The following is a 52,107-nucleotide window of genomic DNA, read 5'->3' on the forward strand; positions in this document are numbered from 1 at the left end:
GGTCGAGCTTCGTTCAAAAGTTACAATACAAAGCCGATTGGTACGGCAAGACGATTGTACAAATTGATACATGGTTTCCTTCTAGTCAGCTCTGCTCGCATTGTGGGCAGAATGACGGAAAGAAAGGTCTTTCGATTCGACAATGGTCTTGTACGCATTGTGGTACACAGCATGACCGTGACATCAATGCGAGTATCAATATTCTTAATGAAGGATTACGACTTCATACGTTGGGCTAACAGCCTATATAAACCGTAGGAACTACGGGGTTAGCTCGGTCAAATAAGAGAAACCGCTGCAAGTAAAGAAATACACTTGCAAGTACGCTCTATTCCCAAGAAGCTCCCACTTCAAGCGTGAGGAACCGCAAGGTTTAGCTAAGTGGCGAGTAGTTCACAAGGAGTGTTATTTATGGAAGATAATAAATGGATCAAAGTAATTTTACACGCAAGTGCTTTTTTCGCACCGTTTTTAGTGCCGATTTTATTCATGTTACTGATTCAAGATGACCGAGTGAAGTCATTATCAATTCAAGCGCTACTATTCCAAGTGGTGATGTATGTTCTAATGGCAATTTCAGGTGTCCTTTCGTTCATCTTAATCGGAATACCATTCTTAATCGTTTTTGGTATCATGACAGTTGTTGTACCAATTATCGGAATCGTGAATGCAATTTCGGAAAAAGACTGGCAATACCCAATCGTTGGTCGCTGGGTATAATCTGTTCAAAACCACACTTATTACAGAAGTGTGGTTTTTTCTTTGCTTCAAATCCTTTGAGTTGCATTCGATTAGTTGGATTTATTATAATAAAGTCAAAGATAGTCAAAGTCAGTATAGTGAAGGGTGTGAGAATACAAAGTGAAAAATATGTCGAATATTATTGAACAATATTTGAAAGAAATAATTGAAGCAGGCGACAGTAGCCATATTGAGATTAAACGAAGCGAAATTGCAGATCGTTTTCAATGTGTCCCTTCACAAATTAACTATGTAATTAACACGCGATTTACAGCTGAAAGAGGTTATATCGTTGAGAGTAAGCGTGGTGGAGGCGGATATATTCGCATTCTCCGAGTACGAGCAAACTCACAAATGGAATTGATCGACAATATATTAGATCAAATCGGACGACAAATTTCTCAAACTGCGACGGAGCATATCGTCTATCGACTATTAGACGAGGAAGTGCTGACAAAACGCGAAGCCAAAATGATTTTAGCAGCGGTGAATCGAGAGGTCATCGCGATTGAATTACCTTATAGAGATCAATTACGTGCGCGCATTGTAGTATCGATGCTAACGACGATTAAATACGAAAAAGAATAGTAAAGAGGGTGTATTCGGATGATTTGTGAGAATTGTAAACAACGACCTGCCACAGTTACAGTAACTGTTAACCGTGATGGAGAACAGATTATTAAACATTATTGTGATGTATGCAGTGGGCAAAATGATTTTGTAAATCAAGAAGCAAATCCAACCTCACTTGATCAAGTATTTTCAAGTTGGTTCGGTATGCCGGCGTGGTCAACGGATGCACCAAAGAAAAACGAGCAGCAAATGAATCAAGTAAGTTGTAAGCAATGTGGCATGACGTATCATCAGTTTTTACGTGATGGGAAGTTCAATTGCCCAAGTTGCTATGACGCTTTTCATGAAGAGTTGCCATCTATTTTCAAAAAAATTCATAATGGCGCAACCGAGCATACAGGAAAAGTGCCGAGTGGAATTAATCAAGTTTATCAATTGAAAAAGCAAATAGAATCACTTCGTCAAGATATGAAGGCATTAGTCCAAAATGAACAATTTGAAGAAGCGGCTGTTGTCCGTGACGAAATTCGAGAGTTAGAAAATAGAATTCTTGAAGGTGGTGGTTCAAATGAAGAAGTTTGAGGATTTTCTAAGTGAACATCCTGCACAGTGGATGGTTGGCGACAAGGAGCATGGCGATATTATTATGAGTACACGGGTTCGACTTGCTCGTAATATGGAAGAAATGCATTTTCCTAGAGCCGCTTCTGAAGAAGATATTTTATCCGTCGACCGAGATGTAAGTGGTGCGATTTTGGATGATGAAAATCTACCGTATCAATTTTCACATTTTGACTTATCGGACAAGACGGTTGTGCAGAAACAAGTACTCGTTGAAAAACATTTAATTAGCCCGCAATTAGCAGGTCAAAATAAACATGGTTCAGTCTTAATTTCAGAAGATGAATCTATTAGCATTATGATCAATGAAGAAGACCATATTCGCATTCAGTGCATCGAACCAGGGTTAGATTTTAAGGAAGCATTACGTCGAGCAAATGAAATTGACGATTGTTTAGAGCGTAATTTGTCCTACGCATTTGATGAACGATTTGGCTACAAAACAACTTGTCCTACGAATGTCGGGACGGGCTTGAGAGCTTCTGCTATGCTCCATTTACCAGCGTTGACGATGACGAAGCAGATGCGTCAGCTAATTACGATGATGCCGAGGTTAGGACTCGTTGTAAGAGGGATGTATGGTGAGGGAACGGAAGCTACGGGTAGTTATTATCAGATTTCGAACCAAATTACATTGGGGAAATCAGAAGAAGAAATCGTCCAAGAGTTAGAATCAATTGTGCTACAAATTATCAATAAAGAAATTGAAGCAAGAGAAGCTATGTTAGAATATGCTTCCATAGCGATTTCGGACAGACTAAATCGTTCGCTAGGTGTATTACAGTATGCCCGAATTCTCACAAGTGAAGAGGCGGCAAGTTGTTTATCTAACGTCCGTTTGGGTATAGATTTAGGTATCATCCAGAGTATTCCAAATGAATTATTAAATAAATGCATGCTTATTATGCAACCTGGTTTTTTACAGCAAATTGCTGGTACATCTTTGAAAGCAAATGAGAGAGATGTATTTCGAGCAGAGTTAATTAGAGACATCTTCCAACAATGTGGAGTCTTGAATAATAATAACGGGGATAAAGGAGAGGACTCATATGATGTTTAATCGATTTACACAGAGAGCTCAAAAAGTATTACAACTTGCGCAAGAAGAGGCAATTCGAATGAAGCATGAAGCAATCGGAACGGAGCATATCTTATTAGGTTTAATCCGTGAAGGTGGCGGAATCGCTGCGAAAGCGCTTGAAGCAATTGAAGTGAGTCCAGAAATGATCGAAAGTGGTATTGAAGAATTAGTCGGTGTAGGTGCTAAAAATGTTGGGCCAATCGTCCATTACACACCTCGCGCTAAAAAAGTCATTGAATTATCAGTGGATGAATCACGTAAATTAGGCCATTCATATATTGGAACAGAACATATTTTATTAGCATTAATTCGTGAAGGTGAAGGTGTAGCAGCCCGCGTCTTGAATAATGCTGGGGTGAGTTTAAATAAAGCAAGACAACAAGTTCTTCAATTATTAGGTAGTACAGATGCAGCTCAAAGTGGCGGCGCAGCAGCACCTACAGCTAATACACCAACTTTGGACAGCTTAGCCCGCGATTTAACTGAAATTGCTCGCGAAGGTAGTTTAGATCCTGTAATCGGCCGTAGCAAGGAAATTACACGTGTGATTGAAGTGCTATCTCGTCGTACGAAGAATAATCCCGTGTTAATCGGCGAACCAGGTGTTGGTAAAACTGCGATTGCAGAAGGTTTAGCGCAACAAGTAATCAATAATGAAGTACCTGAAAGTCTACGTGACAAACGTGTTATGACGCTTGATATGGGGACTGTTGTAGCGGGTACGAAATACCGTGGTGAATTCGAAGATCGCTTGAAAAAAGTGATGGACGAAATCCGCCAAGCAGGCAATGTCATCCTATTTATCGATGAATTACACACGTTAATTGGAGCAGGTGGAGCAGAAGGTGCAATTGATGCATCAAATATTCTAAAACCATCTCTAGCACGTGGTGAACTGCAATGTATCGGTGCGACAACATTAGATGAGTACCGTAAATATATCGAAAAAGATGCAGCATTAGAGCGTCGTTTCCAACCAATTCAAGTAGATGAACCTTCAGTAGATGAAGCGATTCAAATTATTGATGGATTACGTGATCGTTATGAAGCGCATCACCGCGTGAAAATTACAGATGATGCTGTAGAAGCGGCAGTGAAAATGAGTGACCGCTACATCTCAGACAGATTCTTACCGGATAAAGCGATTGATTTAATTGATGAGGCGGGTTCGAAAGTTCGCCTACGTTCATATACAACACCGCCAAATCTGAAAGACTTAGAAAATCAATTAGAAGCATTACGTTCAGAAAAAAATGCAGCTGTTCAAAGCCAAGAGTTTGAAAAGGCAGCTGGTTTCCGAGATTCAGAACAGAAATTAGTAACGGAATTAGAAGAAACGAAGAAACAATGGAAGGAATCTCAAGGTCGTCAAGAGTCAGAAGTGACGGTGAATGATATTGCTGAAGTAGTTTCGATGTGGACAGGTATTCCGGTTGCAAAATTAGCAGAAGAAGAATCCGCGAAATTATTAAATCTTGAATCTGAATTGCACAAACGTGTCGTAGGTCAAAATGAAGCAGTAGAAGCAATCTCTCGTGCGATTCGTCGTGCTAGAGCAGGACTAAAAGATCCAAAACGTCCAATCGGTTCATTCATTTTCCTAGGCCCAACAGGTGTTGGTAAAACAGAACTTGCTCGTGCGCTTGCAGAAGTAATGTTCGGTGACGATGATTCAATGATTCGTGTCGATATGTCAGAGTACATGGAAAAACACTCAACATCTCGTTTAGTAGGTTCACCTCCAGGTTACGTAGGTTTTGAAGAAGGTGGCCAATTAACGGAGAAAGTGCGCCGTAAACCTTACTCAGTCATCCTTCTAGATGAAATTGAAAAAGCACACCCAGATGTATTCAATATCCTACTGCAAGTACTAGATGACGGTCGATTAACAGATTCTAAAGGTCGCGTTGTAGACTTCCGTAATACGGTAGTAATCATGACTTCGAACATCGGTGCAGAAGCATTGAAATTCAAAAAATCACTTGGATTTGGCGCACAAGAGAAAAAACAATCGCAAGAAAATGCGAAAAGTGTCATGTTAGAAGAATTGAAAAAAGCGTTCCGTCCAGAATTCTTAAACCGTGTGGATGAAATGATTGTCTTCCATTCACTTGAAAAAGAAGAACTTCGTGAAATCGTTCAAAAAATGGCTGTTCAATTAACAAAACGCCTACACGAACAAAAAATCGAACTTCAACTGACAGACGCAGCTTTAGAAAAAATTGCGGATGAAGGTTATGACCCAGAGTATGGTGCAAGACCGTTACGCAGAGCAATCCAAAAAAATGTTGAAGACAGACTTTCAGAGGAAATTTTGAAAGGAACTGTATTAACAGATCAAATCGTAGTGTTCGATGTGAAAGACAATGAATTTACGATTGATGTAAAACCAGCAGAAGAAGAAATAAAAGAAACTGCGAAAAATTAAAATTCTAACATTTTCATTAAAAAACACCTCAAACATACGTGTCTGAGGTGTTTTGCTTTATAATAGTTACATAGTGGAGGTGTACGGATATGGCAAAAAAGAAAACAAAATTCATGTGTAACGGATGTGGATATGAAGCCCCGAAATGGATGGGGAGATGTCCTGGATGTGGTGAGTGGAACACGATGGTTGAAGATGTAGAAATCGTCCAAAAAGGCCCTCGAGGCGCATTCCAACATTCCGTTAGTAAATCTCAACAGAAGGCAGTACCAATCATTTCTGTTGAAACGCAAGATGAACCCCGCATAAAAACGGAACTAAATGAGTTGAATCGCGTCCTAGGAGGAGGAGTAGTTCCAGGATCGTTGGTATTAATTGGTGGAGATCCGGGTATAGGAAAGTCTACACTTTTATTACAAGTATCTGCATTACTCTCAAACCAAGGTCACCGCGTTCTCTATATTTCAGGAGAAGAGTCTGTTCGTCAGACAAAATTACGCGCAGAACGACTAGGTGTTAAATCGAATGAGCTTTATATTTATTCAGAAACGAATTTAGAATTTTTACATGACACAATTGAAGAAGTGCAGCCGAAATTTGTCATTGTCGATTCCATTCAAACTGTCCACCATCCAGAAGTGACGAGCGCTCCTGGTAGCGTATCGCAAGTTAGGGAATGTACAGCAGAATTAATGCGGATCGCCAAAACGAAAAATATCGCGATTTTCTTAGTCGGTCACGTAACAAAAGAAGGTCAGATTGCAGGGCCACGTATATTAGAACATATGGTAGATACCGTTCTTTATTTTGAAGGCGAGCGACACCATACGTACAGAATTTTAAGAAGTCAGAAAAACCGATTTGGCTCAACGAATGAAATTGCGATTTTTGAAATGTTACAAGGTGGCCTTCAAGAAGTCTTGAATCCATCGGAACTTTTCCTTCAAGAGCGGTCACAAGGGGCTCCGGGTTCTACAGTAGTTGCTTCAATGGAAGGTACACGACCGATTCTAGTAGAAATCCAATCGCTTGTTACACCATCAAGTTTCAACTATCCGAAGCGCATGGCGACAGGGCTTGATCAAAACCGAGTATCGCTATTAATGGCGGTTTTAGAAAAACGAATGGGGCTATTATTACAAGCGCAGGATGCTTACATTAAAGTCGCAGGTGGCGTAAAGTTAGATGAACCAGCAATCGATTTAGCGGTTCTTGTTTGCATCGTGTCGAGCTTTAAAGATGTGGCAGCGAATGCGACCGATTGTTTTGTTGGTGAAGTGGGATTAACAGGTGAGGTTAGAAGGGTATCTAGAATTGAACAGCGTGTACAAGAAGCTGCGAAGTTAGGATTCCAAAGAGCAATTATTCCAGCGTCGAATATTTCAGGCTGGGATTTCCCAGAAGGAATTCAAGTAATCGGTGTAGAAACGGTCAACCAAGCATTGAAATTAGCGTTCAAAGAATTATAGTTTAACGATAAATAACACTACATAGACATGCTTGTATGAGCGTTTACCGGCATTTCTATGTATAATTAAATTGAGGGGGTGAGAAGATGTTGAAAAAAGTAGTTCAAATCGCATTTTTACTCATTGGAGGTACACTGGGTTTACTATTTTTACCGCCATTATACGAATTAATTCATTTAAGTTCAAACCCGTGGGTTAACAATCCGTATGTATCGGTTGCGATCGGTGCAGTACTATTATTTGGTCTTTCATTTGCTTTAGCAGAGCCATTTATACGTCTAATGAAATTGTTAGAAGATAGTTTATTAAAAGCACCAGTTGGAGATTTATTATTTGGGACACTTGGTTTAATTGTCGGATTAATCTTGGCATTCTTCATCAGTTTTGCTTTAGGTGATATTCCATTCATTAAAGATATTGCACCAGTATTATTATCGATTTTATTTGGTTATGTATGTTTCCAAGTTGGTTTTAAAAAGCGCGATGAGTTATTAAGTGTATTCACTGCTAAGTCTACGAAGAAGAAGGATGGCTTAGATGTTGCGCAAGAATCACAGGATCCAGGCTATAAATTATTAGATACGAGTGTCATCATCGATGGGCGTATTGCTGATATTTCGAAAACAGGTTTTATTGAAGGGACACTAGTTGTGCCACAATTCGTTTTAACGGAATTACAGCATATTGCAGATTCATCAGACACTTTGAAGCGTACGAGAGGTCGTCGAGGACTTGATATTTTAAAAGTTCTACAAGATGCACCGACATCCAATGTATTAATTACAGAAGTGGATTTCGAGGATATTCCAGAAGTGGACTTGAAATTAGTACGATTAGCCAAAAAGATGAACGGTCAGATTTTAACAAATGACTTTAACTTGAATAAAGTTTGTGATCTGCATAAAGTGCATGTGTTAAATATTAATGATTTAGCAAATGCCGTTAAGCCAGTCGTAATTCCTGGTGAAGATATGAATGTAGTAGTGATCAAAGATGGTAAGGAGCATAACCAAGGTGTCGCTTATTTAGACGATGGTACGATGATTGTCGTTGAAGAAGGTAAGTCATATATTGGTCAGGCGATTACGGTTGTTGTAACTTCTGTATTACAAACTTCTGCCGGAAGAATGATTTTTGCAAAGCCAAAAAACCATAAATAATGGTAGTATAAAAGCATAGTTTAAGAGGGGCTGTCCCCAATTGTAGCCGGAAGTTTTCAGGTGAGCATTAAGGACACGCCCCTTTTATTTTGAAGGAGTGGAAATTGTGTCATACGATGTTATATTACCAGCAGCTGGTAGTGGGAAAAGAATGGGCGCTGGAAAGAATAAGTTGTTTTTAGAATTGAACAACAAGCCGATTCTAATTCATACTTTAGAAGTTTTTGAAGTAGATCCACAGTGTCGAGCAATCTACTTAGCGGTCAAAGATGAAGAAAGAACATTTATTCGATCACAATTACAACAGTATAAAATTAGCAAGGTCAAAGCAATGCCGACGGGCGGAGATGAGCGACAACATAGCGTTTATGCTTGTATGAAAGAAGTTGTAGCAGGTGCGATTGTTTTAGTGCATGATGCAGCTAGACCATTCATTGAACAAGCAACGATTCATCGCTTAGTGGAAGCAGCAACGGAAAAAGGTGCAGCAATCGCGGGAGTTCGTGCAAAAGACACGATGAAACGCGTGGAAAACGGTATAATACAAGAGACGATTGATCGTTCAAGTCTTTGGATGATTCAAACACCACAGGCTTTCGATTTTGAATTATTGATGCAAGCACAAGTAAAAGCGGAGCAAGAAGGCTTTTTAGGCACAGACGAAGGTATGCTTGTGGAGCGATTAGATCAACAGATTCAAATCGTAGAAAGTAATTACGAAAATATAAAAATTACAACTAAAGAAGATTTAGTTTTTGGAGAAGCGATTTTAAATCGTCGACAAGGAGGAAATTAATATGTTTCGAGTAGGACAAGGTTTTGATGTACATGAGTTTGCGGAAGGTCGCCCATTAATTATTGGCGGTATTACAATTCCACATGAAAAAGGATTAATCGGCCATTCTGATGCAGATGTACTTTTACATACTGTAACGGATGCTGCGTTAGGCGCAATTGGTGAAGGGGACATCGGTCGCCACTTCCCAGACACAGACCCAGAATTTAAAGATGCAGATTCAGCTAAATTATTGCAGTACATTTGGAAAATCGTTGAAGATAAAGGGTATAAACTTGGAAACGTCGATTGTACAATTATGGCGCAACGTCCAAAAATGGCTCCTCATATTGAACCAATGAGAAATCGTATTGCAGAATTATTAAATGCACAACCAGATCAAGTAAATGTGAAAGCGACAACGACTGAAAAATTAGGCTTCGTTGGACGTGAAGAAGGAATCGCAGCGATGGCGACAATTTTATTAATCAAGGGCTGAGTTCCTTTAAATTTCCCAACGCGAGTGGTAAAATGAGAAAAGTTGAATTTTTTCTCGACAAAATAGGAGGATTTTATTATGGCTAACAAAGTTCGTGTACGTTATGCACCAAGTCCAACAGGACACCTACACATCGGTGGCGCACGCACAGCATTATTTAATTATTTATACGCAAAACATTATGACGGAGAATTCATTTTCCGTATTGAAGACACTGACATCGCTCGTAACATCGAGGGTGGAGAAGCTTCTCAATTAGAAAACCTTGCTTGGATGGGGATCGAACCTGTTGAATCACCAGTAATCGGTGGACAATACGCACCTTACCGTCAAATGGAGCGTTTAGATACTTATACAGATCATGCACAAAAATTACTAGATGAAGGTCTAGCATATAAATGTTTCTGTTCAGCAGAAGAACTAGAAGAAGAACGTGAAGCACAACGCGCAAATGGTGTTGCAGCTCCAATGTATAAAGGTACTTGCCGTCACTTATCTGCTGAAGAAGTAGCAGAAAAAGAAGCAGCTGGTTTACCACATACAATTCGTTTTAAAGTACCTGCTGATGAAACTTACGTTGTAGAAGATTTAATCCGTGGCGACGTAACTTTTGAATCAAAAGACGTTGGTGACTGGGTAATCGTTAAAGCAAATGGCATCCCAACTTATAACTACGCTGTTGTTTTAGATGATTACTTAATGAAAATTTCTCACGTATTCCGTGGAGAAGAACATCTTTCAAACACACCAAAACAAATGATGGTTTACCGTGCATTTGGCTGGGAAGCTCCATTATTCGGTCATATGACATTAATCGTTAATGAAAACCACAAGAAATTATCTAAACGTGATGAATCAATTATCCAATTCATCTCTCAATACAAAGAGTTAGGTTACTTACCAGAAGCTATGGTTAACTTCTTAGCTTTATTAGGCTGGTCTCCTGAAGGTGAAGAAGAAATTTTCTCAATGGACGAATTAATCGAGCAATTCACTGAGAAACGTTTAACGAAATCACCATCTATGTATGATACGCAAAAATTAAAATGGATGAACAACCAATACATGAAGAAATTAACGCATGAAGAAGTTGTAGCACTTTGCTTACCTTTCTTACAAAAAGAAGGATTAGTTCCTGAAAATCCAACTGAAGAAGAAGCAGCATGGGCTGGCCAATTAATCGGTTTATACCACGAGCAAATGAGCTTCGGTGCAGAAATCGTTGAGCTATCATCTCAATTCTTCGCAAACGAATTAACTTACAGTGAAGAAGAAGCTGAAGTTGTAGCTGGAGAGCAAGTTTCAGAAGTAATGGCTTCATTCAAAGGTCAACTTGAAGCACTTGAAGAGTATGTTGCTCCTGAAATCAAAAAAGCAATCAAAGCTGTTCAAAAAGAAACAGGTCATAAAGGTAAAAACCTATTCATGCCAATCCGTGTAGCTACTACTGGTGAAATGCATGGTCCAGAATTAACGGACGCACTTGAGTTACTAGGGAAAGAAACAGTAATCGCGCGTATCGAAAAATTCATTAAATAAAAAATTTGCAATTTGTACGCTTCACTGTAAAATGAAGAGTACCAATATCGCATCGTAAATTGTTGAAGAGGAGAAGTACGTTGAGTAAGCTCTGACAGAGAAGGTCACCATTGTCTGAAAGTGATCTGAGCCGCTACAATACCGAAATGCACCTCTGAGAGTTAGATTGAACATTGAGTAGGTCTAACCGGGAGTCGCCGTTATCGACATTGAGTGGGAATGTTTTATGACATTTCAATCAGAGTGGAACCGCGTATGACTCGCCTCTGTCTATCTTTATTGATAGATGGAGGTTTTTTTATTTGCGATTACTTTAAAATGAAGGAGAGACTTAAAATGGCTATTCAAATTTTCAACTCATTAACGCGTGAAAAGGAAAATTTCAAACCAATCGAAGAGGGTAAAGTAAGAATGTATGTATGTGGCCCAACAGTTTACAACTACATTCACATCGGTAACTCTCGTCCGGTTGTTGTGTATGATACAGTTCGTCGCTACTTAACTTACCGTGGATATGAAGTGGACTACGTTTCAAACTTCACGGATGTGGATGACAAAATTATTAAAGCTGCAAATGAACTAGGTGAGGATGTTTCGGAATTAACGGAGCGTTTCATTAACGCATATTTCGAGGATATTACGGCACTTGGCGCTCAAAAAGCAGATGCACATCCACGAGTTACAGAACATATGGATGAAATTATTGAGTTCATTGAAGTGTTAATCGAGAAAGACTACGCATACGTTTCTGAAGGCGATGTTTATTACCGCACACGTAAATTCAAAAACTACGGTCAACTTTCACATCAATCAGTTGATGATTTAAAAGTAGGCGCACGTATTGAAGCGGGTACGAAAAAAGAAGATCCACTTGATTTCGCATTATGGAAAGCAGCAAAACCGGGCGAAATTTCTTGGGAAACTTCTTGGGGAGAAGGACGTCCAGGTTGGCATATCGAGTGTTCAGTAATGGTGCATAATCATTTCGGCGACACAATCGACATTCATGCGGGTGGACAAGATTTAAAATTCCCTCACCATGAAAATGAAATTGCCCAATCAGAAGCTTATTCGGATAAAAAATTCGCAAACTATTGGATGCATAATGGTTATATTAATATCGACAACGAAAAAATGTCTAAATCACTAGGAAACTTCATTCTAGTACATGACATTATTCAACAAATTGATCCACAAGTTTTACGTTTCTTCATACTATCTGTACATTACCGCAATCCAATCAACTTCTCGCAAGATTTAGTTGAAGCAGCTGGTAATAGTTTAGATCGTTTACGTACGACTGTTCAAAACTTGAATCACCGACTAACTGCTACTACGAACTTAGTAGAAGTAGATGCAGCTGAAATGAAAACAATTGAAGATGCAAAAGCTTATTTCATCGAATCAATGGATGATGATTTCAATACAGCAAATGCGATTGCAGCATTATTCAACCTTTCAACAGCAGCAAATAAATATTTAACAGCAGCGAATACAAATGAAGAAGTATTGAACGCATATAAATCAACATTAGAAGAACTGACTGAAGTTCTTGGAATCCAACTTGTTCAAAAAGAAGAATTACTTGATGCAGAAGTAGACGCTTTAATTGAAGAACGCCAACAAGCTCGTAAAGACCGTAACTTCTCAAGATCAGATGAAATTCGCGATATTTTAAAAGAACAAAACATCATTTTGGAAGATACACGTCAAGGCGTAAGATGGAAACGAGGCTAAGGAAAATGGGAGAGCTAAGAGATATTGATGTTAAGCAACTGAACGCATTAGCGTTGGCATATATGGGGGACTCTGTTTTAGAAATCGCAATTCGCGAACATTTACTTCGAAACGGTAAAGTGAAACCACAAATATTGCATAGAGAAGCGACACACTATGTATCTGCAAAAGCACAAGCAAAAGTCGTTCATAAAATGATTGATGAAGACTATTTTACAGAACAGGAAATGGCTGTTTTAAAACGAGGACGCAACGCAAAATCTGGTTCAATTCCTAAGAACACGGATGTCCAAACGTATAATTACAGCTCAGCTTATGAAGCGGTATTAGGTTATTTATATTTACTTGGTGAAGAGGAACGTGTTGCCGGAATTATTGATTACACAATTCGTACGATTGAAGCTGAAAAAAAGGAGGCAAAATAAATGGAAAAAAGAAGAAACTTCCGCGATGCTCGTGATGGCAGAGGGAATAAAATATCAGATGGCAAGAAGAAGCAACAACACAAACGTAGAGAGTACGTTGAACCAGAAGAAGTTGTTGAAAAAGTAACACATAATGATCCAGATAAAGAGATCATTGCAGGTAAAAATCCGGTTTTAGAAGCATTACGTGCAACACGTGATATTAATAAAATTTGGATTGCTGAAGGCGTTAAAAAAGCTGGGATTGCTGAACTTTTAGCATTAGCAAAAGATTTAGGAATCATTGTCCAATTCGTTCCAAAAGCAAAAGTTGACGGATTAACTTCAGAAAACCACCAAGGTGTAGTCGCTTCAGTAGCGGCATATAACTACGCGGAATTAAATGATATTTTCGCAATTGCCGAAGAACGTGGAGAAGATCCATTCATCATGGTATTAGATGAATTAGAAGATCCTCATAACTTAGGTTCAATCATGCGTACAGCAGATGCGGTTGGCGCACACGGAATCATTATTCCAAAACGTCGCTCTGTATCTTTAACTGCAGTAGTAGCGAAAGCTTCAACTGGCGCAATCGAATATATCCCGACAGTTCGTGTTGTGAACTTATCTCAAACAATTGATGAGTTGAAAGAACGCGGCGTATGGATTGCTGGTACGGATGCACAAGGATCACAAGACTATCGTAGAATGGACGCAACTTTACCGTTAGCTGTAATTATCGGAAGCGAAGGTAAAGGAATGAGCAGAATTCTAAAAGAAAAATGCGACTTCTTATACAACTTACCAATGGTTGGACATGTCACTTCATTAAACGCTTCGGTAGCGGCCTCTTTACTTATGTACGAGGTATATCGTAAGCGTAACGAACTTTAAAATAATCTATGGAGATCTTGCTCGTAGATGGCTATAACATCATTGGTGCTTGGAAAGAACTTCAACAATTGAAGCAAAGAAGTCTTGTAGATTCACGTGATCGTTTAATTGAAATGATGGCAGATTATCAAGCTTTCTCAGGTATGCGTGTCATCGTTGTTTTCGATGCCTATCTTGTACCAGGCAGGGCGACGAAGTTAAAACAACATAATGTAGAAGTGATTTTTACAAAATCCAAAGAAACAGCAGATGCAAGAATAGAAAGACTTACGAATGAATTGATGAACAGACGAACGAAAGTGTATGTGGCTACAAGTGACATGACTGAACAGAATGTCATCTTTGGCAACGGCGCACTTCGTAAATCTGCTCGTGAGTTTGAAATAGATTACTTAACTACGCAAAAGAATATTTCTGAAAAAGTACAGGAATCGGTTCAAAAAATTCCAGTAAGAAAAATAAATATTTCGGACGAAGTAGCTATAAAGCTTGAAGAAATGCGTAGAGGTAAATTTTAGGAGTATGGATAAAGAATTGTAATTAAGTTATACTATTTCTAATTAAGCGAATGTCGCAATTGGGGTGATATTTTTGGTAACTCAAGAACATTTACAGACAGATAAACAACTGAAAGCTCTTAGTGATGAAGAATTAGTTCTTCGTTCACGAGATGGGGATCGAGATGCTTTAGATTTTTTGATTACAAAATATAAAAATATCGTACGGCATAAAGCAAATTCCTATTTCTTAATTGGTGCAGACAAAGAAGACATTATACAAGAGGGACTAATCGGCTTGTATAAAGGTATTCGAGATTTCAACGAGGAGAAGCAGGTTACGTTTAAGTCATTTGCCGAACTATGTATTACGCGTCAAATTATTACGGCAATCAAAACTGCCACAAGACAAAAGCATATCCCGCTCAACTCATCCATTTCATTGGATAAGCCAATTGGAGATGAGGATCAGGTTAGTACTTTATTAGATATGATTTCTGCGAGTCATTTAGATGACCCACAAGAGGTTATGGTGAGTAAAGAGAGTGTTATCTTTATCGAATCACAAATCGATGATATTTTGAGTCCTTTTGAAAAGCAGGTTTTAGCGATGTATCTAGATGATTGTACTTATCAAGAGATGTCACTAGCTCTACAAAAAGAAATGAAATCCATTGATAATGCACTGCAACGCATCAAACGGAAGCTTGAGAATCATATTTTAAGCACTTGACTTTAGTTGACAGTCGCTAGAGGGAAATGGTAGTCTTTTAACAGAACTATGCCCGAAAAAGGTGATAAAATGGCTAATAAAATCGTACTATGCTGCGAGAAATGTGGTGCGCGTAATTATAACCTACCAGCACCTAAAGATAGCTCAAAGCGCATGGAATTAAAAAAATACTGTTCTAATTGTGATGAACATGTATTACACAAGCAAACGCGTTAACATATTCGATTGATCGATTTATTTATTCGGAGGTTAGTTAGATGGCAAAATTAAAGCAGTTTTTTAAAGACGTCCTATCTGAAATGCGAAAAACAAGCTGGCCAAAACGTAAAGAATTAAGTAAATACACACTTGTTGTAGTATCTACGTTAATCTTTATGGCTGTATTCTTTGTGCTAGTTGACTTAGGAATTTCGAAATTATTCCGTATGTATTTGGATTTATAGACGAAAAGTGTTATTATTTTTGAAAGGACCCGTAATGTGTGCGGGTTTTTTCATTTGCCTTAAAAAAGGAGGGAAAGGACTTAATTGTCCAATTCTATGGAGAAAAATTGGTATGTTGTCCATACGTATTCTGGTTATGAAAACAAAGTTAAGTTAAACCTTGAAAAACGTATCGAGACAATGGGAATGTCGGATAAAATTTTCCGCGTCATTATCCCAGAAGAACAAGAAACAGAAGTAAAAGATGGTAAGAAAAAAGTATATATGCGTAAAACTTTCCCAGGTTATGTGTTAGTTGAGTTAATTATGACTGACGATGCTTGGTATGTAGTACGTAACACACCGGGTGTAACTGGATTCATCGGTTCATCAGGCGGTGGGGTAAAACCAACTCCTTTATTACCTGAAGAAGTAGAGTCGATCTTAAAGCAAATGGAAGCAAACAACCCAACAATAGATTTAGATTTCGCTGTAGGAGATCTTGTAGAGGTATTAGAAGGACCTTTCGCGCATTTCCAAGGTGTAGTTGAAGAAATAATTGCAGATGATCAAAAAATCAAGGTAACCGTTGATATGTTTGGTCGCGAAACAGTTATGGAATTAGATTTTGTACAAGTTGTAAAAGTTTAATTAATAAATAGAACTTGCCACAAAAACATAAAAGTGTTATCATTTCAAAGGTCAGACTGTAGAGTGTGACTACCGTAATTTTTAATGTTATCGGAATAAGCCGACAGACAGATATTGAGTGGGAGGGGAAACCCTTTGACCACATCACGGACTTAAGGAGGTGTGTCTCGTGGCTAAAAAAGTTGTTAAAGTTGTAAAACTTCAAATTGAAGCTGGTAAAGCAAATCCGGCTCCACCAGTAGGTCCTGCGTTAGGTCAAGCAGGTGTAAATATCATGGGATTCTGTAAAGAATTCAATGCTCGTACACAAGACCAAGCAGGTTTAATCATTCCAGTAGAGATTTCTGTATTTGAAGATCGTTCATTCACATTCATTACAAAAACTCCGCCGGCAGCAGTGTTACTTAAAGTAGCAGCTGGTATTAAATCAGGTTCTGGTGAACCAAACAAAGTTAAAGTAGCTACAGTGAAACGCGATAAAGTTCGCGAAATCGCTGAAACTAAAATGCCTGACTTAAATGCATCGTCAGTTGAAACTGCTATGCTAATGGTAGAAGGTACTGCACGTAGCATGGGTATTGTTATCGAAGACTAATCCCATTACTTGATCGAGAAGTATTGTTTTTTGGAAGGTTGCGAGGTTTTCATACATCTGAAACTCGCAGCCTTTATTCGTGGGAGGTTTATTCCGCTACAACCACAATCAAGGAGGAAATTATAATGGCTAAAAAAGGTAAAAAACTACAAGATGCTGCTAAATTAGTAGATAAAAATACAGCATATTCTGTAGCTGAAGCTGCAGAATTATCTAAATCTACAAGTTCAGTGAACTTTGACGCAACTGTTGAAGTTGCTTTCAACTTAAACATTGATACTCGTAAAAACGACCAACAAATCCGTGGAGCAGTAGTGCTTCCAAACGGTACTGGTAAAACTCAAAAAGTTCTAGTATTCGCTAAAGGTGAAAAAGTAAAAGAAGCTCAAGCTGCTGGCGCTGATTACGTAGGCGATGCTGAGTTTATCCAAAAAATCCAAGGTGGCTGGTTCGACTTCGACGTAATCGTTGCAACTCCAGACATGATGGGTGAAGTTGGTAAACTTGGTCGCGTATTAGGACCTAAAGGTTTAATGCCAAACCCTAAAACAGGTACAGTTACTTTTGACGTAACTAAAGCAATCAATGAAATCAAAGCTGGTAAAGTAGAATACCGCGCTGATAAAGCCGGTATCGTACACGCTCCAGTTGGTAAAGTTTCATTTGACGCTGCTAAATTAGCTGAAAACATCCAAACAATCGTTGATGTAATCGTTAAAGCTAAACCTGCAACTGCGAAAGGTGTTTACATGAAGTCAGTTCATGTAACTACTACAATGGGTCCATCAATTAAACTTGATACTCTTTCTTTCGCTAAATAATTTCTAATTGACAAGCTGTTGATCTATTGCTAAAATAGACAACGTTGTGAATTATCCATTTGTACCATAGACAGTAGGGGTAGCTTAATTGACTACTTAATAACCTACCGAGGGCAAAGGAACTCAGACTCTTTTAAGATGATGAATTTCCCGCCCCTCGCTTTTTTGTGAGGGGCTTTTCTTTTGTCGGTATAAGTGACCCATTCTTATAGGAGGTGTCCAATCATGAGCAAAGCAGTTGAAGCTAAACAAACTGTTGTTCAAGAAATCGCTGAGAAATTCAAAGGCGCAGCGTCAGTAGTAGTAGTTGACTACCGTGGTCTTTCAGTTGCACAAGTAACTGAACTACGTAAACAATTACGTGAAGCTGGTGTTGAATTTAAAGTATACAAAAATACTTTAGTTCGTCGTGCTGCTGAAGAAGTTGGTCATGCTGATATTAATCATGCATTAACAGGCCCGAACGCAATCGCATTTTCATCTGAAGATGTAATCGCTCCTGCCCGTATTATCAACAACTTCGCGAAAGAAAACGAACAACTAGAAATCAAAGCTGGTTTAATCGAAGGTACGCTTGCTTCAGTAGAAGAAATCAAAGCTCTTGCAGAACTTCCATCACGCGAAGGTCTACTATCTATGCTTTTATCTGTTCTACAAGCACCAATGCGCAACTTCGCACTTGCAACAAAAGCTGTTGCAGAACAAAAAGAAGAACAAGGCGCTTAATAGCATCTTAGACTTCACCGCATAGAGATATGCAAAACAAAAAAATTAGTCCTAATAGGAGGAACTCATAATGAACCAAGAACAAATCTTAGCTGCAATCAAAGAGATGACAGTTTTAGAATTAAACGACTTAGTAAAAGCAATCGAAGAAGAATTCGGTGTAACTGCAGCTGCTCCTGTAGCTGCAGCTGGTGGCGCTGGCGCTGCTGCTGAAGAAAAAACAGAATTTGATGTTGTATTAACATCTGCTGGTGATTCTAAAATTAAAGTAATCAAAGTGGTTCGCGAAATCACTGGTTTAGGTCTTAAAGAAGCTAAAGAAGTAGTAGATAACGCTCCTAAAGCAATCAAAGAAGGCGCATCTGCAGCTGAAGCTGAAGAAATCAAAGCTAAACTTGAAGAAGTTGGCGCATCTGTAGAAGTTAAATAATTTCTATTGATTATTGAAAGCTCGTCAATATTTTATATTGACGAGCTTTTCTTCATTTTATGTGAAGGAGGGCGAAGGAATGTCAGAACATTATTATTCGAAAAACCCTCATGTTGAGAGCAAGCCACGTAAATGGAACTTCACGCTTCGTGGACATTTATTTACATTTGAAACAGATGCAGGGGTTTTTAGTAAAAGCGAAGTAGATTTTGGATCCCGTGTTTTAATTGATTGTTTTGAATTACCTGAAGTTGCGGGTGATGTTTTAGATGTGGGTTGTGGCTATGGACCAATTGGGTTATCGATTGCGAAAGAATTTCCTGATCGTACAGTTCATATGATGGACGTAAATGATCGCGCAATGGAATTGGCAAAGAAAAACGCGGAGAATAACGGAGTTCAAAATGTGCAGATTTATGAGAGTGACGCACTTTCAACGGTGAAAACTGATCAAATCGCTGCTGTTTTGACGAACCCGCCTATTCGAGCAGGTAAAGAAACTATTTTCAAGTTCTATGATCGTGCATTCGAACTTTTAATAGAACAAGGTGAACTTTGGGTTGTCATCCAGAAAAAACAAGGTGCGCCATCAACTTTCGATCATTTATCAAAAATGTTTAAAAAAGTGGAAGTTGTAGATAAGGTTAGAGGCTACTGGATTATCAAGGCTATTAAATAATTTGTCAATATTTAATTATTGACTTGACAAATTGGCTATGATATTATAAGAAAATGCAAAAATATTAAATTGCATAGGTATGTCTTTTTGTTGTTTAACGACAAAAAGGTAAGCAATTTTTAGTTTGGTTAAACGAGAATGAGCTCCAAAAAGATTTTTTTGAACTCGTTTTCTTTTTTGTCTTTCAAATCATACATTAAATGTAAGGTTTTTGAAAGACCTATTATCGCTTTATTGAGGGGTGAATGAGTTGACAGGTCAACTAGTTCAGTACGGACAACACCGCCAGCGTAGAAGCTTCGCGCGTATTAAAGAGGTGCTAGAACTTCCGAATCTTATTGAGATTCAAAGCACTTCAAACGAGTGGTTCCTTGAAGAAGGATTACGTGAAATGTTTCATGACATCTCACCAATCGAAGACTTCACTGGAAATTTATCACTTGAATTCGTCGACTATGGTCTTGGAGATCCGAAATATGATGTCGATGAATGTAAACAACGCGACGCAACTTTTGCCGCACCATTGCGTGTAAAAGTACGTTTGCATAACAAAGAAACAGGAGACGTGAAAGAACAAGAAGTATTCATGGGTGATTTCCCATTGATGACTGAAACTGGTACTTTCATTATTAATGGCGCAGAGCGCGTTATCGTTTCCCAATTAGTAAGATCACCAAGTGTATATTATCACGATAAAACAGACAAAAACGGTAAAAAAGGTTTTGGTGCAACTGTAATTCCTAACCGTGGTGCATGGCTTGAATATGAAACAGATGCGAAAGATGTAGTACATGTTCGTATCGACCGTACTCGTAAATTACCGGTAACAGTACTTTTACGTGCTTTAGGTTTTGCTTCAGATCAAGAAATCATTGATTTAATCGGTGATAATGAATACTTACGTAACACTTTAGAGAAAGATAATACAGAAAGCACTGAAAAAGCGCTATTAGAAATCTATGAGCGTCTACGTCCTGGTGAACCACCAACAGTAGAAAGTGCTAAAAACTTATTATATTCTCGCTTCTTCGACCCAAAACGCTACGATTTAGCAGCTGTAGGTCGTTACAAAATGAACAAAAAACTTCACATTAAAAACCGTCTATTCAATCAAACAATTGCTGAAACATTGGTTGATCCTGAAACAGGCGAAATTTTAGTGGAAAAAGGTACTGTCATAGACCGTCGTGTCCTAGACAAAATTATCCCTAACTTAGAAAATGGAGTAGGTTTCAAAACACTTTCTAAAATTGGTGGCGTAATTGAAGGCGATGTATTAGTACAAGAAATTAAAATCTACGCTCCAAATGATGAATCACAAAAAGAAATCAAAGTAATCAGTAACGCATACATCGATGATGAAGTGAAAAATATCACTCCAGCAGACGTTGTAGCATCTGTTTCTTATTTCTTTAACTTATTATATGGTGTGGGCGACACAGATGACATTGACCACCTAGGTAACCGTCGTTTACGTTCTGTTGGTGAGCTTCTGCAAAACCAATTCCGTATCGGTCTATCTCGTATGGAACGTGTTGTACGTGAACGTATGTCGATCAATGACACTGAATCAATCGTTCCACAACAATTAATCAATATTCGCCCGGTAATTGCTTCAATTAAAGAATTCTTCGGTAGTTCTCAATTGTCTCAATTCATGGACCAAACGAATCCACTTGCAGAATTAACGCACAAACGTCGTCTATCTGCATTAGGACCTGGTGGTTTAACACGTGAACGTGCTGGTTTCGAAGTACGTGACGTTCACTACTCTCACTATGGCCGTATGTGTCCAATCGAAACACCAGAGGGTCCGAACATTGGATTAATTAACTCATTATCTTCATATGCAAAAGTAAATAAATTCGGTTTCATCGAAACGCCATATCGTCGTGTTGACCCTGAAACTGGAAAAATTACGAAGCATATTGATTATTTAACTGCTGATGAAGAAGATAATTACGTAGTAGCTCAAGCGAACTCTTTATTAAATGAAGACTTCACATTTACAGAAGACGAAGTTGTTGGCCGTTTCCGTGGCGATAACTCAGTATTCAAACGTAACTCAATTGACTACATGGACGTATCTCCAAAACAAGTAGTTTCTGCTGCCACAGCTTGTATTCCATTCTTAGAAAATGATGACTCAAACCGTGCGCTTATGGGTGCCAACATGCAACGTCAAGCTGTTCCTTTATTAAATCCTGAAGCTCCTTTCGTAGGTACAGGTATGGAACACGTAGACGCTCGTGACTCTGGTGCGGCTGTTATCGCTAAATACACTGGTATCGTTGAACATGTTGAAGCACGTTCAATTCATATCCGTCGTATTGAAGAAGTAGATGGAAAAGAAGTACAAGGCGACTTAACGAAATATAAATTACAAAAATTCATCCGTTCTAACCAAGGTACAAGTTACAACCAACGTCCATTAGTAAGCGTCGGCGATCGTGTTAACCCACGTGATATTTTAGCTGATGGTCCTTCTATGGAAAAAGGTGAGCTTGCATTAGGTCGTAACGTAGTAGTAGCGTTCATGACTTGGAATGGTTATAACTATGAGGATGCTGTAATCATGAACGAACGTCTTGTAAAAGACGACGTTTACACTTCAGTTCATATTGAAGAATATGAATCAGAAGCGCGTGACACTAAATTAGGGCCTGAAGAAATTACTCGTGACATTCCAAATGTCGGCGAAGAAGCTCTTCGTAACCTTGACGAACGTGGAATCATCCGCATCGGTGCTGAAGTAAATGATGGCGATATTCTAGTTGGTAAAGTAACTCCTAAAGGTGTTACAGAATTAACTGCTGAAGAACGTCTATTACATGCAATCTTCGGTGAAAAAGCGCGTGAAGTTCGCGATACTTCATTACGTGTACCTCATGGTGCAGGTGGTATCGTTCTTGACGTTAAAGTCTTCAACCGTGAAGATGGCGACGAGTTATCTCCAGGCGTTAACCAATTAGTTCGTGTTTATATTGTTCAAAAACGTAAAATTCGCGTTGGTGACAAAATGGCCGGACGACATGGTAACAAAGGTGTTATCTCTCGTATCCTTCCAGAAGAAGATATGCCGTATCTTCCAGACGGAACTCCAGTCGACATCATGTTAAACCCACTAGGTGTACCATCTCGTATGAACATCGGACAAGTATTAGAGCTTCATTTAGGTATGGCTGCTCGTTACTTAGGCGTTCACATGGCTAGTCCAGTATTTGATGGTGCTTCAGATGACGACGTATGGAAAACAATGGAAGAAGCTGGTATGAACCGTGATGGTAAATCAGTTCTTTATGATGGTCGCTCAGGTGAACCATTAGACAACCGTGTATCAGTTGGGGTTATGTATATGATCAAACTTGCCCACATGGTTGATGATAAACTTCACGCTCGTTCTACTGGACCGTACTCACTAGTTACGCAACAACCATTAGGTGGTAAAGCGCAATTCGGTGGACAACGTTTCGGTGAGATGGAAGTTTGGGCTCTTGAAGCATATGGTGCAGCGCACACACTTCAAGAAATCCTAACAGTTAAATCGGATGATGTTGTTGGTCGTGTTAAAACTTACGAAGCAATCGTAAAAGGCGACAGCGTTCCAGAACCAGGTGTTCCAGAATCATTCAAAGTATTAATTAAAGAATTACAATCTTTAGGTTTAGATGTGAAAATGTTGAACATCAATGACGAAGAAGTAGAATTACGTGATTTAGATGAGGATGAAGAAAATTCTCAAAATGAAGCACTTAATATTCTTCCGAAAGATGAATCAGATGCTAAGTCTGCAACATCACAAGAAAACTAATTAAGATTTTTGATGGAAATTGGACAGGACCGTTAATCGGGCTTGTCCTAATTCCAATTTTATCTATAAAAATCAATCGTCGAGCTAATTTATAAGTCAAATAGACTTCAGAATAAGGGAGGTAGGCTCCTTGATAGACGTTAATAATTTTGAGTATATGAAAATCGGATTAGCTTCACCAGATAAAATCCGCTCATGGTCTTATGGGGAAGTTAAAAAGCCAGAAACAATCAACTACCGTACACTTAAACCAGAGAAAGATGGTTTATTCTGTGAACGTATTTTCGGACCAACTAAGGACTGGGAATGTCACTGTGGTAAATACAAACGCGTACGTTATAAAGGCGTAGTTTGTGACCGTTGTGGAGTAGAAGTAACACGTGCGAAAGTTCGTCGTGAACGTATGGGTCACATCGAATTAGCAGCACCAGTATCACATATTTGGTATTTCAAAGGTATTCCATCTCGTATGGGTCTAATCCTTGATATGTCACCTCGTTCACTTGAAGAAGTAATTTACTTTGCTTCTTATGTAGTAATTGAGGCTGCTGATACACCACTTGAGAAAAAACAATTACTTTCTGAAAAAGAATATCGTGCTTACCGTGAAAAATTCGGCTCTACATTCAAAGCAGCAATGGGTGCAGAAGCTATTAAAGATTTATTACGTGAAATCGATCTTGATAAAGAAACAGAAACATTAAAAGCAGAATTAGAAACTGCTCAAGGTCAACGTCGTACTCGTGCGATCAAACGTCTTGAAGTAGTAGAATCATTCCGTCACTCTGGTAACCGTCCTGAATGGATGATCCTAGATGTACTACCAGTAATTCCACCAGAATTACGTCCAATGGTACAACTTGATGGTGGTCGTTTCGCAACTTCTGATTTAAATGATTTATACCGTCGTGTTATTAACCGTAACAACCGTCTAAAACGTTTATTAGATCTTGGAGCTCCTGGCATTATCGTTCAAAACGAAAAACGCATGCTTCAAGAAGCTGTAGATGCTTTAATCGATAATGGTCGTCGTGGCCGTCCTGTTACTGGTCCTGGTAACCGTCCACTTAAATCTCTTTCACATATGTTAAAAGGTAAACAAGGTCGTTTCCGTCAAAACTTACTTGGTAAACGTGTCGATTACTCTGGTCGTTCTGTAATCGTAGTTGGTCCATCTTTAAAAATGTACCAATGTGGTCTTCCAAAAGGTATGGCAATCGAACTATTCAAACCTTTCCTAATGAAAGAATTAGTTGGCCGCGGTTTAGCTCACAATATTAAATCTGCAAAACGTAAAATCGAACGCATGCATGAAGATGTATGGGATGTACTTGAAGAAATCATTCGCGAACACCCAGTACTACTTAACCGTGCACCGACGCTACACAGACTTGGTATTCAAGCTTTCGAACCAACATTAATCGAAGGTAAAGCAATCCGTCTTCACCCTCTAGTATGTACAGCTTATAACGCTGACTTTGATGGTGACCAAATGGCGGTCCATGTTCCACTTTCTGCTGAAGCACAAGCTGAAGCACGTCTATTAATGTTAGCTGCTCAAAACATCTTGAACCCTAAAGATGGTAAACCAGTTGTAACTCCTTCTCAAGATATGGTACTAGGTAACTACTACCTAACTTTAGAACGTAAAGCTGCACCGGGTGAAGGTACTGTATTTACTGATGCTGAAGAATTAATGATCGCTTACCAAAACAACGAAGTGCATTTACACACTCGTGTTGCAATCAAAGCTTCATCATTAAACAACAATACATTTACTGCTGAGCAAAACGAAAAATTATTATTAACTTCGGTTGGTAAAATTATCTTTAATGAGATTCTTGATGAGAACTTCCCATTCATCAACGAACCTTCTAACGAAAACTTATTAGGCACTCCAGATCACTTCTTCGTGCCGACTACAACGAATATTAAAGAACATCTTGCAGAGCAAGATGTTGTTAAACCATTCACTAAGAAATTCTTAGGTAATGTAATCGCTGAAGTATTCGCGCGCTACCACATCACAGAAACATCTGTAATGTTAGACCGCATGAAAGATCTTGGATTCAAGTACTCTACTAAAGCTGGTATTTCAATTGGTATCTCAGATATCATCGTACTTCCAGACAAACAAGAGATTCTTGGAGAAGCTCAAGAGCAAGTAGATAAAGTTCAAAAACAATTCCGTCGTGGATTGATCACAGATGAAGAACGTTATGATCGTGTTATTTCATTCTGGGGTGCTGCGAAAGATGAGATTCAAGCTCGTCTAATGCGTTCACTACCTTCTGAAAACCCAATCTTCATGATGAGTGACTCTGGAGCGCGTGGTAACGCATCAAACTTCACTCAGCTAGCTGGTATGCGTGGTCTAATGGCCAACCCGGCTGGTCGTATTATCGAATTACCAATCAAATCTTCATTCCGTGAAGGTTTAACGGTATTAGAATACTTCATCTCTACCCATGGTGCTCGTAAAGGTCTTGCCGATACAGCGCTTAAAACAGCCGATTCAGGTTACCTTACTCGTCGTCTAGTTGACGTTGCACAAGATGTAATTGTCCGTGAAGATGATTGTGGTACTGACCGCGGCTTAACGATTTCATCATTAAAAGAAGGTACGGAAGTAATTGAAGCATTAGATGAACGTGTATTAGGACGTTACGCTAAGAAAACAATTCGCCATCCTGAAACTAATGAAGTAATCGTTGCTCGTAACGAATTAATTACACAAGAACTAGGTCGTCAAATTGATGAAGCTGGTATTGAAGTAGTTACAATTCGCTCTGCATTCACTTGTAATACTAAACACGGTGTTTGTAAAAAATGTTACGGTATGAACTTAGCTACAGGAGACAAAGTTGAAGTTGGTGAAGCTGTAGGTATCATCGCAGCTCAATCAATCGGTGAGCCAGGTACACAGTTAACGATGCGTACTTTCCATACAGGTGGGGTTGCCGGTGCCGATATCACACAAGGTCTTCCTCGTATCCAAGAGATCTTCGAAGCGCGTAATCCTAAAGGTCAAGCAGTTATCAGTGAAATCACTGGTATTGTTACTGAAATTGAGGAAATCCGTGAAGGTCAAAAAGAGATTACCGTTACAAGTTCAATTGAATCTCGTAAATATTTAGCGCCATACAACGCTCGTATTAAAGTTCAAATTAATGACGAAGTTGGTCACGGCCAAATCCTTACAGAAGGTTCAATCGATCCGAAACAACTTCTTAAAGTAACAGATGTTTCTACTGTTGAAGAATATCTATTAAAAGAAGTACAAAAAGTTTACCGTATGCAAGGTGTAGAAATTGGCGATAAACACATCGAAGTGATGGTTCGTCAAATGCTACGTAAAGTACGTGTAATCGAAGCTGGGGATACTGATTTATTACCAGGTTCACTTCTTGATATTCACCAATTCTATGCTGCAAATGGACCAGTCATTAGCGAAGGTAAGATCCCAGCTACATGTACTCCAGTAATCCTAGGTATTACAAAAGCATCTCTAGAAACAGAATCATTCTTATCTGCTGCATCGTTCCAAGAAACAACTCGTGTTCTTACAGACGCTGCAATTAAAGGTAAACGTGATGAGTTACTTGGTCTTAAAGAGAATGTTATTCTTGGTAAACTTGTTCCAGCTGGTACAGGTATGCAACGCTACCGTCAAATTAAAATTGCCGGTGACGATGAACAAAAAGTTGAAGAAACAGTTACAGCTGAATAACTTTTATAAAACCGAGGGAATTAATTCCCTCGGTTTTTATTGTTTTGTATTGACAGTCAGCCTATAGAATGATAATATATTTTAGGTTGATAGTTGTCTGTCTATCATTTCGAAGGATATGCAAATTTTCTTACGGAAAAAAGCAACAGACAGGGTTATTACAAACAGTAATTGATATTTGTTGGTCATATGAGAAGATGTTGAGTCTCTAAATGCACACGATCGAATGACCACGCATGCGGTGCGACTAGTAGCACATAGAATTGGTGTTCCCGTTGCATTAGGTCCAGCCGCTTATCTGGTGGAGTATTTCATCATTAGAGCATATGATAAACGATATTAGTATTGAGATTAGTTTTTGCACTGATCATGCGAAGGCTTTGTTTTTTACCCAAAAATGAACCACCTGGATGTGTGGTATTAAAATGCAAGTATGAGAGGAGGAAGAATCGATGCCTACAATTAACCAATTAGTACGTAAGCCTCGTCAATCCAAAAGTAAGAAATCAAAATCTCCAGCACTTAACAAAAGTTATAACAGCTTTGCAAAAGCTTTAACAGATGTTAACTCACCACAAAAACGTGGTGTTTGTACACGTGTTGGTACAATGACACCTAAAAAACCAAACTCAGCGTTACGTAAGTACGCTCGTGTGCGTTTAACTAACCAAATCGAAGTTAACGCTTATATCCCTGGTGAAGGTCACAACTTACAAGAACACAGTGTTGTTCTTATCCGTGGCGGACGCGTAAAAGATTTACCGGGGGTTCGCTACCATGTTGTACGTGGTGCTCTTGATACAGCAGCAGTACAAGGTCGTATGCAATCTCGTTCATTATACGGTGCTAAAAAACCAAAAGAAAAAAAATAATAATATAGTTAGATTTGAAAGGAGGAAAACACATGCCTCGTAAAGGTCCTGTTTCCAAACGTGACGTGTTACCAGATCCAATTTATAATTCGAAACTAGTAACTCGTTTAATCAACAAAATGATGGTCGATGGTAAAAGAGGTACTTCTCAAAAAATCTTATACGGAGCTTTCGAATTAGTGAAAGAACGCTCTGGTCAAGACGCTTTAGAAGTATTTGATGCAGCTTTAAACAACGTAATGCCTGTACTTGAAGTACGCGCTCGTCGTGTCGGTGGTGCAAACTACCAAGTACCAGTAGAAGTACGTCCAGAACGTCGTACTACTTTAGGTCTTCGTTACTTAGTAAACTACTCTCGTCTTCGTGGCGAAAAAACAATGGAAGAACGTCTTGCTAATGAAATTCTTGACGCTTCTAACAACACTGGTGCGTCAGTTAAAAAACGTGAAGATATGCACAAAATGGCAGAAGCGAACAAAGCATTCGCTCACTACCGTTGGTAAGCTTAAAAATATCTTAATCCATTATGAAGGGAGAAATACCGCATGACTAGAGAATTCTCATTAGAGAACACTCGTAATATCGGAATCATGGCTCACATTGATGCTGGTAAAACAACAACAACTGAGCGTATCCTTTATTACACAGGTAAGATTCACAAAATTGGTGAAACTCACGAAGGCGCTTCTCAAATGGACTGGATGGAGCAAGAACAAGAACGTGGTATTACAATCACTTCTGCTGCTACAACAGCTCAATGGAAAGGCCACCGTGTAAACATCATCGATACTCCAGGACACGTAGACTTCACTGTTGAAGTTGAACGTTCACTTCGTGTACTTGATGGTGCGGTAACTGTACTAGATGCTCAATCTGGTGTAGAACCACAAACTGAAACTGTATGGCGTCAAGCTACAACATATGGTGTTCCACGTCTTGTTTTCATTAACAAAATGGACAAAATCGGTGCTAACTTCCTTTACTCAGTAGGTACTTTAAAAGAACGTTTAGAAGCTAACGCTCATCCTATTCAATTACCTATCGGTGCTGAAGATGAGTTCCACGCAATCATTGACCTTGTAGAAATGAACGCTATCTTCTACAAAGAGGGCGATGATGGTTCTAACGCTGAGATTAAAGAAATCCCTGAGGAAAACTTAGCTCAAGCACAAGAATATCGCGAAAAATTAATCGAAGCTGTTGCTGAATTAGATGAAGATCTAATGGAAAAATACTTTGCGGGTGAAGAAATTTCAATCCCTGAGTTAAAAGCTGCAATCCGTAAAGCTACTCTATCTGTAGAGTTCTATCCGGTTGTATGTGGTACAGCATTCAAAAACAAAGGTGTTCAATTAATGCTTGATGCAGTAATTGACTACCTACCAGCTCCAACAGATGTTGAATCTATTACAGGTACATCTATCGAAGGAGACGAAGATATCGTACGTCACTCATCTGATGACGAGCCATTCTCAGCACTAGCGTTCAAAGTTATGACTGACCCTTATGTTGGTAAATTAACTTTCTTCCGTGTTTATTCTGGTGTTCTAAACTCAGGTTCATACGTACAAAACTCAACTAAAGGTAAACGTGAACGCGTAGGTCGTATCCTACAAATGCACGCTAACTCTCGTGAAGAAATCGAATGCGTATACGCAGGCGATATCGCAGCAGCTGTAGGCCTAAAAGCTACAACTACTGGTGATACTCTATGTGATGAGAAATCTCTAGTTATTCTTGAGTCTATGGAATTCCCTGAGCCTGTAATCTCACTTTCTGTAGAACCAAAATCTAAAGCTGACCAAGATAAAATGGGCCAAGCTTTACAAAAACTTCAAGAAGAAGATCCAACTTTCCGTGCACACACAGACACTGAAACTGGCCAAACAATCATCTCAGGTATGGGTGAACTTCACTTAGATATCTTAGTTGATCGTATGAAACGCGAATTCCGCGTTGAAGCTAACGTAGGTGCTCCACAAGTATCTTACCGCGAAACTTTCCGTCAATCGGCTCAAGTTCAAGGTAAATTTACTCGTCAATCTGGTGGTCGCGGTCAATACGGTGACGTATGGGTTGAGTTCTCTCCAAACGAAGAAGGTAAAGGTTTTGAATTCGAAAACGGTATCGTTGGTGGTGTAGTTCCTCGTGAATACATCCCTGCTATCGAAGCTGGATTAAGAGACTCTTTAGCTAACGGTGTATTAGCTGGATTCCCACTAATCGACGTTAAAACTCGTTTATACGACGGTTCATACCATGACGTCGATTCAAACGAAATGGCATTCAAAGTAGCTGCTTCTCTAGCAGTTAAGAAAGCTGCGACTGCTTGTAACCCAGTTCTTTTAGAACCAGTTATGAAAGTTGAAGTTGTAATGCCAGAAGAATACCTTGGTGATATCATGGGTAACATTACTGCTCGTCGCGGACGCGTTGAGGGTATGGAAGCTCGCGGTAACGCTCAAGTAGTTCGTGCAATGGTTCCACTTGCTGAAATGTTCGGTTATGCAACAACTTTACGTTCAGCAACGCAAGGCCGTGGTACATTCTCAATGGTATTCGATCATTACGAAGAAGTACCAAAATCTGTTTCTGAAGAAATCATCAAGAAACATAAAGGTGAATAATTTAATTATTTTTAATTGAATTTTCCACTGTAATAAAGTATAACTATCTTGTAAGCGATGATTTTTGGTTGGGTAGGGCCCTATCCAATCGAAAGTTATTACTATAAAACTAAAATAACTTATAACCCTTAGGAGGCACATTTAAAATGGCTAAAGAAAAATTCGACCGTTCTAAAACACATGCTAACATTGGTACAATCGGACACGTTGACCATGGTAAAACTACATTAACTGCTGCAATCGCTACAGTTCTTGCAAAAAAAATGGGCGGAGAAGCAAAATCTTACGCTCAAATCGATAACGCACCAGAAGAAAAAGAACGCGGTATCACAATCAACACTTCTCACATCGAATACGAAACTGAATCTCGTCACTACGCTCACGTAGATTGCCCAGGACACGCCGATTACGTTAAAAACATGATCACTGGTGCTGCTCAAATGGACGGCGGTATCTTAGTAGTATCTGCTGCTGATGGCCCAATGCCACAAACTCGTGAACACATCCTTTTATCTCGTCAAGTAGGTGTTCCTTACCTAGTAGTATTCTTAAACAAATGCGACATGGTTGATGACGAAGAATTACTTGAATTAGTTGAAATGGAAGTTCGTGACTTATTATCTGAATACGATTTCCCAGGCGACGATGTTCCTGTAATCAAAGGTTCAGCTCTTAAAGCTCTTGAAGGCGAAGAAAAATGGGAAGAAGCAATCGTTGAATTAATGGCTGCTGTAGATTCTTACATCCCAACTCCAGAACGTCAAACTGACAAACCATTCATGATGCCAGTAGAGGATGTATTCTCTATCACTGGTCGTGGTACAGTAGCAACTGGCCGTGTTGAACGTGGACAAGTTAAAGTCGGCGACGTTATCGACATCGTTGGTATCGCTGAAGAAACTCCTCAAACAACTGTTACAGGTGTTGAGATGTTCCGTAAATTATTAGATTACGCTGAAGCTGGCGATAACATTGGTGCTCTTCTACGTGGTGTTTCACGTGAAGATATCCAACGTGGACAAGTACTTGCTAAACCAGGTACAATCACTCCACACACTAACTTCAAAGCTGAAGTTTATGTTTTATCAAAAGAAGAAGGTGGACGTCACACTCCATTCTTCACTAACTACCGTCCTCAGTTCTACTTCCGTACAACTGACGTAACTGGTGTAGTTGCACTTCCAGAAGGCGTTGAAATGGTAATGCCTGGTGACAACGTTGAAATGAACGTTGAACTTATCCACCCAATCGCTATCGAAGAAGGTACTAAGTTCTCAATCCGTGAAGGTGGCCGTACTGTAGGCGCTGGCGTTGTAGCAACAATCGTAAAATAATTCTTCTTTCATAAGAAGTAGTTATTAACTTATAGAAGAGATCTGTAGGGTGCGCACCTTGCAGATCTCTTTTTTTGATTACATCTACTATATATAGAAGAAACTCGGATCAGAAAAAACTTTTTATAATTTAAGATAGTTTATGATTGTAATTTGTTTAAATTTTTTATATACTAGGTAGCGTTGTAATTAGCGGTCGTTATATATGAAAAAGAAAAAAACACACACGTTAAAGTATTTTTTGAAATGACTTGCACATTCACTTGTTATTAGGTATAATATTGAATGTTGGTCTTTGACTGCGATGAAACGAGAGGTTACCGACACACCCGGCCGCATTGCCATGGCGAGTGTACGGAAAATTTTCGTGGAGAATTGTCTAGGAAATAGGCGAAAAGGGAGGGAAAATAATGGCAAAACAACAGATTCGAATCCGTTTAAAAGCATACGATCACAGAATTCTTGATCAATCCGCTGAAAAAATTGTAGAAACTGCTAAACGTTCAGGTGCTGGAGTATCAGGTCCAATTCCACTACCAACTGAGCGCTCAGTATACACAATCTTACGTGCGGTTCATAAGTATAAAGATTCTCGTGAACAATTCGAGATGCGTACTCATAAACGTCTAATCGATATCGTTAACCCAACACCACAAACTGTTGATGCGTTAATGAAACTTGATTTACCATCTGGCGTTGATATTGAAATCAAACTTTAATGGTAAAAAAATAAAATTATTTTAAAAATTATAGGAGGTGCGACCAAATGACCAAAGGAATCTTAGGAAGAAAAATCGGTATGACGCAAGTATTTGCTGAGAACGGTGATCTTATCCCAGTGACTGTTATCGAGGCTACTCCAAACGTAGTTCTACAAAAGAAATCAGTCGAAACTGATGGTTATGAGGCAATCCAATTAGGTTTTGAAGACAAGCGCGAAAAGCTTGCTAACAAACCTTCTAAAGGACATGTTTCAAAAGCTAACACTGCTCCTAAGCGCTTCATTCGCGAAATTCGCAATGCAGACTTAGCCGAGTATGAAGTTGGTCAAGAAGTCAAAGTTGAAATTTTCGCAGAAGGCGATGTAGTTGATGTAACAGGTGTAACAAAAGGTAAAGGTTTCCAAGGTGTTATTAAACGTCACGGACAATCTCGCGGCCCTATGTCACATGGTTCTCGTTACCACCGTCGTCCTGGTTCAATGGGTCCAGTTGCTCCGAACCGCGTGTTCAAACAAAAGAAATTACCTGGTCAAATGGGTGGTACTGTTGTAACAATTCAAAACTTAGCAATCGTTAAGGTTGATGTTGAACGTAACCTACTATTAGTAAAAGGTAATGTTCCTGGTTCTAAAAAAGCATTAGTAACAGTTAAAACTGCTATTAAAGCTAACTAATTATCCGAAGAAAGGAGGAAACAGGAATGACAAAAGTTAACGTACTTAGTCAAACAGGTTCTTCTGTAGGCGAAATCGAATTAAACGATGCAATCTTCGGAATCGAACCAAACGAAAATGTTGTATTTGACGCAGTAATCGCTCAACGCGCTTCACTACGCCAAGGTACTCATAAAGTTAAAAATCGTTCTGAAGTTGCAGGTGGTGGTCGTAAACCATGGCGTCAAAAGGGTACAGGTCGTGCTCGTCAAGGTTCAATCCGCTCTCCACAATGGCGCGGTGGTGGTATCGTATTCGGTCCAACTCCACGTAGCTATGCATACAAACTTCCAAGAAAAGTTCGTCGTTTAGCACTTAAATCAGTATTATCAGCTAAAGTTGTAGATACTGAACTAGTAGTATTAGATGCTCTTACATTAGATGCGCCTAAAACTAAAGACTTTGTAAAAGTAATTACAGATCTTAAAATTGAAACAAAAGCGTTATTTGTTACTGGAACACAAGAAGAAAACGTAGCACTAGCTGCTCGTAATATCCCTGGTGTAACAGTATTAACGGCTGAAGGCATCAACGTTCTTGACTTAGTAGGTCACGGAACAGTTGTAATGACTAAATCAGCTGTAGAAAAAATTGAGGAGGTGCTTGGTTAATGGAAGCACGTGAAGTATTAAAACGTCCTGTCATTACTGAGCTTTCTTCAGAACAAATGGCAGAACAAAAGTACACTTTTGAAGTTGACACTCGTGCCAACAAAACAGAAGTTAAAGACGCAGTTGAAACTATCTTTGGCGTGAAAGTTGCGAAAGTAAACATCATGAACTACAAAGGTAAGAAGAAACGCGTTGGCCGTCATACTGGCTTAACAAACAAACGTCGTAAAGCAGTAGTAACACTGTCTGAAGGCGAAATCGAATTATTCGAAATGTAATTCGAATATATATTTCTAAAGGAGGGAAAACACATGGCGATTAAAAAGTACAAACCTACCACAAATGGACGTCGTAACATGACTACATCTGACTTTGCGGAGATTACTACTAATAAACCTGAGAAATCTTTATTAGAATCTACAAAACGTAAAGCTGGTCGTAATAACCAGGGTAAAATCACTGTTCGTCATAATGGTGGTGGACATAAACGTCAATACCGTATCATTGATTTCAAACGTATCAAAGATGGTATTCCGGGTAAAGTCGCTACTGTTGAGTATGATCCAAACCGATCTGCTAACATTGCATTAATTCATTACGCTGATGGTGAAAAATGTTATATCATTGCACCAAAAGGCATTAAAGTAGGTATGGAAGTTATTTCAGGACCTGAAGTTGATATTAAAGTAGGTAACGCTTTACCTCTATCTAATATCCCAATGGGTACTACAATCCATAACATCGAAATGAAACCTGGTAAAGGTGGACAATTAGTACGTTCTGCAGGTACTTCAGCTCAAGTACTTGGTAAAGAAGGAAAATACGTAATTGTACGCTTACAATCTGGTGAAGTACGTATGATTCTTGCTACTTGCCGTGCTACTATTGGCGCTGTTGGTAACGAACAACACGAACTTATCCACATTGGTAAAGCAGGACGTAAACGTTGGATGGGTAAACGCCCAACTGTACGTGGTTCTGTAATGAACCCTAACGATCACCCACATGGTGGTGGTGAAGGTAAAGCTCCAATCGGACGTAAGTCTCCAATGACTCCATGGGGTAAACCAGCACTTGGTTACAAAACTCGTAACAAACGCGCTAAATCCGACAAACTTATCATTCGTCGTCGCAAAAAATAAAGTGATTAGACTACGGTTCACAGGACGAACCGTGGTGGAATCACAGAGGGAGGCTCCAAAATGGGTCGTAGTTTGAAAAAAGGACCATTTGTTGACGCTCACTTATTAACTAAAGTTGAAGCACAACAAGATTCTGAGAAAAAACAAGTTATCAAAACTTGGTCTCGCCGCTCTACAATCTTCCCGAACTTCATCGGTTTAACAATCGCTGTATACGACGGACGCAAGCATGTTCCAGTATACGTGACTGAAGATATGGTAGGTCATAAACTTGGCGAATTCGCACCAACACGTGCTTATAAAGGTCACGGTGCAGATGACAAGAAGACATCAGTACGCTAATTAAGAGGGGAGGTTAATCCTAATGCAACAAGCTAAAGCTATCGCTCGCACAGTTCGCATTGCTCCTCGTAAGGTACGTCTAGTAGTAGACTTAATTAGAGGTAAGCAAATCGGCGAAGCAATCGCTATTTTAAAACATACTCCAAAAGCAGCATCGCCTGTAGTGGAAAAAGTTTTAAACTCAGCAATCGCAAACGCAGAGCACAATTATGATTTAGATGTAAACAGCCTAATCGTTTCTGAAGTATTCGTAGACGAAGGTCCAACATTAAAACGTTTCCGTCCACGCGCACAAGGTCGTGCAAGTGCGATCAACAAACGTACAAGCCACATTACTCTAGTGGTATCTGAGAAGAAGGAGGGATAATCCGTGGGTCAAAAAGTACATCCAATAGGTTTACGTGTTGGTGTCATCCGTGATTGGGAATCTCGCTGGTACGCTGAGAAGGACTACGCGACATTACTTCACGAAGATATCAAAGTACGTAACTACATTGAAAAAGCTCTAAAAGAAGCATCAGTTTCTAAAGTTGAAATTGAACGTGCTGCTAATAAACTAAACATCACAATTAGTACAGCTAAACCAGGTATGGTTATTGGTAAGGGTGGTACTGAAGTAGAATCACTTCGTAAAAACCTTAATGCTATGACTGGCAAACGCGTACACATCAACATCGTTGAAATCAAACGTGCTGATCTTGATGCAAAACTAGTTGCTGAGAACATCGCTCGTCAATTAGAAAATCGTGTATCATTCCGTCGTGCACAAAAACAAACTCTTCAACGCACTATCCGTGCAGGTGCTAAAGGTATCAAAACTCAAGTATCTGGTCGTTTAGGTGGCGCTGACATCGCTCGTGCTGAGCATTATAGTGAAGGAACTGTTCCACTTCATACACTTCGCGCTGACATTGATTATGCTCACGCTGAAGCTGACACTACTTATGGTAAGTTAGGTGTTAAAGTATGGATCTACCGTGGAGAAGTACTTCCAACTAAGAAGTCTGTGGAAGGAGGCAAATAATTATGTTATTGCCAAAACGCGTTAAATACCGTCGTGTACACCGTGGTAACATGCGTGGCCAATCAAAAGGCGGCACAACAATTAGCTTTGGTGAATACGGCTTACAAGCTCAAACAGCAAGCTGGATCACTAACCGTCAAATTGAAGCAGCACGTATCGCTATGACACGTTATACAAAACGTGGCGGTAAAGTATGGATTAACATTTTCCCGCACAAACCATATACTAAAAAGCCTCTAGAAGTACGTATGGGTTCTGGTAAAGGTGCTCCTGAAGGTTGGGTAGCAGTTGTAAAACCAGGTCGTATTATGTTTGAAATCGGTGGGGTTTCTGAAGAAATCGCTCGTGAAGCACTTCGCTTAGCTGCACACAAGTTGCCTGTTAAGTGTAAAATTGTTAAACGTGAAGAAATTGGTGGTGAATCTAATGAAAGCTAATGATATCCGTGAACTTACAAGTATTGAAATTGAAGATAAAGTAAAATCACTGAAAGAAGAGCTTTTCAACCTTCGCTTCCAATTAGCGACTGGTCAATTAGAAAACACAGCTCGTATTCGTGAGGTACGTAAAACTATCGCTCGTATGAAGACTGTTATTCGTCAAAGAGAAATCAGTGCTATTTAACTGATAAAGGAGGTTTGCAAGCATGACTGAGCGTAATCAACGCAAAGTTTACACAGGCCGTGTTGTTTCTGACAAAATGGATAAAACAATCACAGTATTGGTTGAAACTCATAAGAAACATTCGCTTTACGGTAAACGTGTAAAATACTCTAAAAAGTTCAAGGCGCATGATGAAAACAACACAGCAAATGTTGGAGACATCGTACGTATTATGGAAACTCGTCCGCTATCAGCTACTAAACGTTTCCGTTTAGTTGAAGTTGTAGAAAAAGCGGTTATTATCTAAATAATTTCGGAACACAAGATCCGAAGGGAGGTAACCTAAGTGATTCAACAAGAAAGTCGTTTGAAAGTTGCCGACAACTCTGGCGCTAAAGAGGTACTAACAATCAAAGTCCTTGGTGGTTCTGGCCGTAAAACAGCTAACATCGGTGATGTTATCGTTTGTACAGTTAAGAAAGCAACACCAGGTGGCGTTGTCAAGAAGGGCGAAGTAGTTAAAGCTGTAATCGTTCGTACTAAGAGCGGTGCTCGCCGTAAAGATGGTACTTATATCAAATTCGATGAGAACGCATGCGTAATCATTCGTGATGATAAAGCACCACGTGGAACTCGTATTTTCGGACCAGTTGCTCGCGAACTTCGCGATAGTAGCTTCATGAAAATCGTTTCATTAGCTCCGGAAGTTCTTTAATTAATTAAATGAAAGTAGCCATCAAGGAGGTGCGACAAATGCACGTTAAAAAAGGCGATAAAGTAAAAGTAATTTCAGGTAAAGATAAAGGCAAAGAAGGTGTTATCTTATCTGCAATTCCGAAGAAAGATCGCGTTTTAGTTGAAGGTATCAATATTGTTAAAAAACACGTTAAACCTAACCAACTAAATCCACAAGGCGGAATTGTTAGCCAAGAGGCTGCAATCCACGTATCGAACGTAATGTTAATCGATCCGAAAACTGGCGAGCCGACTCGCGTAGGTTATAAAACGGAAGATGGCAATAAAGTTCGTATTGCAAAAAAATCAGGTAAAGTAATCGACTAAAAGTAATAGAAGGGAGGTATACAAATGAGCCGCCTAAAAGACAAATTTGTAAACGAAGTATCATCTGCTCTAATGAGCAAGTTTGAATATACATCAGTAATGCAAGTACCAAAAGTTGAGAAAATCGTTGTGAACATGGGTGTTGGTGACGCTGTTCAAAACTCTAAAGTTCTTGATACTGCTGTTGAAGAATTAGCTTTAATCACTGGTCAAAAACCAGTAGTAACAAAAGCGAAGAAATCTATCGCAGGCTTCCGTCTACGTGAAGGTATGCCAATCGGTGCGAAAGTTACATTACGTGGAGAACGTATGTATGACTTCTTAGATAAATTAATCGCTGTTTCTCTTCCACGTGTACGTGACTTCCGTGGTGTTTCTAAAAAAGCATTCGATGGTCGCGGTAACTACACTCTAGGTGTTAAGGAACAATTAATTTTCCCGGAAATCGACTATGATAAAGTATCAAAAGTACGCGGTATGGATATCGTTATCGTTACTACTGCGAACTCTGACGAAGAAGCTCGCGAGTTGTTAACACAATTCGGTATGCCATTCCAAAAATAAAAAGGGAGGCGAGATCGTGGCTAAAAAATCTATGATCATCAAGCAACAACGCGGTTCGAAATTCAAAGTTCAAGAATACACACGCTGTGAACGCTGTGGCCGTCCACACTCTGTATACCGCAAATTCAAACTTTGCCGTATTTGTTTCCGAGAACTTGCTTACAAGGGACAAATTCCTGGCGTGAAAAAAGCCAGCTGGTAATCCCCTAATTTGGGAAGGAGGTAAATGTAATGACAATGACAGATCCAATTGCAGACATGCTAACTCGCGTACGTAACGCGAACATGGTACGTCACGAAAAATTAGAGCTTCCTGCTTCTAATATCAAAAAAGAGATCGCTGAAATCTTAAAGCGTGAAGGTTTTGTACGTGATGTTGAGTATGTTGAAGACGACAAACAAGGAATTATCCGTATCTTCTTAAAATACGGTCAAAATAACGAACGTGTTATTACAGGTTTAAAACGTATTTCTAAACCAGGTTTACGCGTATACGCTAAAACTGAAGAAGTACCACGTGTACTTAACGGTCTAGGAATCGCTTTAGTTTCTACTTCAAACGGTCTATTAACTGATAAAGAAGCTCGCGCTAAAAAAGTTGGCGGCGAAATCTTAGCATACGTTTGGTAATAAGCAACAAATGAATGGAGGTGCAACATTAAATGTCTCGCGTAGGTAAAAAACCAATCGAGGTACCTGCAGGTGTTACAGTTACAGTAAACGCTGATAACGTAGCAACTGTTAAAGGGCCAAAAGGCGAATTAGTTCGTTCTTTCCACAAAGATATGAAAATTGAAATCGAAGGTAACGTGATCACAATCACTCGTCCTTCTGAATCTAAAGAGCACCGTACTAACCACGGTACAACACGTGCGTTACTTGCTAACATGGTAACTGGTGTATCTGAAGGATTCTCTAAATCGTTAGAACTTATCGGTGTAGGTTACCGTGCTCAATTACAAGGCAAAAAACTAGTACTTAACGTTGGTTACTCTCATCCAGTAGAGTTCACACCAGAAGAAGGTGTCGAAGTTGAAGTACCTGCTAACACTAAAATTATTGTTAAAGGTATTTCTAAAGAACAAGTTGGTGCTTTAGCATCTAACATCCGTGACGTTCGTCCACCAGAACCTTATAAAGGTAAAGGGATCCGTTACGAAGGCGAATACGTTCGTCGCAAAGAAGGTAAAACAGGTAAATAATGCTGCATAGCATTAGAAAGGAGTGACCTTTTGTGATTACGAAACAAGATAAGAATCAAGTTCGTAAAAAACGTCATGCTCGCGTACGTTCAAAAATTTCTGGTACTACACAACGTCCTCGTTTAAATGTGTACCGTTCTAATAAAAACATCTACGCTCAAATCATTGACGATGCTCAAGGCGTAACATTAGTTTCTGCTTCAACTATGGATAAAGGTTTCGACGGTTCTGCTGGAAACGTAGAAGCTGCATCTAAAATTGGGGAAACTATCGCTAAAAAAGCTGCTGAGAAAAACATCAAAGCTGTTGTTTTCGACCGTGGCGGTTACTTATACCACGGACGCGTTAAAGCTTTAGCTGAAGCTGCTCGCGAAAACGGTTTAGAATTTTAATAAGAAGGAGGTACACATTTCATGGGTCACATTATTGACGCAAACAAACTAGAACTTGAAGAGCGCGTTGTTACAATCAACCGCGTAGCTAAAGTTGTAAAAGGTGGACGTCGTTTCCGTTTTACTGCATTAGTAGTAGTCGGAGACCGCAATGGCCATGTAGGTTTTGGTACAGGTAAAGCTCAAGAAGTACCTGATGCTATTCGTAAAGCTGTAGAAGATGCGAAGAAAAACCTAGTGGAAGTTCCACGTGTTGGTGGTACTACACCTCATTTAATCATGGGTAAATTCGGTGCAGGTAACATCATGATCAAACCTGCTGCTCCTGGTACAGGAGTAATCGCTGGTGGACCAGTTCGTGCTGTATTAGAACTTGCTGGTATTACTGATATCCTTTCAAAATCTTTAGGTTCAAACACTCCTATTAACATGGTACGCGCTACTATCCAAGGTTTAACTGAACTTAAAAATGTTGAAGAAGTTGCAAAACTTCGCGGTAAATCAGTAGAAGAGATCTTAGGTTAAGGGGGGGAAATTACTATGACAACAAAATTAGAAGTTACCCTAACTAGAAGCCTAATCGGTATTAAACCAGGTCAAAAAGCTACTGCTGAAGCATTAGGTTTACGTAAAATGAATCAAACTGTTGAACACAACGATAACGTTGCTGTTCGCGGTGCGATCGCTAAAGTAGCTCACTTAGTAACAGTTACTGAAAAATAATTAAAATTTAAAACATAAGGAGGTGCCATCTAATAATGAAACTTCATGAGTTAGAACCAGCTGCTGGTTCACGTAAAGAACGTAATCGTGTAGGTCGTGGTATGGCGACAGGTAACGGTAAAACATCTGGTCGCGGTCATAAAGGTCAAAACTCACGTTCAGGCGGCGGCGTACGTCCCGGCTTTGAAGGTGGTCAAAACCCTTTATTCCGTCGTTTACCAAAACGCGGCTTCACAAACATTAACCGTAAAGAGTTTGCTATTGTAAACCTTGACGCTTTAAATCGTTTTGAAGAAGGCACAGAAGTTACTCCAGCTTTACTAGTTGAAACTGGTGTTGTAGGCAATGAAAAATCTGGTATCAAGATTCTAGGTAATGGAACACTTGATAAAAAGCTTTCTATCAAGGCCCACAAATTCTCTGCTTCTGCTAAAGAAGCTATCGAAAATGCGGGCGGCAATACTGAGGTGATTTAATGTTTCAGACAATCTCGAACTTCTTACGTGTGAGAGATATACGAAATAAAATCATTTTTACACTTTTGATGCTGGTTGTGTTCCGAATAGGAACATTTGTACCAGTGCCAAATGTGGACGCTGATGTATTAAAACAAACTGATCAATATAGTTTAGTTGGTTTCCTAAATACATTTGGTGGTGGGGCATTACAAAACTTCTCTATTTTCGCAATGGGGATTATGCCTTACATTACAGCCTCAATTATTGTTCAACTGTTGCAAATGGATGTTGTTAAGAAGTTTACCGAATGGTCAAAACAAGGTGAAGCAGGTCGTAAAAAGAGTGCGCAATTTACACGTTATTTTGCAATCATCCTAGCTTTCATTCAATCAATCGCTATGTCTTATGGTTTCAACCGTATGTATGGTGGTTCTTTGATTCAAGACGAAGGAATCCTTACTTACTTTACAATTGCCATCGTATTAACTGCTGGTACAGCTTTCCTTTTATGGTTAGGTGAACAAATTACTGAAAAAGGTGTTGGTAATGGTATTTCCATTATTATCTTTGCAGGGATTGTTGCAGCTTTACCGACAACAGTAAATCAGATTTACGCTCAACAATTTGAAAATGCTGGTGATCAAATGTTCATCAACATCGTTAAAATTGCTTTAGTTGCACTTGCAGCTTTAATTATTGTCGTTGGGGTAATTTACTTCCAACAAGCGGATCGTAAGATTCCAATTCAATACGCTAAAGGAACAAGCGCTGCTAGAGGAGCACAACAATCGCATTTACCACTTAAAGTCAATGCTGCTGGTGTAATTCCAGTAATCTTCGCTGTTGCGTTTATCGTAACTCCAAGAACCATTGCTTCTTTCTTTGGTGATAGCAAAACAGCTACAATCATCGCGAACACTTTTGATTATTCAAAACCAGTAGGTATGTTAATCTACGTTGCACTAATTATTGCGTTTACGTATTTCTATGCATTCGTACAAGTGAATCCGGAGAAAGTAGCGGACAACTTGAAGAAACAAGGTGCTTATATTCCAGGTATTCGACCGGGTAAAAGTACTGAAAGTTATTTAACAAGTGTCTTATATCGCTTAACTTTTGTTGGGGCAATTTACTTGTCGATCGTGGCAATTTTACCGATTTTATTCGTAAACATCGGAAATCTTCCACAATCAGCACAAATTGGTGGTACAAGTTTGATTATCGTTGTTGGTGTTGCACTGGAAACAATGAAACAACTTGAATCTCAATTGGTAAAACGTCACTATAAAGGTTTTATGAAATAAAAGTTGGTTTAAAAGGAGCATCTTTTGTTCCCTAAAGCCTTCATTTAAGAAAATAGAGGGGGCTCACCGTATGAATATCGTTTTAATGGGTTTGCCTGGTGCTGGTAAAGGTACTCAAGCAGACAAAATTGTTGAGAAGTACGATATCCCTCATATTTCTACAGGCGATATGTTCCGAGCTGCTATTAGTAACAGCACGGAATTAGGCTTAGAAGCAAAATCGTATATGGATAAAGGGGCTTTAGTTCCAGATGAAGTTACGATTGGAATCGTTCGCGAGCGCTTAAGCCAACCTGATTGTGATCAAGGATTCTTACTAGATGGTTTTCCGCGTACAATTGAACAAGCTGAAGAATTAGATAATATTTTATCTGCTCTTGGTAAGTCAGTTGAACATGTGATAAACATTGAAGTAGCGAAGGATGAATTGGTTAAACGTCTAACAGGTCGTCGTATCTGTAAAGTATGTGGTTCATCTTATCACTTAATTTTCAATCCTCCAAAAGAGGAAGGGAAATGTGACAAAGATGGAGGAGAACTTTATCAAAGAGCAGACGATAATCCAGAAACAGTTAATAACCGTCTGGAAGTAAATATTAAGCAATCACAACCATTATTAGATTTCTATAAAGCCAAAAATGTTCTAACCGATATTGATGGCCAAAAAGATATTAATGTAGTGTTTGCTGATGTAGACGCTCTTTTAAAGAGCAGCCGCAACTAATAACCCGTGTCTCGGGCGCATTGAAATTTTGCTGAGGCAAGGTAGTATGCGGTGGCACAACGGAAAGTTAATTTTCGAGAGCTGCAAAAGCATATTGTGCCCGGTCTATGCACTGAAGAATGGATTGTTTCGTTTAAAGGATACCCTTTTTCCTTGATGCAATCGGTATTCGAACAGGGTATAATGGGTTTCGTGAAAATATCTGTTTATAACAGGTATGCAGGATCTCATCTAGGACATTCCGGGTGATCGTGTTGACATTAAGGGATACAAGTTCTCCGGGGACATTATATCCTGGGATTATGAGATGCGAAACCTGATGAACGTCTTTCGAACATCCTCATAAACCAAACCCAATGTTGATGCGGATTATCTTGTTTAAGATGAAACTTGCAGCAAATTCCGTTTGAATTTGACGATGAGAACCTGAATTGCATATAGAAGGGAGACAGGCTCGATGGCGAAAGACGATGTAATTGAAATCGAAGGCACAGTTCTTGAAACTTTGCCAAACGCGATGTTTAAGGTAGAATTAGAAAATGGTCATACAGTACTTGCGCATGTATCTGGCAAAATTCGTATGCACTTTATTCGTATTTTACCAGGAGATAAAGTTACGATTGAATTATCTCCTTATGACTTAACACGCGGTCGTATCACATACCGTTTTAAATAATCTTTTGCACTCCGGACCACTAAGGAGGTTAGGTTAAGATGAAAGTAAGACCATCAGTAAAACCGATCTGCGAAAAATGTAAAGTTATTCGTCGACGCGGTAAAGTAATGGTAATCTGTGAAAATCCTAAACACAAACAAAAACAAGGATAATTCCTAAGGAGGTGCACATCGTACATGGCACGTATTGCAGGTGTTGACATTCCACGCGAAAAACGCGTTGTAATTTCATTAACATACATTTACGGTATCGGTAACACAACTGCTAAGCAAGTTCTTGCAGACGCTGGTGTTGCAGAAGATACTCGTGTAAAAGATCTAACTGAAGATCAATTAAACCAAATCCGTGAACAATTAGATAAACATAAAGTTGAGGGTGACTTACGTCGTGAAATCTCACTTAACATTAAACGTCTAATGGAAATCGGTTCATTCCGAGGTATCCGTCACCGTCGTGGTTTACCAGTTCGTGGACAAAATACGAAGAACAATGCGCGTACGCGTAAAGGTCCTCGTAAAACTGTTGCGAACAAGAAAAAATAATTAATAAGTAAAGGAGGTTTCTTCTTAACATGGTACGTAAACAACAATCACGTAAACGTCGTGTGAAAAAGAATATCGAATCTGGTATTGCTCACATCCGTTCTACATTTAACAATACAATCGTAACCATCACAGATGTTCAAGGTAACGCAATTTCTTGGTCTTCTGCTGGTGCATTAGGTTTCCGTGGATCACGTAAATCTACTCCATTCGCATCTCAAATGGCTGCTGAAACAGCTGCTAAAACTGCAATGGAAAACGGTTTAAAAACGTTAGAAGTAACTGTTAAAGGTCCTGGTGCAGGTCGTGAAGCTGCAATTCGTGCACTTCAAGCTGCAGGTTTAGAAGTTACAGCTATTAAAGATGTAACTCCAGTTCCTCATAATGGTTGCCGCCCACCAAAACGTCGTCGCGTATAATTTTATCTCTGTTGCATAGTCGACTGGATTTAATGTACAAATATATTTAATATCGTTAAGATTGAATGACATTTAATTTTATGTTGAAATAGATATATATTCGATGTTTTTAAGGAGGGTAAATTGAATGATCGAAATTGAAAAACCAAAGATTGAAACCGTTGAGATCAGTAATGACCTTAAATATGGCAAATTTGTTGTAGAACCACTTGAACGTGGTTATGGTACTACTTTGGGTAATTCACTACGTCGCATTCTTCTGTCTTCTTTACCAGGAGCTGCTATTACTTCAATTCAAATTGACGGCGTTCTTCACGAATTCTCAACTATTGAGGGTGTTGTAGAAGATGTCGCTTCAATTATCTTAAACCTGAAAAAATTAGCATTAAAAATTTACTCTGATGAAGAGAAAGTTATTGAGATTGATTTTTCTGGTGAAGGTGTAATCACAGCTGCTGATATTATGCATGACAGTGATGTGGAAGTGTTAAACCCAGATTTATATATCGCTACTGTTGCTAAAAATGGTCACCTACGTATGCGTATGCATGCACAACGTGGGCGTGGATATACTCCAGCTGATCAAAACAAACGCGAGGATCTTCCTATCGGCGTTATCCCGATCGACTCTATTTACACTCCAGTTTCACGCGTCAACTTCACTGTGGAAAATACTCGTGTTGGACAATCGTCTGACTTCGATAAACTTTCACTAGATGTGTGGACAGATGGCAGCATCGGTCCAAAAGAGGCGATTTCACTAGGTGCTAAGATTTTAACAGAGCATCTAAATATCTTCGTTGGTTTAACTGATGAAGCTAAAACAGCTGAAATCATGGTTGAAAAAGAAGAGGATCAAAAAGAAAAAGTATTAGAGATGACTATCGAAGAGCTTGATCTTTCTGTTCGTTCTTACAACTGCCTAAAACGCGCTGGTATCAATACCGTTCTTGAGCTTGCTAACAAGTCTGAAGACGATATGATGAAAGTTCGTAACTTAGGTCGTAAATCATTAGAAGAAGTAAAAGCTAAGTTAGAAGAGCTTGGTTTAGGATTACGCGAAGAAGACTAAGCGATTTTATAAAATAAGTATGATCAGTATTTGAACGAAGGAGGGAAACATCCATGGGTTACAGAAAACTTGGACGTACAAGTTCTCAACGTAAAGCGATGTTACGTGATTTAGCAACTGACTTAATCATTAACGAACGCATTGAAACAACTGAAACGCGTGCGAAAGAACTACGCTCAGTTGTGGAAAAAATGATTACTTTAGGTAAACGCGGTGATTTACATGCACGTCGCCAAGCGGCAGCATTTATCCGTCGCGAAGTAGCTACAACTACTGACGCTGAAGGTAACGAATCAACAGTTTTTGCACTACAAAAATTGTTTGATGATGTAGCACCACGCTACGCTGACCGTCAAGGCGGTTATACTCGCATTATGAAAATGGGACCTCGCCGTGGTGACGGTGCGCCTGTAGTTGTGATTGAACTAGTTTAATCATTAACGAATGCGATAGAGGGTGTACTTGTTCACGCAAATTGAACTTTGCACCCTCTTTTTTATAAAACATATAAGATTTATACGACAAATTTAAAAGCCGAGCGTTATGATGAGCGGACATAAGTGCTGTCTCGTTTAGCTCTACGCACCCCATTCCTTTCATGGTCTGAGCAACTTTGAATGGTGAGAATATACGATTTTGCGCATTTCTCTTGAATGGGGTGCGCGCTTTTTTATTTCATTACGACAAATTTAGGGTTAATTGTTAAGGCGAGATTCTTTGTATATTGGGGATGATCTATCTTAGTGATTGGCTCTATTTTTATACATAGAAAATTCTTTATAGCATAAAAACATAAAACAGTGTAAGTTTAATAGATGAGTAGAGCCTAGAATATTTTTTTAGCAAGGGGAGATGATCATATGACAGAGATATTATCATTACAAAACATTACATTCACATATGATCCAGATCAGCCAATTATTAAAAATGCGGTAGAAGATGTCACATTTTCAGTTAATGAAGGTGAGTGGATTGCGATTGTGGGTCATAATGGCTCAGGTAAATCGACTTTGGCGCGTATTATAAACGGCTTACTTTTTCCACAGTCGGGTGAAGTAAAAGTTTTTGGAGAAATGATGAATGAGGCTAATATTTGGGATATCCGTTCGCAATTAGGGATGGTATTTCAAAACCCAGACAATCAATTTGTCGGTGCTACAGTGCAGGATGATGTAGCATTTGCTTTAGAAAATAATGGTGTACCTTATGAAGATATGGTCATCAGAGTTGAAAATGCATTAAAACAAGTACAGATGGATGCTTTTATGGATCATGAGCCACAGCATCTTTCGGGTGGACAGAAACAACGTGTAGCCATTGCAGGTGCATTAGCTTTACGCCCGAATTTATTAATTTTAGATGAAGCTACTTCGATGTTAGATCCTCAAGGGCGCAAAGAAGTAATTGAAATAGTACAACAGTTACGCGATGAAACGGGATTGACTGTTTTATCAATAACGCATGATTTGGAAGAAGCCATTTTGGCGGATCGACTACTGTTTATGAATAATGGTAAGAAATTTGCTGAGGGGAACCCGAGTGAGATTTTTGGTCTAGGAGATCAATTAATTAAGTTAGGGTTAGACTTACCTTTCTCTATGAAAATGGCTCGATTATTGCAAAAAGAAGGAGTTCATCTTCAAGGAGCTCATATGTCAGAAGAAGAGTTGGTGAATGATCTATGGATATCAAACTTCAAGAAATAGGTTATTCATATGCAAAGGACACTCCTTTTGAAAAAAGAGCGCTATATGAGGTGAATATAGACATTGAGAATGGCAAGTATCACGCGATTATCGGGCATACAGGTTCGGGTAAATCGACTGTGTTACAGCACCTAAATGCCTTATTGAAGCCGACAGAAGGACAAATTCAAATTGGTGAAAAGGTGATTGTTGCTGGGAAGAAAGAGAAGGATTTAAGAGAAGTACGCCAAAAAGTAGGAATCGTATTCCAATTTCCAGAACATCAGCTATTTGAAGAAACCGTATTGAAAGATATATGTTTCGGACCTATGAATTTTGGTGTTTCTGAAGAAGATGCGCAAAAACGTGCGAAACATTTTATTCAAATGGTTGGATTAGATGAGGCTATTTTAGAGAAGTCACCGTTTGATCTATCGGGGGGACAAATGCGTCGTGTCGCGATTGCTGGGGTATTAGCTATGGAACCAGAAGTGGTAGTATTAGATGAGCCTACAGCCGGGTTAGATCCACGTGGTCGTCAAGAAATTATGGAGTTATTCTATTCATTGCATAAAGAACGAAATCTAACAATGATTCTAGTAACGCATAGTATGGAAGATGCTGCGAGATATGCAGATGAGATGACGATTATGCATGAAGGCCGAAGTGTGATGCAAGGAGAACCGAGAAAGTTATTTAGCGATGCGCAAAAACTCGCTGAGTACCGTTTAGAAGTACCGCACATTATTCAGTTCCAAAAGAGTCTTGAAGCGCAAATTGGCCATAATTTGGGTAAATTATGCCTTACTGAGGAAGAACTAGCTGAAGAAGTTGGCAAAGTTGTTCGTCGGGAGCGTGATCAAGCATGATGGAGAAAATGATATTTGGTCGTTTTATTCCCGGGAGTTCATTCATTCATAAAATGGATCCACGAGCTAAACTGATTTTTGTTTTCGCATTCATTTTATTAGTTTTTGTGGCGAATAATATACCGACATATGTTGCACTAATTGTTTTTACAGTTGCGGTAGTTTTCGTATCACGTATTCGCTTATACTTTTTAATCAATGGATTAAAGCCTGTGATGATCTTAATGATTTTCACATTCTTACTGCATATTTTCTTCACGAAGGGTGGAGATGTGATTGTACATCTCGGCTTCATTAAGATTTATGAAGAAGGGTTGAAGCAAGGTATTTTCATTTCGACAAGATTTTTAGTGTTAGTATTTATGACGTCGATCTTAACGCTGACAACATCGCCAATTTCAATTACGGATGGTTTAGAAACTTTATTAAATCCGTTGAAAAAAATTAAAGTGCCGGTTCACGAACTTGCATTAATGATGTCAATTGCGTTAAGATTCATCCCTACGTTAATGGATGAGACGGATAAAATAATGAAGGCACAAATGGCTCGAGGCTCGGATGTAACGTCAGGGCCAATTAAAGAGCGTATTAAAGCAGTTGTGCCACTTCTGATTCCTTTATTCGTCAGCGCATTCAAACGTGCTGAGGATCTTGCTACAGCGATGGAAGTAAGAGGTTACCGAGGTGGAGAAGGTCGTACACGTTATCGTCAATTAAAATGGGGAATACGTGATACAATAGCGTTACTAGTTCTTGTATTATTAGGAGTAGCGTTAGTTTATTTAAGAATGAATTTTTAGGAGACTTGCATAACGATGAAAAGAAGAATGAAAGCTACAATCGCATATGACGGTACAAATTTTTCGGGATATCAAGTACAGCCGCAACAAAGGACTGTACAAGAAGAAATCGAAAAGGTACTGACAGTAATGCACAAAAGTGATGAGATTGTCCATGTGACAGCAAGTGGTCGCACAGATGCCCGCGTACATGCTACCGGTCAGGTGTTGCATTTTGACACGACGCTGTCCATTCCCCTTGATCGTTATGCACACGCATTAAACGTTCAACTCCCTAGAGATATAAGAGTTTTAAATGTAGAGGAAGTTGCACCTGATTTTCATGCCAGATTTAGCGTTCATGGCAAGCGGTACCGTTATATTTGGTCGTGTGAGTCAGTGCAAAGCCCCTTTAGACGTTTTTATGCAACACCCACCAATGGGGTGAAGCCAGATGTATCTGCAATGAAAGAAGCAGCTCAGTATATTTTGGGAACACATGATTTTTCTGCTTTCTGTGCCGCAAACACAGGAGTGAAAGATAAAGTTCGTACTGTAGAGGCAATCGAGTTCGAATGGCATGGCGAGGAATTGCACATGACAGTTGAGGGAAACGGCTTTTTATACAATATGGTGCGGATCATCGCAGGTACTTTATGGGAAGTAGGGACGGGCAAAAGAATTTCAACCGAGTTGGAAGGAATTGTCGCATCTATGGATCGTTCAAAGGCCGGAAAAACCGCGTCAGCACAAGGTTTATATCTTGAAAAAGTCTATTATCCAGAGTGAAGCAACATCACCTGGTGTTTTTCGCAAAGCGCTTGACTTTTGTTGAAATATATTATAAGATGACATATGGTATTTTCATTACCCCACAAGATAAGCCCCGAATCTTAACTTTTGAGGATAAAGAAAACAATTGGAACAGAATTATAGAACAATTAGTTAGTAGGAGGATACTAAAATGCGTACAACATTCATGGCTAAAGGTCACGAAGTAGAACGTAAATGGTTAGTTGTAGACGCTGAAGGCCAAACTCTTGGTCGCTTAGCTTCAGAAGTAGCTGCTATTTTACGTGGTAAACATAAAGCAATTTTCACACCAAACGTTGATACAGGTGATCACGTGATCATCATCAATGCAGACAAAATCGAGTTAACAGGTAACAAATTACAAGGTAAAATTTATTACCGCCACACTCAATACTCAGGTGGTTTAAAAACTCGTACAGCTGGCGAAATGAAAGAGAAGTACCCAACACAAATGTTGGAACTTGCTGTTAAAGGCATGCTTCCTAAAAACTCATTAGGCCGTCAAATGTTCCGTAAACTACACGTTTACACTGGAGCAGAACACCCACACGCAGCACAACAAGCAGAAGCATACGAGCTTCGCGGATAATTATTAGAGGAGGATATTCCCTTGGCACAAGTTCAATATATCGGCACAGGTCGTCGTAAAAGCTCAACTGCCCGCGTACGTTTAGTACCAGGCGAAGGCAAAATCGTTATTAACAACCGCGACGTTGAAACATACGTTCCTTTCGCATCTTTACGCGAAATTATTAAACAACCATTAGTAGCTACAGAAACACTAGGTAGCTATGACATTCACGTAAACGTGAATGGTGGTGGATTCACTGGTCAAGCTGGCGCTATTCGCCACGGTATCGCTCGTGCGTTACTAACTGTTGACCCTGATTTCCGTCCAGCTCTTAAATCAGCAGGATTACTTACTCGTGACCCTCGTATGAAAGAACGTAAAAAACCAGGTCTACGCGGCGCTCGTCGTGCACCTCAGTTCTCAAAACGTTAATCATTCGATTATCGAGTTTTCAAAAAGCCTTTCTCACTTCGTAAAATGTACCCTATCAGATAGACACTTTGAAAAAAGTCCTCTGATAGGGTACTTTTGTTTATAATGAAAAAAAAAAGATGTTGGAGTGGATTAGAATGACTAAATTATATTTTACTAGAGAACAACAAGAACAATTAAAATGTAATCCCAATGTACAAGCTGTAAGTGAAAAAGCAATTACATATACGGATGCATTTAAACGACACTTTATTGCAGAATATGAGAAAGGGAAAGTACCACGTGAAATCTTTGAAAAGGCAGGTTTAGACATTGAATTAATTGGTCTTGAACGTGTTAAATCTGCTGGAAAACGTTGGCGCAAAGCTTATCATAAATCGGGGGTTGAAGGTCTTCAAGATACACGAAAGATAAATTCAGGTCGCTCGTCTGAACGTGAATTAAGTCTAGAAGAAAAGATTGCTCGATTAGAAGCAAAAACTCGATTACTTGAAGCAGAAAATGAACTCCTAAAAAAGCTCGATCTACTCGAAAGGCAGATGAAGAAGAAATAAAAATTGCCCCAGAATTAAAGTTTGAACTCATCCAGCGCACGATAAAGAAATACAAATTAAAGCGTATGGTGAGCTATTTATGTAGCGTAATGGAGGTATCTCGTTCAGGTTACTATAACTACTTCACGGAAAAATCAGAACAGAAGCGCACAGCTAAAGAGGAATCCGATGAAGCAGTAAAAGAGATCATTTTAAAGGCATATCACTTCCGAGGACGCAAAAAAGGAGCACGCCAAATTAAAATGACTTTAGAAAAT

66 protein-coding genes, 1 pseudogene and 2 other annotated features are annotated in these 52,107 nt (G+C 39.2%); all 67 genes and pseudogenes read left to right on the forward strand.

The window, feature by feature from the left end; all coding sequences use genetic code 11:
- Nucleotides 1-239: zinc ribbon domain-containing protein (locus DF281_RS08345; RefSeq protein ID WP_146191511.1), on the forward strand; the 239-nt coding region annotated here is incomplete at its 5' end.
- A gap of 172 nt (nucleotides 240-411) precedes the next feature.
- Nucleotides 412-720 carry a DUF4870 domain-containing protein gene (locus DF281_RS08350; RefSeq protein WP_109349801.1) on the forward strand — a complete coding sequence of 103 codons (309 nt, stop codon included), beginning with the start codon at nucleotides 412-414 and terminating at the stop codon, nucleotides 718-720.
- 141 nt (nucleotides 721-861) lie between these two features.
- Nucleotides 862-1,329 carry a CtsR family transcriptional regulator gene (locus tag DF281_RS08355; RefSeq protein WP_109349802.1) on the forward strand — a complete coding sequence of 156 codons (468 nt, stop codon included), beginning with the start codon at nucleotides 862-864 and terminating at the stop codon, nucleotides 1,327-1,329.
- An 18-nt stretch (nucleotides 1,330-1,347) separates the two neighbouring features.
- Nucleotides 1,348-1,896 carry a UvrB/UvrC motif-containing protein gene (locus DF281_RS08360; RefSeq protein ID WP_109349803.1) on the forward strand — a complete coding sequence of 183 codons (549 nt, stop codon included), beginning with the start codon at nucleotides 1,348-1,350 and terminating at the stop codon, nucleotides 1,894-1,896.
- Nucleotides 1,883-2,995, forward strand: coding sequence for a protein-arginine kinase McsB (locus DF281_RS08365; protein ID WP_109349804.1), 1,113 nt, complete (start codon nucleotides 1,883-1,885; stop codon nucleotides 2,993-2,995). Before DF281_RS08360 ends, DF281_RS08365 begins: the two co-directional genes overlap by 14 nt.
- Nucleotides 2,985-5,444: an ATP-dependent Clp protease ATP-binding subunit gene (locus DF281_RS08370; RefSeq protein WP_109349805.1), complete on the forward strand. Its 2,460-nt coding sequence runs from the start codon at nucleotides 2,985-2,987 to the stop codon at nucleotides 5,442-5,444. Before DF281_RS08365 ends, DF281_RS08370 begins: the two co-directional genes overlap by 11 nt.
- 89 nt (nucleotides 5,445-5,533) lie before the next feature.
- Nucleotides 5,534-6,913: a DNA repair protein RadA gene (gene radA, locus DF281_RS08375; RefSeq protein WP_109349806.1), complete on the forward strand. Its 1,380-nt coding sequence runs from the start codon at nucleotides 5,534-5,536 to the stop codon at nucleotides 6,911-6,913.
- A gap of 86 nt (nucleotides 6,914-6,999) precedes the next feature.
- Nucleotides 7,000-8,073 (forward strand): PIN/TRAM domain-containing protein, encoded by a 1,074-nt coding sequence (locus DF281_RS08380; RefSeq protein ID WP_109349807.1) that lies wholly within the window; start codon nucleotides 7,000-7,002, stop codon nucleotides 8,071-8,073.
- 106 nt (nucleotides 8,074-8,179) lie between these two features.
- Nucleotides 8,180-8,869 carry a 2-C-methyl-D-erythritol 4-phosphate cytidylyltransferase gene (gene ispD, locus DF281_RS08385; RefSeq protein ID WP_109349808.1) on the forward strand — a complete coding sequence of 230 codons (690 nt, stop codon included), beginning with the start codon at nucleotides 8,180-8,182 and terminating at the stop codon, nucleotides 8,867-8,869.
- A 1-nt stretch (nucleotide 8,870) separates the two neighbouring features.
- The gene (gene ispF, locus DF281_RS08390) at nucleotides 8,871-9,347 is read left to right on the forward strand and encodes a 2-C-methyl-D-erythritol 2,4-cyclodiphosphate synthase (RefSeq protein WP_109349809.1); all 477 of its coding nucleotides are present in this window, start codon (nucleotides 8,871-8,873) and stop codon (nucleotides 9,345-9,347) included.
- A gap of 78 nt (nucleotides 9,348-9,425) precedes the next feature.
- Entirely contained in the window at nucleotides 9,426-10,886 is a 1,461-nt protein-coding gene (gene gltX / locus DF281_RS08395; RefSeq protein ID WP_109349810.1) for a glutamate--tRNA ligase, read from the forward strand.
- A 53-nt stretch (nucleotides 10,887-10,939) separates the two neighbouring features.
- Nucleotides 10,940-11,157: a binding site (T-box leader), on the forward strand.
- A gap of 65 nt (nucleotides 11,158-11,222) precedes the next feature.
- Complete coding sequence (gene cysS, locus DF281_RS08400) at nucleotides 11,223-12,623, forward strand: cysteine--tRNA ligase (RefSeq protein WP_109349811.1); 1,401 nt, start codon at nucleotides 11,223-11,225, stop codon at nucleotides 12,621-12,623.
- Nucleotides 12,624-12,628: 5 nt separating this feature from the next.
- Complete coding sequence (locus DF281_RS08405; RefSeq protein ID WP_109349812.1) at nucleotides 12,629-13,048, forward strand: Mini-ribonuclease 3; 420 nt, start codon at nucleotides 12,629-12,631, stop codon at nucleotides 13,046-13,048.
- The gene (gene rlmB / locus DF281_RS08410; protein WP_109349813.1) at nucleotides 13,049-13,924 is read left to right on the forward strand and encodes a 23S rRNA (guanosine(2251)-2'-O)-methyltransferase RlmB; all 876 of its coding nucleotides are present in this window, start codon (nucleotides 13,049-13,051) and stop codon (nucleotides 13,922-13,924) included.
- Between the two features lie 8 nt (nucleotides 13,925-13,932).
- Nucleotides 13,933-14,442, forward strand: a complete 510-nt coding sequence (locus tag DF281_RS08415) for an NYN domain-containing protein (RefSeq protein WP_109349814.1) — start codon at nucleotides 13,933-13,935, stop codon at nucleotides 14,440-14,442.
- 73 nt (nucleotides 14,443-14,515) lie between these two features.
- Nucleotides 14,516-15,154: an RNA polymerase sporulation sigma factor SigH gene (sigH, locus tag DF281_RS08420; protein ID WP_109349815.1), complete on the forward strand. Its 639-nt coding sequence runs from the start codon at nucleotides 14,516-14,518 to the stop codon at nucleotides 15,152-15,154.
- A gap of 69 nt (nucleotides 15,155-15,223) precedes the next feature.
- Nucleotides 15,224-15,370, forward strand: a complete 147-nt coding sequence (rpmG, locus tag DF281_RS08425; RefSeq protein WP_109349861.1) for a 50S ribosomal protein L33 — start codon at nucleotides 15,224-15,226, stop codon at nucleotides 15,368-15,370.
- Nucleotides 15,371-15,411: 41 nt separating this feature from the next.
- A complete protein-coding gene (gene secE, locus DF281_RS08430; RefSeq protein ID WP_109349816.1) occupies nucleotides 15,412-15,597 on the forward strand; it encodes a preprotein translocase subunit SecE in 186 nt (61 codons plus the stop codon).
- A 96-nt stretch (nucleotides 15,598-15,693) separates the two neighbouring features.
- Nucleotides 15,694-16,227, forward strand: coding sequence for a transcription termination/antitermination protein NusG (gene nusG / locus DF281_RS08435; protein WP_109349817.1), 534 nt, complete (start codon nucleotides 15,694-15,696; stop codon nucleotides 16,225-16,227).
- Nucleotides 16,228-16,396: 169 nt separating this feature from the next.
- Entirely contained in the window at nucleotides 16,397-16,822 is a 426-nt protein-coding gene (rplK, locus tag DF281_RS08440; RefSeq protein WP_109349818.1) for a 50S ribosomal protein L11, read from the forward strand.
- A 125-nt stretch (nucleotides 16,823-16,947) separates the two neighbouring features.
- Nucleotides 16,948-17,643, forward strand: a complete 696-nt coding sequence (rplA, locus tag DF281_RS08445) for a 50S ribosomal protein L1 (RefSeq protein WP_109349819.1) — start codon at nucleotides 16,948-16,950, stop codon at nucleotides 17,641-17,643.
- Nucleotides 17,644-17,689: 46 nt separating this feature from the next.
- Nucleotides 17,690-17,834, forward strand: a sequence feature (ribosomal protein L10 leader region).
- Between the two features lie 34 nt (nucleotides 17,835-17,868).
- Nucleotides 17,869-18,369 carry a 50S ribosomal protein L10 gene (rplJ, locus tag DF281_RS08450; protein ID WP_109349820.1) on the forward strand — a complete coding sequence of 167 codons (501 nt, stop codon included), beginning with the start codon at nucleotides 17,869-17,871 and terminating at the stop codon, nucleotides 18,367-18,369.
- A gap of 70 nt (nucleotides 18,370-18,439) precedes the next feature.
- Complete coding sequence (rplL, locus tag DF281_RS08455) at nucleotides 18,440-18,799, forward strand: 50S ribosomal protein L7/L12 (protein WP_109349821.1); 360 nt, start codon at nucleotides 18,440-18,442, stop codon at nucleotides 18,797-18,799.
- A 79-nt stretch (nucleotides 18,800-18,878) separates the two neighbouring features.
- On the forward strand, nucleotides 18,879-19,478 hold the full coding sequence (locus tag DF281_RS08460; RefSeq protein ID WP_109349822.1) for a class I SAM-dependent methyltransferase: 600 nt from the start codon (nucleotides 18,879-18,881) through the stop codon (nucleotides 19,476-19,478).
- Nucleotides 19,479-19,728: 250 nt separating this feature from the next.
- The gene (gene rpoB / locus DF281_RS08465) at nucleotides 19,729-23,289 is read left to right on the forward strand and encodes a DNA-directed RNA polymerase subunit beta (protein WP_109349823.1); all 3,561 of its coding nucleotides are present in this window, start codon (nucleotides 19,729-19,731) and stop codon (nucleotides 23,287-23,289) included.
- Nucleotides 23,290-23,419: 130 nt separating this feature from the next.
- A complete protein-coding gene (rpoC, locus tag DF281_RS08470) occupies nucleotides 23,420-27,019 on the forward strand; it encodes a DNA-directed RNA polymerase subunit beta' (RefSeq protein WP_109349824.1) in 3,600 nt (1,199 codons plus the stop codon).
- A gap of 452 nt (nucleotides 27,020-27,471) precedes the next feature.
- Nucleotides 27,472-27,891, forward strand: coding sequence for a 30S ribosomal protein S12 (gene rpsL, locus DF281_RS08475; RefSeq protein WP_109349825.1), 420 nt, complete (start codon nucleotides 27,472-27,474; stop codon nucleotides 27,889-27,891).
- A 32-nt stretch (nucleotides 27,892-27,923) separates the two neighbouring features.
- Nucleotides 27,924-28,394, forward strand: coding sequence for a 30S ribosomal protein S7 (rpsG, locus tag DF281_RS08480; RefSeq protein WP_109349826.1), 471 nt, complete (start codon nucleotides 27,924-27,926; stop codon nucleotides 28,392-28,394).
- 42 nt (nucleotides 28,395-28,436) lie between these two features.
- Nucleotides 28,437-30,518, forward strand: a complete 2,082-nt coding sequence (gene fusA, locus DF281_RS08485) for an elongation factor G (protein WP_109349827.1) — start codon at nucleotides 28,437-28,439, stop codon at nucleotides 30,516-30,518.
- A 146-nt stretch (nucleotides 30,519-30,664) separates the two neighbouring features.
- Nucleotides 30,665-31,852 (forward strand): elongation factor Tu, encoded by a 1,188-nt coding sequence (gene tuf, locus DF281_RS08490; protein ID WP_109349828.1) that lies wholly within the window; start codon nucleotides 30,665-30,667, stop codon nucleotides 31,850-31,852.
- A 410-nt stretch (nucleotides 31,853-32,262) separates the two neighbouring features.
- Entirely contained in the window at nucleotides 32,263-32,571 is a 309-nt protein-coding gene (gene rpsJ / locus DF281_RS08500) for a 30S ribosomal protein S10 (protein WP_010290418.1), read from the forward strand.
- 47 nt (nucleotides 32,572-32,618) lie between these two features.
- Complete coding sequence (gene rplC, locus DF281_RS08505) at nucleotides 32,619-33,248, forward strand: 50S ribosomal protein L3 (RefSeq protein WP_109349829.1); 630 nt, start codon at nucleotides 32,619-32,621, stop codon at nucleotides 33,246-33,248.
- A 26-nt stretch (nucleotides 33,249-33,274) separates the two neighbouring features.
- Complete coding sequence (gene rplD, locus DF281_RS08510) at nucleotides 33,275-33,898, forward strand: 50S ribosomal protein L4 (protein WP_109349830.1); 624 nt, start codon at nucleotides 33,275-33,277, stop codon at nucleotides 33,896-33,898.
- On the forward strand, nucleotides 33,898-34,176 hold the full coding sequence (gene rplW, locus DF281_RS08515) for a 50S ribosomal protein L23 (RefSeq protein WP_109349831.1): 279 nt from the start codon (nucleotides 33,898-33,900) through the stop codon (nucleotides 34,174-34,176). The genes rplD and rplW overlap by 1 nt, the downstream gene beginning before the upstream one ends.
- A gap of 33 nt (nucleotides 34,177-34,209) precedes the next feature.
- A complete protein-coding gene (gene rplB, locus DF281_RS08520; protein ID WP_109349832.1) occupies nucleotides 34,210-35,040 on the forward strand; it encodes a 50S ribosomal protein L2 in 831 nt (276 codons plus the stop codon).
- A gap of 60 nt (nucleotides 35,041-35,100) precedes the next feature.
- Nucleotides 35,101-35,382, forward strand: coding sequence for a 30S ribosomal protein S19 (gene rpsS / locus DF281_RS08525; protein ID WP_109349833.1), 282 nt, complete (start codon nucleotides 35,101-35,103; stop codon nucleotides 35,380-35,382).
- A 22-nt stretch (nucleotides 35,383-35,404) separates the two neighbouring features.
- Entirely contained in the window at nucleotides 35,405-35,749 is a 345-nt protein-coding gene (rplV, locus tag DF281_RS08530; RefSeq protein WP_109349834.1) for a 50S ribosomal protein L22, read from the forward strand.
- A gap of 3 nt (nucleotides 35,750-35,752) precedes the next feature.
- A complete protein-coding gene (gene rpsC / locus DF281_RS08535; protein ID WP_109349835.1) occupies nucleotides 35,753-36,406 on the forward strand; it encodes a 30S ribosomal protein S3 in 654 nt (217 codons plus the stop codon).
- 2 nt (nucleotides 36,407-36,408) lie between these two features.
- Nucleotides 36,409-36,843, forward strand: coding sequence for a 50S ribosomal protein L16 (rplP, locus tag DF281_RS08540; protein ID WP_109349836.1), 435 nt, complete (start codon nucleotides 36,409-36,411; stop codon nucleotides 36,841-36,843).
- A complete protein-coding gene (gene rpmC, locus DF281_RS08545) occupies nucleotides 36,833-37,030 on the forward strand; it encodes a 50S ribosomal protein L29 (RefSeq protein ID WP_109349837.1) in 198 nt (65 codons plus the stop codon). The genes rplP and rpmC overlap by 11 nt, the downstream gene beginning before the upstream one ends.
- A gap of 22 nt (nucleotides 37,031-37,052) precedes the next feature.
- Entirely contained in the window at nucleotides 37,053-37,316 is a 264-nt protein-coding gene (gene rpsQ, locus DF281_RS08550; RefSeq protein WP_109349838.1) for a 30S ribosomal protein S17, read from the forward strand.
- A 39-nt stretch (nucleotides 37,317-37,355) separates the two neighbouring features.
- Complete coding sequence (gene rplN / locus DF281_RS08555) at nucleotides 37,356-37,724, forward strand: 50S ribosomal protein L14 (RefSeq protein WP_109349839.1); 369 nt, start codon at nucleotides 37,356-37,358, stop codon at nucleotides 37,722-37,724.
- A gap of 38 nt (nucleotides 37,725-37,762) precedes the next feature.
- Complete coding sequence (rplX, locus tag DF281_RS08560; RefSeq protein WP_109349840.1) at nucleotides 37,763-38,071, forward strand: 50S ribosomal protein L24; 309 nt, start codon at nucleotides 37,763-37,765, stop codon at nucleotides 38,069-38,071.
- Nucleotides 38,072-38,095: 24 nt separating this feature from the next.
- Complete coding sequence (gene rplE / locus DF281_RS08565; RefSeq protein WP_109349841.1) at nucleotides 38,096-38,635, forward strand: 50S ribosomal protein L5; 540 nt, start codon at nucleotides 38,096-38,098, stop codon at nucleotides 38,633-38,635.
- Between the two features lie 16 nt (nucleotides 38,636-38,651).
- Nucleotides 38,652-38,837: a type Z 30S ribosomal protein S14 gene (locus DF281_RS08570; protein WP_068450148.1), complete on the forward strand. Its 186-nt coding sequence runs from the start codon at nucleotides 38,652-38,654 to the stop codon at nucleotides 38,835-38,837.
- Nucleotides 38,838-38,866: 29 nt separating this feature from the next.
- Nucleotides 38,867-39,265, forward strand: a complete 399-nt coding sequence (gene rpsH, locus DF281_RS08575) for a 30S ribosomal protein S8 (protein WP_109349842.1) — start codon at nucleotides 38,867-38,869, stop codon at nucleotides 39,263-39,265.
- A gap of 32 nt (nucleotides 39,266-39,297) precedes the next feature.
- Complete coding sequence (gene rplF, locus DF281_RS08580; RefSeq protein WP_109349843.1) at nucleotides 39,298-39,837, forward strand: 50S ribosomal protein L6; 540 nt, start codon at nucleotides 39,298-39,300, stop codon at nucleotides 39,835-39,837.
- A gap of 32 nt (nucleotides 39,838-39,869) precedes the next feature.
- Complete coding sequence (gene rplR / locus DF281_RS08585) at nucleotides 39,870-40,229, forward strand: 50S ribosomal protein L18 (protein ID WP_109349844.1); 360 nt, start codon at nucleotides 39,870-39,872, stop codon at nucleotides 40,227-40,229.
- 21 nt (nucleotides 40,230-40,250) lie between these two features.
- The gene (gene rpsE / locus DF281_RS08590; RefSeq protein ID WP_109349845.1) at nucleotides 40,251-40,754 is read left to right on the forward strand and encodes a 30S ribosomal protein S5; all 504 of its coding nucleotides are present in this window, start codon (nucleotides 40,251-40,253) and stop codon (nucleotides 40,752-40,754) included.
- 15 nt (nucleotides 40,755-40,769) lie between these two features.
- Nucleotides 40,770-40,952, forward strand: coding sequence for a 50S ribosomal protein L30 (gene rpmD, locus DF281_RS08595; protein WP_109349846.1), 183 nt, complete (start codon nucleotides 40,770-40,772; stop codon nucleotides 40,950-40,952).
- Between the two features lie 35 nt (nucleotides 40,953-40,987).
- On the forward strand, nucleotides 40,988-41,428 hold the full coding sequence (rplO, locus tag DF281_RS08600) for a 50S ribosomal protein L15 (RefSeq protein WP_109349847.1): 441 nt from the start codon (nucleotides 40,988-40,990) through the stop codon (nucleotides 41,426-41,428).
- Nucleotides 41,428-42,714, forward strand: a complete 1,287-nt coding sequence (gene secY, locus DF281_RS08605; RefSeq protein WP_109349848.1) for a preprotein translocase subunit SecY — start codon at nucleotides 41,428-41,430, stop codon at nucleotides 42,712-42,714. The genes rplO and secY overlap by 1 nt, the downstream gene beginning before the upstream one ends.
- 70 nt (nucleotides 42,715-42,784) lie before the next feature.
- Nucleotides 42,785-43,438 (forward strand): adenylate kinase, encoded by a 654-nt coding sequence (locus tag DF281_RS08610; protein WP_109349849.1) that lies wholly within the window; start codon nucleotides 42,785-42,787, stop codon nucleotides 43,436-43,438.
- Between the two features lie 457 nt (nucleotides 43,439-43,895).
- Nucleotides 43,896-44,114, forward strand: a complete 219-nt coding sequence (gene infA / locus DF281_RS08615) for a translation initiation factor IF-1 (RefSeq protein ID WP_010290388.1) — start codon at nucleotides 43,896-43,898, stop codon at nucleotides 44,112-44,114.
- Between the two features lie 38 nt (nucleotides 44,115-44,152).
- Nucleotides 44,153-44,266 carry a 50S ribosomal protein L36 gene (gene rpmJ / locus DF281_RS08620; RefSeq protein WP_000868344.1) on the forward strand — a complete coding sequence of 38 codons (114 nt, stop codon included), beginning with the start codon at nucleotides 44,153-44,155 and terminating at the stop codon, nucleotides 44,264-44,266.
- Nucleotides 44,267-44,290: 24 nt separating this feature from the next.
- Nucleotides 44,291-44,656, forward strand: coding sequence for a 30S ribosomal protein S13 (rpsM, locus tag DF281_RS08625; RefSeq protein WP_109349850.1), 366 nt, complete (start codon nucleotides 44,291-44,293; stop codon nucleotides 44,654-44,656).
- 29 nt (nucleotides 44,657-44,685) lie between these two features.
- Nucleotides 44,686-45,075 carry a 30S ribosomal protein S11 gene (gene rpsK, locus DF281_RS08630; RefSeq protein WP_109349851.1) on the forward strand — a complete coding sequence of 130 codons (390 nt, stop codon included), beginning with the start codon at nucleotides 44,686-44,688 and terminating at the stop codon, nucleotides 45,073-45,075.
- A 127-nt stretch (nucleotides 45,076-45,202) separates the two neighbouring features.
- Complete coding sequence (locus DF281_RS08635) at nucleotides 45,203-46,147, forward strand: DNA-directed RNA polymerase subunit alpha (protein ID WP_109349852.1); 945 nt, start codon at nucleotides 45,203-45,205, stop codon at nucleotides 46,145-46,147.
- Nucleotides 46,148-46,200: 53 nt separating this feature from the next.
- Nucleotides 46,201-46,581: a 50S ribosomal protein L17 gene (rplQ, locus tag DF281_RS08640; RefSeq protein ID WP_109349853.1), complete on the forward strand. Its 381-nt coding sequence runs from the start codon at nucleotides 46,201-46,203 to the stop codon at nucleotides 46,579-46,581.
- Between the two features lie 426 nt (nucleotides 46,582-47,007).
- Complete coding sequence (locus DF281_RS08645) at nucleotides 47,008-47,853, forward strand: energy-coupling factor ABC transporter ATP-binding protein (protein ID WP_109349854.1); 846 nt, start codon at nucleotides 47,008-47,010, stop codon at nucleotides 47,851-47,853.
- Complete coding sequence (locus tag DF281_RS08650; protein WP_109349855.1) at nucleotides 47,829-48,701, forward strand: energy-coupling factor ABC transporter ATP-binding protein; 873 nt, start codon at nucleotides 47,829-47,831, stop codon at nucleotides 48,699-48,701. Before DF281_RS08645 ends, DF281_RS08650 begins: the two co-directional genes overlap by 25 nt.
- Nucleotides 48,698-49,501: an energy-coupling factor transporter transmembrane component T family protein gene (locus DF281_RS08655; RefSeq protein WP_109349856.1), complete on the forward strand. Its 804-nt coding sequence runs from the start codon at nucleotides 48,698-48,700 to the stop codon at nucleotides 49,499-49,501. Before DF281_RS08650 ends, DF281_RS08655 begins: the two co-directional genes overlap by 4 nt.
- Nucleotides 49,502-49,516: 15 nt before the next feature.
- The gene (gene truA / locus DF281_RS08660; RefSeq protein ID WP_109349857.1) at nucleotides 49,517-50,269 is read left to right on the forward strand and encodes a tRNA pseudouridine(38-40) synthase TruA; all 753 of its coding nucleotides are present in this window, start codon (nucleotides 49,517-49,519) and stop codon (nucleotides 50,267-50,269) included.
- A 175-nt stretch (nucleotides 50,270-50,444) separates the two neighbouring features.
- On the forward strand, nucleotides 50,445-50,882 hold the full coding sequence (gene rplM, locus DF281_RS08665) for a 50S ribosomal protein L13 (protein WP_109349858.1): 438 nt from the start codon (nucleotides 50,445-50,447) through the stop codon (nucleotides 50,880-50,882).
- Nucleotides 50,883-50,903: 21 nt separating this feature from the next.
- Nucleotides 50,904-51,296 (forward strand): 30S ribosomal protein S9, encoded by a 393-nt coding sequence (rpsI, locus tag DF281_RS08670; RefSeq protein WP_109349859.1) that lies wholly within the window; start codon nucleotides 50,904-50,906, stop codon nucleotides 51,294-51,296.
- A 137-nt stretch (nucleotides 51,297-51,433) separates the two neighbouring features.
- Entirely contained in the window at nucleotides 51,434-51,850 is a 417-nt protein-coding gene (locus DF281_RS08675) for an HTH domain-containing protein (RefSeq protein ID WP_109349860.1), read from the forward strand.
- A gap of 65 nt (nucleotides 51,851-51,915) precedes the next feature.
- Nucleotides 51,916-52,107: pseudogene (locus DF281_RS14825) on the forward strand (IS3 family transposase); the annotation flags it as partial.

Source organism: Kurthia zopfii (assembly GCF_003143955.1).
GTDB classification, from domain to species: Bacteria; Bacillota; Bacilli; order Bacillales_A; family Planococcaceae; genus Kurthia; species Kurthia zopfii.

What these genes read in the sequence shown, in the direction of transcription:
- DF281_RS08350 (WP_109349801.1), top strand. Translation starts at nt 412, where the DNA reads ATGGAAGATAATAAATGGATCAAAGTAATTTTACACGCAAGTGCTTTT.
- DF281_RS08360 (WP_109349803.1), top strand. Translation starts at nt 1,348, where the DNA reads ATGATTTGTGAGAATTGTAAACAACGACCTGCCACAGTTACAGTAACT.
- DF281_RS08365 (WP_109349804.1), top strand. Translation starts at nt 1,883, where the DNA reads ATGAAGAAGTTTGAGGATTTTCTAAGTGAACATCCTGCACAGTGGATG.
- DF281_RS08370 (WP_109349805.1), top strand. Translation starts at nt 2,985, where the DNA reads ATGATGTTTAATCGATTTACACAGAGAGCTCAAAAAGTATTACAACTT.
- radA (WP_109349806.1), top strand. Translation starts at nt 5,534, where the DNA reads ATGGCAAAAAAGAAAACAAAATTCATGTGTAACGGATGTGGATATGAA.
- DF281_RS08380 (WP_109349807.1), top strand. Translation starts at nt 7,000, where the DNA reads ATGTTGAAAAAAGTAGTTCAAATCGCATTTTTACTCATTGGAGGTACA.
- ispF (WP_109349809.1), top strand. Translation starts at nt 8,871, where the DNA reads ATGTTTCGAGTAGGACAAGGTTTTGATGTACATGAGTTTGCGGAAGGT.
- gltX (WP_109349810.1), top strand. Translation starts at nt 9,426, where the DNA reads ATGGCTAACAAAGTTCGTGTACGTTATGCACCAAGTCCAACAGGACAC.
- cysS (WP_109349811.1), top strand. Translation starts at nt 11,223, where the DNA reads ATGGCTATTCAAATTTTCAACTCATTAACGCGTGAAAAGGAAAATTTC.
- DF281_RS08405 (WP_109349812.1), top strand. Translation starts at nt 12,629, where the DNA reads ATGGGAGAGCTAAGAGATATTGATGTTAAGCAACTGAACGCATTAGCG.
- rlmB (WP_109349813.1), top strand. Translation starts at nt 13,049, where the DNA reads ATGGAAAAAAGAAGAAACTTCCGCGATGCTCGTGATGGCAGAGGGAAT.
- DF281_RS08415 (WP_109349814.1), top strand. Translation starts at nt 13,933, where the DNA reads ATGGAGATCTTGCTCGTAGATGGCTATAACATCATTGGTGCTTGGAAA.
- rpmG (WP_109349861.1), top strand. Translation starts at nt 15,224, where the DNA reads ATGGCTAATAAAATCGTACTATGCTGCGAGAAATGTGGTGCGCGTAAT.
- secE (WP_109349816.1), top strand. Translation starts at nt 15,412, where the DNA reads ATGGCAAAATTAAAGCAGTTTTTTAAAGACGTCCTATCTGAAATGCGA.
- nusG (WP_109349817.1), top strand. Translation starts at nt 15,694, where the DNA reads ATGGAGAAAAATTGGTATGTTGTCCATACGTATTCTGGTTATGAAAAC.
- rplA (WP_109349819.1), top strand. Translation starts at nt 16,948, where the DNA reads ATGGCTAAAAAAGGTAAAAAACTACAAGATGCTGCTAAATTAGTAGAT.
- rplJ (WP_109349820.1), top strand. Translation starts at nt 17,869, where the DNA reads ATGAGCAAAGCAGTTGAAGCTAAACAAACTGTTGTTCAAGAAATCGCT.
- rplL (WP_109349821.1), top strand. Translation starts at nt 18,440, where the DNA reads ATGAACCAAGAACAAATCTTAGCTGCAATCAAAGAGATGACAGTTTTA.
- DF281_RS08460 (WP_109349822.1), top strand. Translation starts at nt 18,879, where the DNA reads ATGTCAGAACATTATTATTCGAAAAACCCTCATGTTGAGAGCAAGCCA.
- rpsL (WP_109349825.1), top strand. Translation starts at nt 27,472, where the DNA reads ATGCCTACAATTAACCAATTAGTACGTAAGCCTCGTCAATCCAAAAGT.
- rpsG (WP_109349826.1), top strand. Translation starts at nt 27,924, where the DNA reads ATGCCTCGTAAAGGTCCTGTTTCCAAACGTGACGTGTTACCAGATCCA.
- fusA (WP_109349827.1), top strand. Translation starts at nt 28,437, where the DNA reads ATGACTAGAGAATTCTCATTAGAGAACACTCGTAATATCGGAATCATG.
- tuf (WP_109349828.1), top strand. Translation starts at nt 30,665, where the DNA reads ATGGCTAAAGAAAAATTCGACCGTTCTAAAACACATGCTAACATTGGT.
- rpsJ (WP_010290418.1), top strand. Translation starts at nt 32,263, where the DNA reads ATGGCAAAACAACAGATTCGAATCCGTTTAAAAGCATACGATCACAGA.
- rplC (WP_109349829.1), top strand. Translation starts at nt 32,619, where the DNA reads ATGACCAAAGGAATCTTAGGAAGAAAAATCGGTATGACGCAAGTATTT.
- rplD (WP_109349830.1), top strand. Translation starts at nt 33,275, where the DNA reads ATGACAAAAGTTAACGTACTTAGTCAAACAGGTTCTTCTGTAGGCGAA.
- rplW (WP_109349831.1), top strand. Translation starts at nt 33,898, where the DNA reads ATGGAAGCACGTGAAGTATTAAAACGTCCTGTCATTACTGAGCTTTCT.
- rplB (WP_109349832.1), top strand. Translation starts at nt 34,210, where the DNA reads ATGGCGATTAAAAAGTACAAACCTACCACAAATGGACGTCGTAACATG.
- rpsS (WP_109349833.1), top strand. Translation starts at nt 35,101, where the DNA reads ATGGGTCGTAGTTTGAAAAAAGGACCATTTGTTGACGCTCACTTATTA.
- rplV (WP_109349834.1), top strand. Translation starts at nt 35,405, where the DNA reads ATGCAACAAGCTAAAGCTATCGCTCGCACAGTTCGCATTGCTCCTCGT.
- rplP (WP_109349836.1), top strand. Translation starts at nt 36,409, where the DNA reads ATGTTATTGCCAAAACGCGTTAAATACCGTCGTGTACACCGTGGTAAC.
- rpmC (WP_109349837.1), top strand. Translation starts at nt 36,833, where the DNA reads ATGAAAGCTAATGATATCCGTGAACTTACAAGTATTGAAATTGAAGAT.
- rpsQ (WP_109349838.1), top strand. Translation starts at nt 37,053, where the DNA reads ATGACTGAGCGTAATCAACGCAAAGTTTACACAGGCCGTGTTGTTTCT.
- rplX (WP_109349840.1), top strand. Translation starts at nt 37,763, where the DNA reads ATGCACGTTAAAAAAGGCGATAAAGTAAAAGTAATTTCAGGTAAAGAT.
- rplE (WP_109349841.1), top strand. Translation starts at nt 38,096, where the DNA reads ATGAGCCGCCTAAAAGACAAATTTGTAAACGAAGTATCATCTGCTCTA.
- rpsH (WP_109349842.1), top strand. Translation starts at nt 38,867, where the DNA reads ATGACAATGACAGATCCAATTGCAGACATGCTAACTCGCGTACGTAAC.
- rplF (WP_109349843.1), top strand. Translation starts at nt 39,298, where the DNA reads ATGTCTCGCGTAGGTAAAAAACCAATCGAGGTACCTGCAGGTGTTACA.
- rpsE (WP_109349845.1), top strand. Translation starts at nt 40,251, where the DNA reads ATGGGTCACATTATTGACGCAAACAAACTAGAACTTGAAGAGCGCGTT.
- rpmD (WP_109349846.1), top strand. Translation starts at nt 40,770, where the DNA reads ATGACAACAAAATTAGAAGTTACCCTAACTAGAAGCCTAATCGGTATT.
- rplO (WP_109349847.1), top strand. Translation starts at nt 40,988, where the DNA reads ATGAAACTTCATGAGTTAGAACCAGCTGCTGGTTCACGTAAAGAACGT.
- secY (WP_109349848.1), top strand. Translation starts at nt 41,428, where the DNA reads ATGTTTCAGACAATCTCGAACTTCTTACGTGTGAGAGATATACGAAAT.
- DF281_RS08610 (WP_109349849.1), top strand. Translation starts at nt 42,785, where the DNA reads ATGAATATCGTTTTAATGGGTTTGCCTGGTGCTGGTAAAGGTACTCAA.
- infA (WP_010290388.1), top strand. Translation starts at nt 43,896, where the DNA reads ATGGCGAAAGACGATGTAATTGAAATCGAAGGCACAGTTCTTGAAACT.
- rpmJ (WP_000868344.1), top strand. Translation starts at nt 44,153, where the DNA reads ATGAAAGTAAGACCATCAGTAAAACCGATCTGCGAAAAATGTAAAGTT.
- rpsM (WP_109349850.1), top strand. Translation starts at nt 44,291, where the DNA reads ATGGCACGTATTGCAGGTGTTGACATTCCACGCGAAAAACGCGTTGTA.
- rpsK (WP_109349851.1), top strand. Translation starts at nt 44,686, where the DNA reads ATGGTACGTAAACAACAATCACGTAAACGTCGTGTGAAAAAGAATATC.
- DF281_RS08635 (WP_109349852.1), top strand. Translation starts at nt 45,203, where the DNA reads ATGATCGAAATTGAAAAACCAAAGATTGAAACCGTTGAGATCAGTAAT.
- rplQ (WP_109349853.1), top strand. Translation starts at nt 46,201, where the DNA reads ATGGGTTACAGAAAACTTGGACGTACAAGTTCTCAACGTAAAGCGATG.
- DF281_RS08645 (WP_109349854.1), top strand. Translation starts at nt 47,008, where the DNA reads ATGACAGAGATATTATCATTACAAAACATTACATTCACATATGATCCA.
- DF281_RS08650 (WP_109349855.1), top strand. Translation starts at nt 47,829, where the DNA reads ATGGATATCAAACTTCAAGAAATAGGTTATTCATATGCAAAGGACACT.
- DF281_RS08655 (WP_109349856.1), top strand. Translation starts at nt 48,698, where the DNA reads ATGATGGAGAAAATGATATTTGGTCGTTTTATTCCCGGGAGTTCATTC.
- truA (WP_109349857.1), top strand. Translation starts at nt 49,517, where the DNA reads ATGAAAAGAAGAATGAAAGCTACAATCGCATATGACGGTACAAATTTT.
- rplM (WP_109349858.1), top strand. Translation starts at nt 50,445, where the DNA reads ATGCGTACAACATTCATGGCTAAAGGTCACGAAGTAGAACGTAAATGG.
- DF281_RS08675 (WP_109349860.1), top strand. Translation starts at nt 51,434, where the DNA reads ATGACTAAATTATATTTTACTAGAGAACAACAAGAACAATTAAAATGT.